Origin of the sequence: Komagataeibacter xylinus (assembly GCF_009834365.1) — a bacterium.
GTDB lineage: Bacteria > Pseudomonadota > Alphaproteobacteria > Acetobacterales > Acetobacteraceae > Komagataeibacter > Komagataeibacter xylinus_D.
Window position 1 is genome coordinate 1,254,570 of record NZ_CP041348.1, and the last position, 42,931, is coordinate 1,297,500.

The following is a 42,931-nucleotide window of genomic DNA, read 5'->3' on the forward strand; positions in this document are numbered from 1 at the left end:
CCTCCGCCGTGGTGCATGCCTCCCGGCTTGAGCAGGTGGGGCGCATTCTGGCAGCACGCGCGCATGACCATTTCCGGGCGGCAGCAGCGGCCATGGCGCAGTGCGACCGTAAGGCCATGCGGCCCGCGCGGCTGATGGGGGCGACCTATGCCGCCATTCTCAGCGCGCAGGAGCGGCAGGGCTGGGGCACGCCAGAAAAGCGCGTGTCGCTCTCACGCCCGCGCAAGGTGCTGATCGCGCTGCGCGCGCTGGCGGGCTGAGGCCATGGCGGGGCATGTCCATATCATTGGCGGGGGCCTTGCGGGGCTCTCCGCCGCAGTCGAGCTGGCGGGTGGCAGCGAGCAGGTTACGGTTTACGAGGCGGGGCCTGCCTGTGGCGGGCGGGCGCGCTCGTATCATGACCGGCAGCTTGACTGCCGTATTGATAATGGCAACCACCTGCTGCTGTCGGGCAACCCGGCGGTGTACCGCTATCTGGGCCTGATCGGGGCGCAGGATACGCTGGTGGGGCCGGAGCGCCCGGTCTTTCCGTTCATTGACCTGGCCGACCGGCTGCGCTGGACGCTTGACCTCTCGCGCGGGCGGGTGCCGCTGTGGGTGCTCTCGAAGCGCAGGCGCGTGCCGGGCATGCGGCTGGCCGAGCTGCGCGGCCTGCTGGCGCTGATGGAGGCCACGCCCGACATGGTGGTGGCGGACTGCCTGCCTGCGGGCAGCCTCTCGCGCCGCCTGCTCGAGCCGTTTGCCATATCGGTGCTCAACACCATGCCCGATACCGGCAGCGCCGCCCTGCTCGGTGCCGTAGTGAAGGAAAGCCTGGCCCGTGGCGGGCGCAATTGCCTGCCGCGCTTCCCCGCCATTGGCCTTTCGGAAAGTTTTGTTGATCCCGCCCTCGATCATCTGGCCGTGCTCAAAGCGCAGGTGCGCACGGGCAGCCGGGTCAGCGGGGTGGAATTCACCCGCGGCGGTCCGGTCACGGCAGTAATGCTGGGCGCGGAACGCATTGAAATCGGCCCGGAGGATACGGTCATCATGGCCGTGCCCGCCCCCGTGGCCTCGGGCCTTCTGGCAGATCTGCCCGGCTTCAGCGCGCCTGATGCGTTTGAGGCGATCCTGAACGTGCATTTCCTGCTGCCTTCCGCCCCGGTGCTGACCGGCGGGCTGGCGCAGGCGCGCTTTATCGGCGTGGTAGGGGGCATCAGTGAATGGGTGTTCGCCAAGGACCGCATCCTGTCGGTCACGGTCAGCGCCGCCAACCGCTATGCCGGGCGTGACCTTGATGAACTGGCCCCCCTGATCTGGAACGAGGTGCGCGCCGCCATTGATCCGGCGGCTACGGCGCCGCTGCCGGTGGAGGTGCCGCCGCTGCGCATCGTGCGCGAAAAGCGCGCCACCTTTGCTGCCACCCCTGCGCAGGACCGCCTGCGCCCCGGCACGCAGACCATGGTGCCCAACCTGTTGCTGGCAGGCGACTGGACGGCCACGGGCCTGCCCGCCACCATTGAGGGCGCGATCCGCTCGGGGGCTGCGGCCGCGCGCGCGGTGCATGCCCGCAAGGGCACGCCGGGCCGACCGGGATGAGGCGTGATACACAGGCGACCGGCCTGCGCCGCCACGCGGGCAACGGCATATAATGATCATGGCGGCCGAGGCAGGCACCGCGTTGCGTCTCAGTCCTCTCAGCAGGGCGGCGTTGTCCCTCCAGCCCGCATGGAGCGCGGGAAGGAGGGGCGGCCACCACGTGGTACGACTGGCTTCTGACGGGAGTTGGACTGGTGTGCTCAGGGTCTGTGGCCGTGTTGCCTGCGGGCGGAACCTGCGCGTAGCGTGCAGGCGGGGCACTCCGGCTATGGCTTGTGATAATGGCAGGGAGATCCATCAATATGTCCGGTAGTACAGCAGTCTCTCCGTTTTCCCGCTTGGGCATTGTGGTGGGCATGGAGGCGGAAGCCGCCCTCATTCGCCCCTTCCTGCCCCACGCCCGTTTTGGCCTGAGTGGCGCGACCCTGTCAGGCGCGCGGCAGGCGGTGCTTGATCTGCTTGAAGGCGGGGTGGATGCGCTGCTCTCCTTCGGGCTGGCGGCGGGGCTTGATCCGGCGTTGCAGCCGGGTGCTGTGGTGGTGCCGCATAATGTGCTGGTCAATGGCGAGCGCCTGCCCGCTGCCCCTGCGCTCCTGTCATGGCTGGGGGCCGAGCGGGCGGATGTGGTGGGCGGCGACCTGCTGCATAGCGATGTGATCGTAACCGCTGCGACCCGCAAGATGGCGCTGTACCGCGAGACGGGATGCGTGGCGCTGGACATGGAAAGCGGCGTGGTGGCGGAAATGGCCGCGGCCCGCAAGGTGCCCTTCGCCGTGCTGCGCGTGGTGTGCGACCCCGCAGAGCGCACCCTGCCGCCTGCCGCCGTGGTGGCGCTGCGCCCCGATGGCAGCCTTGCAGTAGGCGCACTGGCCCGTAGCATAGCATGCAATCCGTTCCAGATTCCGGCCCTGATCCGCGTAGGGCGTGATGCTGGCCTGGCGCGGGCGGCGGCCAAGGCCGTTCTGGCGCGGCGTTTTGGCTGACGCGCCTTATCAGGAAAAATTTCTGGCAAAGCTTTTTTCAAAAAGCTTTGAAGAATGCAGTCTTTTTGAAAACAGGCTGCATCCGGAAACTTTTATGGCCTTTTGTCCTGCATCTCCCTGAATTCTCCCTCGGTCGGAAAAAACTTTTATCCTTCCCGGCCATTGGGCCTCCTGCCTGACGCGGAGGCGCCATGTGGCGCGATGGCTGTTTTCCTGCCCGCTTTTGGTTAGGCTGGGCGCGGCCAATTGATTCGCATCAATGTCAGGCCCGGCAGATGGGCGTGACATGCTGCCGGTTCTTGGCAAGCAGCAGGGAGAGAGGCATGACACGGGCGGTGCTCGCACTCAACGCAGGTTCATCCAGCCTGAAATTTGCCCTCTTCGCCATTGAAAAAGGCGAGACGGCGGCCTCCCCTAGCCATCGCATCGCCTCGGGCGAGCTTGAGGGAATCGGAAGCCACCCCCATTTTGTCGCCCATGACGCAGGTGGCCGCGTGCTGGTGGATGAAACATGGGCCCCCACCGCCGATGGCGAGAACCTCGACAAGGCCCATCTCGGCCCCATGGCTACCCTCATGGAGTGGGTGGACAGGCAGCTTGGCAGCGTGGACCTCATGGCCGTGGGGCACCGGGTGGTGCATGGCGGGCCTGACTTCATTGCCCCCGTGCGCATTACGCCCGATGTGCTGGCGCGGCTTGCGGCCCTCACGCCGTTTGCCCCCCTCCACCAGCCCGGCAGTCTCGCACCCATCCGCGCGCTGCTTGCGCAGTATCCCGACCTGCCGCAGGTGGCGTGTTTTGATACCGGCTTCCACCATACCCTGCCGCCCGTGGCGCAGGCGCAGGCCCTGCCGCGTGACTATGCGGCGCGTGGCGTGCGGCGCTACGGGTTTCATGGCCTGTCATATGAATATATCGCCTCCGCCCTGCGCGAGCGCGCGCCGCATCTGGCTAATGGGCGCACGCTTGTCGCCCATATTGGCAGCGGTGGCAGCCTGTGCGCGCTCAACGCCGGGCGCAGCATCGACACCACCATGGGTTTTTCGGTGCTGGACGGACTGGTCATGGGCACGCGGTGCGGGCATCTCGACCCCGGCGTGATCCTGTACATGCTCAAGGAAGAGGGGCTGGGTGCAGCCGAGATCGAGAACATCCTCTATCACCGTTCCGGCCTGCTGGGCGTGTCCGGCGTTTCGGCCGATATGCGCGACCTGCACGCCAAGGCGGGCGTCAGTGCGGAGGTGACACAGGCGCTGGACCTGTTTGTCTACCGCTTCACCCAGCAGGCGGGTGGCATGATGGCGGCCCTGCAGGGGCTGGACGGGCTGGTGTTCACCGCAGGCATTGGCGAGCATGACGCCATCATCCGCGCCGCCGTGTGCGCGCGGATGGGCTGGGCGGGCATCCGCCTCGATGCGGCGGCCAACGCCGCACACCACGAAATCATCAGCACGGCCGATAGCGCCGTGGAGGTGCGGGTGATCCCCACCGACGAGGAAACGACAATCCGCCGCCATGTGCTGATATGTCTGGGCTGAGCGCCGGGCAGGAATGGACCATTCTGGAAGGAACGGAAATGAGTGAAACCCCATCCGCAACACCGCTTTCCGCAGCGGATGTCGCGCTGTTCAACAAATGGTGGCACGCAGCCAACTACCTGTCGATTGCCCAGATCTACCTGTTGGCCAATCCGCTGCTGCGTGAGCCGCTCAAGCTCGAACACACCAAGCCGCGCCTGCTGGGGCACTGGGGCACCACGCCGGGGCTGAACTTCCTGTACCTGCACCTTAACCGCATCATTCGTGAGCATGACCGCAGCATCCTGTTCGTGGCGGGCCCCGGCCACGGGGCGCCGGGCATTGTGGCCAGCACCTACCTTGAAGGCACGTATAGCGAATACTTCCCCGAAGTGACGCAGGATGCGGACGGGCTGGCGAAGCTGGTCAAGCAGTTCTCCTTCCCCGGCGGCATTCCCAGCCATGCGGCACCCACCACGCCGGGTTCGATCAACGAAGGCGGTGAACTGGGCTATTCGCTCTCGCACGCCTATGGCGCGGCGTTCGACAACCCCGATCTGGTCGTGGCCTGCGTCGTGGGCGATGGCGAGGCCGAGACCGGGCCGATGGCTACGTCATGGCACAGCAACAAGTTCCTTGACCCAAAGACCGATGGCGCGGTGCTGCCGATCCTGCATCTCAATGGCTACAAGATCGCCAACCCCACGGTGCTGGCCCGCATCTCGCCCGATGAACTGGTGAGCCTGTTCAGGGGCTACGGCTATGACCCGATCGTGGTGGAAGGTCATGACCCGGATCTGATGCACCAGAAAATGGCCGTGGCGATGGACACGGCCTTTGCCAGGATCGCGGAGATCCAGAAAGCCGCGCGTGAGAAGAACGACACCACGCGCCCGGCGTGGCCCATGATCATTATGCGCACCCCCAAGGGCTGGACCTGCCCCAAGACGGTGGATGGCCTGCGCACGGAAGGCTACTGGCGCGCCCATCAGGTGCCCATTACCGACATGACCAATCCCGTGCACCTCAAGCTGCTTGATGAATGGCTGCATAGCTACAGGCCTGAGGAACTGTTTGACGAAAACGGCACCCTGATGCCCGAAATCGCGGCCCTTGCCCCCAAAGGCGATCGCCGCATGAGTGCAAACCCGCACGCCAATGGCGGTCTGCTGCGCCGCGACCTGCGCCTGCCGGATGTGACGGACTATGCGGTTACGGTGGAATCGCCCGGTCATGCGCTGGGCGAGGGCACGCGCGTGCTGGGCACGTGGCTGCGCGATGTGATGAAGGAAAACCTGCCTGCGCGCAATTTCCGCGTGCTTGCTCCCGATGAAAACAATTCCAACCGCCTCAACGCGGTGCTGGATGTGACCAACCGCGCCTGGAACGCCGAGACCTTCGATTACGATGACCATCTGGGCGTTGATGGCCATGTGATGGAAATTCTGAGCGAACATACCTGCCAGGGCTGGCTGGAAGGCTACCTGCTGACCGGGCGGCACGGCTTCCTGTCATGTTATGAGGCGTTCATCCACATTGTGGATTCGATGGTCAACCAGCATGCCAAGTGGATCAAGCAGGCGGATGAGGTGTCGTGGCGCGCGCCGATCGCATCGCTGAACTACCTGCTCACCTCGCATGTGTGGCGGCAGGACCATAATGGCTTCAGCCATCAGGACCCTGGCTTCATCGACCATGTGCTGAACAAGAAGGCCAAGACGGTGCGGGTGTTCCTGCCGCCTGATGCCAATACCCTGCTGTGCACGGCCAAAACCTGCCTTGAAAGCCGCGACCGGGTGAACGTGATCGTGGCGGGCAAGCAGCCCGAGCCGCAATGGCTGGACATGGATTCGGCCATCGCGCACTGCGCCAAGGGCATCGGCATCTGGGAATGGGCCAGCAACGACAAGGGCGGCGAGCCCGATGTGGTCATGGCGTGTGCGGGCGACGTGCCAACCATCGAGACGCTGGCTGCCGTGCAGTTGCTCAACAGGCACCTGCCGGACCTGAAGATCCGCGTGATCAACGTAGTTGACCTGCTGACGCTTGAATCGCGCAGCCAGCACCCTGACGGGCTGGAGGATTATGTATTCGACAGCCTGTTCACCACCGACAAGCCGGTCATCTTTGCCTTCCACGGCTATCCGGCACTGATTCACAAGCTGATTTACAAGCGCACCAACTGCCGCAACTTCCATGTGCATGGCTACCGCGAGGAAGGGTCCACCACCACGCCGTTTGACATGACGGTGCGCAATAACCTTGACCGCTTCCACCTTGTGCAGAACGTGATCCGTCGCGTGCCTGGGCTGGCGGAAAAGGCGGCCTATGCCAACGAGGCGATCAGCGACAAGCTGGTCGAGCACACGCGCTACGTGGCGCAGTACGGGCAGGATCTGCCCGAAATCAGGAACTGGCGCTGGTCATAACCATAACAGACCCGTCAGGAACTATGGGAAAGGGAGCCGCAAGGCTCCTTTTTTCATGGGGCACAAAAAGCAGTCCTGAAAAAATCCTTTAGTAACAAAAGTTTTTGGTGAAGCTTTTTTCAAAAAGCTTCGAAAGACGCCGCCTTTCTGAAAAAAAGGGCGCCACCCAGAAACTTTTATCAATTCATGCGATCATCTGGTTCAGGAAATCTCGCGCCCGGTCTGTCTGCGGGTTGGTGAAGAATTGTTCAGGTGGCGTGATTTCCATGATGCGCCCCTGATCCATGAACACGATGCGATCGGCAATATGGCGGGCAAAGCGCATTTCATGCGTTACGCACAGCGTGGTGATGCCCTGGGCTGCGAGGTCGTTCATGATCGTGGCCACGCCGGACACGGCTTCGGGGTCGAGGGCGGCGGTCGGTTCGTCAAACAGCATGATTTCGGGCTGCATGCACAGCGCACGCGCAATGGCCACACGCTGCTGCTGGCCGCCAGAAAGCTGGATGGGGTATTTGCGTGCCTGCCCGGCAATATTCACCTGCTGCAAAAAGCGCATGGCCAGCGCCTCGGCCTGCGCGCGCGGCATCCTGCGCACCTTGCGCGGTGCCAGCGTGCAGTTGTCGAGCACGCTCAGATGCGGGAACAGGTTGTAGTTCTGAAACACCAGCCCCACGAGTGCCCGCAGCCGGATCAGGTCGGTTCTGGCGCTAATGGCCTGGCCATTGATGTGCAGCGAGCCGCTGTCATGCGGTTCGATGCGGTTGAGGCAGCGGATCAGCGTTGACTTGCCCGAGCCGGATGGTCCGAGCACCACGACCTTCTCGCCGCGCCGCACGTCAAGGCTGATGCGGTCAAGGGCGATGAAATCCTGATACAGTTTGCTCAGGTTGCGGATCGACAGCACGGCGTTGGGGTCAGGATTCATGCGTGCCCGCCCTGTGCTGGTCAGCCCATGCAAAACGGCGCTCGACGCGTTTTTGCACCAGCAGGAAAAAGAAGACCATGGCCAGGTAGTAAACCAGCGCCGCAGCATAATACTCGGTAAACTCAAACGTGCGCGCAACCTGAATCTGGGTGACTGCCAGCAGTTCCTGCATGGAGATGACAGAAGCCAGCGAGGTGGTCTTGAGCAGGCTGATGAACGAATTGATGGTGGGCGGCAGTGCAATGCGCAGCGCCTGCGGAAAGATGACATGGCGGTAGACCTGCCCGCGCGACAGGCCCAGCGCATCGCCCGCCACCGCCTGAGCGGGGTCGATTGCCGTGAGCGCCGCGCGGTTGATTTCCACCTGATAGGCGGATTCATTGATCGAAAGCGCCAGCCATGTAGCGAGGAAGGGCGTGAACCATGCCTCACGGAAAAACGGCAGGAACTGGGGCAGGGCGTTCCAGATGAACAGCAGTTGCAGCAGGGTCGGTGCACCACGGAAGAGTGCGACATAGGCCGTAAGCCCTGTTCTGAGCAGGGAGTCCCGACCGTTCAGCACCAGCGCCATGGGGATCGAGATGATGATGGCGGTCAGATGCGACAGCACGGCCACGGCCAGCGTGATGCATGCCCCCCGCATGAAGGCCGCTGAGGTCAGGGCACCAAAAAAAGTGCCCCAGCGAAAGGCCGGAGCAGGTGCGCTGCCGCCCAGCGCCTGCGTGGCGTCGGGCGTTATGGCCCATTTCTGTGTGATTGCGGCCATCTGCCCGTTATCGCGCAGGGTGGCAATGGCGTGTTCGAGCAGCGCCCTGTCATGCGCGTCCTTGCGGATATAAAGCGCGAAATGCCGGTATTCGGGGTAGGGGGGCGTAAAAATCACGCCCACTTTGCCGTGTAGTTGTTCGCGCCGGTAGGTCAGTTCCACATCCTGACTGGCCAGTGCGAAGGCGCGCCCGATCAGCACCTGCTGCACCACCTCTTCCTCGGTGGGGTATTGCTGAATGATCATCGGCGTGTGGCCTGCCGCCACCAATGCCTCGTTTTCCTGCGCAAGGCGCGCGCTGTAGCTGGTGCCGGCCTGCACGGCCACCTTCCGGCCCGACAGGTCGGCCATGCTGCCCAGGGGATGCGTGCCTGCGCGCGCCACGATGACCAGCGCCGTATCCTGATAGGTCACGGCATCAAAGTTGCGTTCACGTTGCGGCAGTTTGATGATGCCACTCGCCACCAGCCCGCAGCGCCCTGCCGCAAGGCTGGGGAACAGGCCGGTAAAATCCATGGTCGTGACGGCCAGCGTCACGTGCCAGTAGGCTGCCAGGGCGTGGGCGATATCCATGTCGATACCGTCCACCGCCGTCATGTCGGTGCCGTTTACGAATGTCATGGGGGGCAGGGTGGGGTTGGTGCAGACCGTCAGCGTGCCATCATGAATGAAGCCGGGCAGGAGCGGCGCATCCGCCCGTGCCATGCCCGTGCCCGCCAGCATGCAGGCAAGGACGGCCACCACAATGCGGGCGGCGCACAGGCGCCTGAACCGTGCCATCAGAGAGGTCATGCGGTGCTCCTCGCGCGTGTGGCGGGTGGCTGGGGATAGGCCGGATTCAGCAGGCCGCCTCTAAAATGGCGCGGAACGTGTCGTGCATGAGGCCGGTCTCGGCGTTGGGGCGGGCCAGGAAATAGAAGCTGGTTTCAAGTTGCAGGCCGTCCAGCACAATGCGGCGCAGCAGCCCGTCATGCACCAGCGGCAGGGCGAAGGGTTCGGGCAGGAAACCGATGTAATTGCCTGACAGGATCAGCAGGGCGCGTGAATCAACATTTTCCGCTGCCGCGGCGAAGGTCAGGTGCGGGCGCAGCCTGTCCCACATGGGCGAGGTGGCGGCACCCGAGACCGTAATCATGCGCTGCTCGGCCAGAATGGCGGGCGTGATCTCGCTTTCGGGCATGTTGAACAGGGGGTGGCGCCTGCCACAGAACAGGTGCAGTTTTTCGTGAAACAGGGCCGTGGTCTGGACATCGGGCACGTGGCGCGGGTTCAGGGTAATGCCAGCGCAGGCCTGCCCGTTGAGCACGGCAAATTCCACCTCACGCGTGGAGGTGGAGCGGATATCCATGAACACCGCCGGGTAGCGGGTGGTAAAGGTTTCAATGGCGCGCACCAGCGCTGTCTCACCATGAATCTGGATATTGTCGGGCACGTACAGGCAAAAGCGCCCCGACAATGTGCCGCTGGCCTCGTTTATGCGTTGCTGGAAGTGCGCGATATCCGCAAACAGGGTCTCGGCAGCCTCGAGCACAAGGCGCCCTTCAGTGGTCAGGGCAAAACCGCTGCGCCCGCGCGTGCACAGCCGCAGGCCAAGCCGGTTTTCAAGGGCTGCGATGTCGATGCTGATGGAGGACTTGCTCTTGCCAAGCGCCACTTCAGCTGCGGCAAAACCGCCATGTTCGGCCACGGTGCGGAACACGCGCAACTGCCGCAGATCCACCTCGGCCACCTGTCCGTGAAAACCGTCTGCCTTGCGGCGCGGTGCCGCGGCCTTGCGGGGTAAGGGTGCAGGTCGTCGTGTCATGCAAAACCGATCCACCAGATAAAGGGCATGAATGCACTGCTTGCCCATGCCGGGCGTTACGGCGCTGAAGGAACAGGCGGAAAAGGGCCGCGCTGTCGGTCCAGACCGGTTCGTTATCGCCATTATCCATAAACCGTAATGATGAGGGAGGAAAGCGTTTCTGGCTGTCACGAAAGCGATAGTCCTGAAATGGTATTTTCATGAAATATTTTCAGAAACAGAAAATTTTTTTAGTGAATATTTTTAAAATACTTCATAATAACGACAGTTTTTTATAAAAAGGCGGTTTATGGGGACTTTATTGTTTTTACCGATGCGCTGCTTCAAAATATGTTTTTAAGCTTATGGCTGAAGCTTACTTTGAAAAATTCCTGTTTACGCGCGGCTGGTGGTGGGTAATCGTCGTACCATGTCGTATGGGTAAGGACTGCGGCACCCCTGAGCCCATAAGGGGCAACATGCCTGCTACAGGAAGGAATATTCACGAATCATGTCTTCCCTTTCGCCTGCGCCCGCAACGGCCCCGACCGAAAAGACCGTGCGTGAGGATCTTGCCGCCGCTTACCGGCTCATGGCGCTTTTTGGCATGACCGACCTTGTCTATACTCATCTTTCGGTCAGGCTGCCGGGGTGCGCGCATGCCTATCTGGTCAACCCCTATGGCTTTCTGTTCGAGGAGATTACCGCAAGCTCCCTGGTGGTGGTCGATGCCGATGGCCTGCCCCGGCAGGAAACGTCATGCCCGATCAACCCGGCGGGGTTTGTCATCCATTCCGCCATCCACCGCAGCAGGCCCGACGCCGCCTGCGTCATGCACACGCACACGCTCGCGGGCATGGTGGTGGCGGCACAGGAGCAGAACATCCTGCCGCTGAACCAGATCAACATGGAGTTCTATGGCCGCGTTGGCTTCCACCCCTATGAGGGGATTGCCGACGATGACAATCTGAGCGAACGCGAGCGCCTCGTGCGCGATCTTGGCACGCGCAATGCGCTGATCCTGCAAAACCATGGACTGCTCACGGTGGGGAGCACCATCGCGCAGGCCTTCTACAGCATGTACTATCTGGAGCAGTCGTGCCGTATCCAGATTGCGGCGCAGTCCACGGGGGTTCCGCTGCATGTCCCTTCCGAAGTGCAGATCCTGCGTGCGCGCAAGCAGTTTGAGGATGACCCCGACGAAGGCCGCCTGATCTGGCAGGCGCTGCGGCGCAAGCTGGACCGTGAACAGCCCGATTACCGGGACTGAACCGTCCGTCCATCGCCTGCGCCATATTTCTCCATACCCCAGGCTCCGGGTCGCTAATAGGCGGGGGAGACCGTAACAGGCTGGCGGAGGGTGGAGACCTGGAGGGATCGAAGAACCGTTTTCTTGAACTCCTGTTTCCTGATTTCAGGGCTATGACGTTTTGATTGATGGTTGTCAGGGTAACTTTTTCTCTGCGTTTTGATCCATGTGGAGATATTACCCGCGCTGAACTGCTACGCGGTCGCACTGATCCGCTCCAGGAAGATAAAGCGGCGCATGTTGTAGACGATGTTGGCCAGCCCAATTTTCATGGTGGCCCGTGTGATGCCGACGGTGCGTATGAACAATCCCATCTGTGATTTCTGATCGGCAAAGACATGCTCAACGCGAGACCGGATAACGGACTTGCCCGCATTGGATCGCTGGATATGACAGGGCATAGGCTTGAGATGCGACTTTTTCCTATGAACCCTGGAGACAAAGCCCTGCTTTTCCATGAAGGCTTCATTGGCTTTTGAGCGATAGGCGGTGTCGGCCCAGACATCAGACGCGGTATTGCTGCGGTCGAGCAGGCCTTCTCTCAATCTTGCACCATCGCTGGCAGCGGCATCTGTGGCCTTCCATTTCCGGATCAGTCGGAACTTCCGGTCGATGGAAATATGCGATTTATAGCCAAAGAATGGGATGGCGAGATCTGTTGAGGGGATCGTTCCGTCATCCCGCCGTTTCGCCTTGGTGAATTTCAGCGTCCAGCGTGCATGACGATCCTTGTGGGACAGCTTTGCAGGTTTGTCCTGCCAGTCTTGTGGGATTCGTCCCGCCCGAATATCCGCCTTCTCCGCGTTGGTATTGCGCTGCTTTGGAGCCGCCACCAGCGTTGCGTCCAGGATCTGGCCTGACATTGGGAGATAACCAGCGTTCCGTAGGATTGCGTCAAAGCGATTGAACAGGACATCGATCGCACCCGCCTGTGTCAGACGCTCGCGAAAGAGCCAGACCGTTTTGGCATCCGGTACCCGGTCCGACAGCCCCAGACCAAGGAAACGCATAAAAGACAGGCGGTCGTTGATCAGGTATTCCGTCCGCTCGTCGGAGAGGTTGTTCAGCGTCTGGATCACCAGAATTTTGAACATCAGAACCACATCAAAAGGCGGACGCCCGCCTTTGCTTCCATCCGAATAGGCCAGAGCCTGGTCCAGATCAGGGCGGAACACCTCAAAATCTACAGTCCGGGAAAAGGCTTCAAGCTGATCGCCAAGCCCGCTCAAACGAGCAAGCCGCTCTTCAACATCAAAGAAACCCGGCTGCTTCATTATTCATCCATCCAATCACCACAGGAGGCATGGAATCACAGATACGCACTCAAAACCATGGAGTTTTTAGAACCCTCCAACTGGTCTTCGCCATATTTTTCAATAAGCTGTGGAGCGAGCACGTCCAGAATATTCTGGATGGCATCAGAATGATATAAATCCAATAATTTATAGGCTTGGTCTTCTATCGTGCCTTCAAGCTTGTTGCTTTCGGAATATACCGGGAATTCACGCAATGCGGAAATATAGGCTTCCTGCATTGTTTTTGTAATTTTGGATGATTGCAGGAATGTCCTAAAGTCTTTGACATATCCTGGTGCGATGTCATCAAACCCCTCAACAGGTGAAAAAATATGATGGACGGTCAGGTTTTTAGTGCGGAATGTAATTTCACTCATAAAATATCTCCTTAAATTGTTAATCAGGGATTATTTTCTAAAATACTTTTGAATATACAATATTGAATACGATTTTCCCTTTGTATTTATATGATAAGGGTTATGTATTCAAAAAGTCAAGTTTTTGAAACAGTATTTATTTAATTATTTTAAATAAAATAGATTTATTTCCAGTAATCGTGTCTTTTTAATTTTTGGCACTCTCTCACAAGGAAGAAACTCTGTTTCTGACTTGTCACGCACAAAGCAGGGGAACAGGAGATTTGTAAAATCTCCGGCGTGCGTATGGTGCCTAGATTTTTAAAATATTCTCATGGCTTTCAACCTCTGAATTATTCTGTTTCACCCATGTCATGGCGTTATTTGTTTCCTGAAGAATTTTTGCATTTTCCGCGTCCATCTTTCTGTTCTGCCAGTCGATGAATTTGTTTTTCAGATAGTCCGTATTTTTGGAAACCATCTGTGTCAAAACATCCTTTCCATGCAGGTTCAGAAAATACTCAAACGTAACAGGAATCCTGTTCTGTTGGGCATGTAACTTCTGATAATTCCTGTAGGATGCCCTGTATAAAAGGAAGCTCTGAAACAGGATATTTTCCTGCTGATCATCACTCATCATGTTCCATGTCGCATCACTGATGGGAGCAGGAAGTCCAAAATTCATGGCAATGGGATAAGGCTTGTTTCTGATAGTCACAGACCCACCAAAAAACAGGCTTAGGAACAGTTCCACCAGCAAAAGCAGAATGTTGCTGTCAATGCTGTTGTTGCATTGGTCAAGCCAGTATTGCTGGTCTTTAAGGTTCTGATAGGCTCTGCGATAAAAATGCCAGTCTTCCTGTTTTGCCTGTTTCAATCGTGCTTTTATGTCCCTGATATAATCCGGAGTAATCAGAATAATATGGGATAGACTGGCAACGTGGGTGACGCCTCTGTTCAGCTTTCCAGTGCTGATAGCCTTTGCAAAATTTTCCCCTGTGATGACAGGATTTGAACCTGTTGCTGTGCGATGGTTTCGAGCAACTGCTGTATCTGGTCGATGGGTGAGGGTTTGTCTCCCACTTCTGCCAGCAAGCCCAGGATTTCCTTTGCTGTGCTGTTGGCTCCAGAGGCTTCCTGATAGGTCTGTTGATAAAGAGTGATTCTGTTTTTCTGTTCGTTTTCCTTCATGATTTTTCTCCTTTTTTGCATTTGAATAGAGGGGTAAATTAATATGATTAAAGTAGGTTCTGGCTTGTTCCATGGTCATTTTCAGAGGACGTTTATGTCCACTGGCTTTTGAGCCAAGATTGACCAGCCTGTTAAAGGCATGAACGTTACCTGACTGGTCAATCACAACAGGACCTTTCTCGCCCATACAGATACGACAGTTAAATTGTGCCAGTTTTACCATGAGTAATTCGGGCTTGTATTTTTTACAGCCAGTCAGAACAAGACGGGCAAGACCAGCCTTATCAATATGGGTGCGTTCCTGTTGAGCACGTTCCTGGGGTTTTAATCGGGCTTTAGGTTTCTGGATGTCCCAAAGTCCTGCATCTCTTAAACGTTGGGCTTCTGCTGTCTTGCCTTCTGCCTCCAGAGCTTTGATGACAGCACGATTATGGGCACCCGGTGTGATGGTTTCCCCTGTGCGAAGTTCAGCCAGTCTGTTGATTTTCTCGCGTCTGGCATGGTCATTGTCCATGCGAAGACAGGAGCCAGATGGAAGGAGCAGGGAATAAACCCTGTGTCTGTGTTCCCTGCCATGTTTGACATGGATGGATTCAGAGAAGGGCTGTTTTGTTAGAGAAAATTCTTTCTCGTAATCCTGCCAGTAGGCTTCCCATTCCTGAGCCGTCCAGTCCTTCGCAGGGTCTGCGTGAACATGGTAGAGAGGCTTGGAGTGGCTGGCATAGCGTCCAATGTTCGTAAGCTCTTTAATCTGGTCTGTAATGCCCTGCTGAACCAGACCACGTGACGCTCCTGCAAAGGTGGCATCGTTCTGCTTTTTGTCATCGCGGAGATGACGCCAGAGGTTATACCCTCCCTTGCCTCGGGTGGCTCCTCCTATCATTCATGTCTCTCAAGCTTTCTGCGTAGGGTGTCAAGATTGAGCACAGCCTGACGCACATCAGGAAGAAGCTTCTCGGCCTCCTTATGCGCCATGACATGACCCTCCTGACGGGTTTTGATGGCATACTGAACCAATGCCCCACACAGTTCAGCCGTGCTTTCCCTGAGCCTGTAGAGTTCCTTGATGTATTCCGGCTTGGGTGGTTTGCGTGGACTATAGGCTTTGACTGGTTTGATCTTCTGATATGTATCAGAGGGAGAAAGGGCACCAGCCAGACACTCACGCACAAGACTGTTGGCTGTGATGTCACGCTGTCTGGCATGGTTTGTGATGCACGCATATTGCTCATCATCCAGACGAACCAGTAACGATTTTTTCAGTTTTCTTTTTTCACTCATGCAATGGGTCTCCTGCTTAAATGGGGGTCAACGGGGGAAAAGCATTTTCCCCCTTGCCAGCTACCAGAAGACGCGAAGCGGATACTGGTATGGCTGGCTATATTCAAAAGATAACAAAGGGGATGGCAAACAAGATAAGAAAACAGACAATAAGAAGAAAAGGTATTTTCCAAGTATAATGCAGGTGCTTTTTATAAAATGTGTTTCTTTTCTGGAAACTTAAACAGCGTTGTGTGTTGATGAAACATTATAAAAATAGAGAAACAGTCAACATCAAACACTGTTGACTATGAAGGAGAAAACATAAGGAAAGGTCAAGCGGGAACGCTGTTGACTGCTTCCTGATTTTTCTGTTGGCGTGACTTCCTGCGAACAACCTTGCTGACAGCCTCTTTCAACGCATAGGCATGGTTTTTGAGTTCTGCGAGGTCTTCAGGATTGTCCTGGATAACATCCAGCAGGGTTTCAAGGTCTTTGAAGATATTCGGCAGGGTTGTAATCTGTCTCCTGACACGTTCCCTGTTTACGGCTTCACTGGTGACACGCCACCATTCCAGAACTTCGGCTTTTTCCTGCTTGGTGCATTTATCCAGAATGTCACGGGAAACCATGGAATAGTAGCAGGGGAAAGTGCCAAGGGTTTCCTTGATGGCTCGTTTCTTTTCAGGGCTGTATGTCCAACGACTGATTTCCCATTTGGGTCTGGCTTTGTTCTCTAATAATCGAAATTGCATGATTAAAATCTCCTTATAAAATGACTGAAAAACTCCTTATGAATTTTGTCTGTTTGAATGGTGAAGGGTAAGGGAATTAGCGTTTCTTTTTTGTGATTTCCACGACAACAGAGGCTTTCTGATGTGAAGCCTTGGGGAGCGTCAAAGTTCTGCGTTCCGGCTTCTGGGCCTTGGTCTGTTCTTTTTTACGCTTTTTGTTTTCTATGGAATGAGCAGAAAATATGCCTCCATCTGGAAAAATATTGAACAGCCATTGCTTGTGAGTGCCATCCAGATTGGCCTTGTAAAAAGTAAGCTTGTCGTTGCTCACATAGCAATACATCTGTTTTCCATCATCCAGTGTGACGCAAAATGTCTTGTCGGACTTGCCCCCCTCTGGTGTCGCTTCAAAGAACGCATTGCCTTCATTCAGCACTTTACGTTCCTGGAAATTGAGCAGACCAAACGATGTAAATGATGCTTTTTTGGCTTTTTCCATAATATCGCTCCTTTAAATTATGTTGTTTTATTATTAAATATTAACATAATATTGCGTATAAAATCAAGTATAATGTTGGCATATATTTATAAATATCGTATTTTATTATTTATGTTGAATGGTTATTATGTTTTTTTGTGAAATGGTCAACAGGGTTTTGTGTTGACTATGAGAAGAAAAAATAGTGCGTTACTCAACGTAAAAACCTGTTGAGCAATGGAGATAAAAAGGGAAATCATGCCAAAATCCAGAGAAACCAAGGTTCTGGAAAAAACCGGCATATTCATCACGCGGGATAGCTCGGAAAACACGACATAAGACATATGGAGCAACGAAAAACCTTTAAGGGGTAGGATTATATACCTGAAAGGTTAAATGCTTATGATGTGGCAATTCTGAGCGTTTCCATGCGATGTGTGATTATATGTAGGGACACAACCAGTCTCACAAAAAGCCAAACCGATACTTTGGTCAAAAAATCGAAAAAATCCCCCCGGACCCCCGGTCACTATGTGACCTAAGATTAAACCTTACTTCACTAGCGTAATGGGCATCGCTTCGCTCATTGCCCTGTTTTATTCTTTTCAAGCGTGGAACTGTTTTTTTTTTAGGTTTATCCTTTAGTCGCTTCGCATACGCTACGCTTGAGGTTTTGTTGGTTCCTAAGCAAAACGCTTTAATTTACTGTTTTCCAATATATGCGTTTTGCTGGTTGTAAGGTTTCCATGTATAAAAATTATTGGAAACCCGCAAAGCGATTAATCTCAGGGCTACGCAGATTATATGTAGGGACACACTTGCGACATTATTAAAATGTTGGTGGCAGAGGTAATGTGAAGGAGAGTTATTGTGACGGAAACGCAAAAAACAAAATTTCATGAGTGTGGTTTTTTGTCAGATGAAGTTGAAGAAGAAAAGTGGAAAATAAAAAAACATTACGAAAAAGAGTTTGTTGCATTATATGAGTTAAATACATTTCTGATGGACGTGTGTAGAGATTTGCATCCGAGTAATTCTAGGAAAGAATTGATATCAAACATCATAGCAATTAGATTTTGTCAAAGTTTTCAGTCTTCTGTAATACTCCTAAACTATGCTATAAACGCAGATTCATATTCTATAATAAGGAATATGCAGGAGTGTTATTTGGCTCTTGCCTGTCTTCTCAAAGATGAGGATTTTTTCATAAAAATTGGAGATTATGATGAGACGAAATTCAAAAAAGAAATGATTTTATTCATGGAACGAAATGCTTTTTTCGATACCATCACAAAAGGTTTGGAGAAGAAATTCAATAAATTAAAATCTGATCTTGATAAAACTCTCAATGATTTCGATATTAAATCTAAAACATGTGCATCTGTTTTCTACGACAAAACAAAAGATGAACCTCAGAGTCAATCCATTTATTATGATTACAAGATGATATCAAACACTAAATGTCATATTTCTGTTAATTCATTTTTGAATAATTTTGAGATTAAAGATGGTAATTCATATATAAAATTTAGAGGCATAAATATTGATGAAATGCAGTCTTCAGTAAAAAGAATTATTGATGTCTGCACATTTTTCATATTGAGGTTGGATGATGCTTTTTTGAATAAAAAATATGGAGAGAAGGTAGTTCCTATCGCTGAGGCATTATACAAATATTATATTAAGAAAGATGTTCTGGTGAGCAAAGATGATTTTATTAAAAAGACAGGATAATTTTTATCTATCTACAGCTTCCCTTTTTCTCTCCAACGTTCCCAAGTTCTGCGACATACACCATGGGCTAACCAAGGTTTTGTGGCAGATAAATTATTTTTCTCCAACCATTCCACACGCTCCATAACACCTGCCTCTCTGCGTTTGTGCATGGTGTTTTCCCTGTCTCTCCTGCGTTTCTCGTCCTTGTCGATTAACACCTTGAGATTGAAATTTCGCATATCATCAGAGGTAATGCCAAGCCTGTCGATAATGGTCTGTGTTCTGTAGCGATAGGCTCCCTTGCGATGAAGTCCGGCTTCCTCGTTCCTTTTACGTTCTTCTTCGGTCATATTGGCAACCTGCTTGGCTTTCTTGAGCAGAGTGGACGAATGAGCCAGCAGGTTTCTTTTGTCATTCACATAGGAAGCAGGAAGGATGAGACCAGCCCATGTTTTGATTTCCGGCCATAGCTGTTGGGAGGGGATGATATTGCCAAGCATGGAAGCCCCGATATGGGCATACATGTCAGGGCCAGCCACATGCCCTGATTCCTCACAGTAAGGAATGACACCCCCATATTTTTTGTCTGCTATGGTCCTGATGTCCTCCACAACACGCCATGACCAGTCAAACCTGTTGAATGCCTTGCGGTTGCCAGCCTTGAGCCTTTCCCTGGTTTTCTCACGTGCCAGATGAATGACCTGTCCCTTGGCTTCATAGCGTTGCTTCTGGGCTTCTCTCCATTCGCGTATCTGCTCAAGAGAATAGGGTAGAACCTCGTCTGCAAAATCATCAAAAACATAGGTCATGGCATGACCATCCCTGTCAGTCTGGTGCAACAGTTCCACCGGCTGGTTGTTCTTGCTGTTCAGGGTTCCCACAACACGCAGGATTCTGGATACGTCCACACAGGCAGGGTCTGCACCAAGTGGGGCAAACAGGGACACAAGCTGTTTGTTGAGGGCTACAGCACGTCCTACAGCTTCTCTTGGGATGGGGGAGGCCCAATACCACTTGAGATAAATGCCACGCCCTGATGAGATAATGGCAGAAGGAACAGGAATAAAATTGTCATCACAATAGGAGAGGATGCTTTGCGCCTTCTGCTGTTTGGTCATCCAATCGGGAAAGAACTCTGTCTTGTAGCAGTCGATATCCACATAGGCGTGTGTCATGGTTTCTATGAATAGGGCACGTCTGCATGGTCTGGAAAAGAAGCCCTGAGCCATGTAGGTATCCCTGTCATTGGCGATATGGGACAGGACAAACTCAAGCTGATCCAGCTTGTAGGCTTTCTGGGTCATATGCCCATTATTGATACGATTGAGAGTGAAAAAGGCTTGCCCATTATAGGGTAATATTCTGTCTTCACTTGGGTCTGTATAAATGTTTTTCTTTAAAATTGCGCCCATAAAATTTTTCTCCTTTAATAATGATGGAGAAAAACTTCCAATAACTACATTTTTTACTTGACTAATTCATTGAGTTGCTACATAATCAATTTATAAAAAATAGTGTGTATTTTTGGGGTTTACTCCACCGTGGTTATGAAAGTCAGATGTTGTTGCATCTGGCTTTTTTCTTATTAAAGCATAAATGATAGAAATATTTCAATATAAAAATAATATTCCTATTTTATTTCGTTTTTATTTATGTATTAAATCATACAGACCATAGTGAGCTTATGCAAAAGCAGTGGTTCGATGGAGTAGTTCCCCATCGTTGGTTTCAAAGTCAGATTCTCATAAGTCTGGCTTTTTTGTTGTCCAGATTTCAGGACATCCTTTGTTAAACTGGCTGTTGAGCCATTCCTTACAATGTCCAGTCTTCCTTGCCTGTATTCCTGTCATACTGGTTGGACAGGTCTGTTCAACAGGGAAGGAAACATATGGAAGACACTACGAAAACATGGGGCATCAGGGGGATTTCTGCTGATGTCAGGCAAGCTGTCATTACACAGAGCCAGAAGCAGGGCATGAAAGCCGGAGAGTGGCTGACATTGGCTATTCTGGAAAAAATCAGACAGGACAGAAATGCAGGCAAAGCCCTAGTGGCTTCCAATGGGAAACCTGCTGTCAGTGCAGAGGATACCTCTGCTGTTCTGGCTTTGCTGGAACGTCTTCAGGGTATGGGAATTGAACCTACTGACAGAATGAAGAAGCAGGCCACCATGCTGGTCAGGAAGTGCATATTATCTATAAAAAAAATAACATTGGCATAATATACATATCAGCTATGTTTCATTGTATATGAGAAATTTTACAATTTTGTATAGCGTGTAAATCTTCCAAAATTAAGGAGTGATTATCAATGTCTATTTCCGATGATTGTGTGAGCCTTAAGAAAAATCTTGAGCATGTTTATGATATGGAAAAGTTTGTAAATGAGATGATGCGTAAAGGAATTGTTAATGGATGGGATGGCGTTTTAGAGAAATTTCAAGAAGCTAAAGAAGAAATTACGAAACGTATGAAAAAGCTTGGCTGTTAATGTGAGTAATGTGGGGGTATCCCCACATTATTTTTCATCTTATTTCATTTTTCCGACAAACAAATTTCCCACATCCCAAAACTCAGGATATTTCACGCTTTCTGCAACTTTTTTGAGGTTCACAATATCCACATCATCAAAGTAGACCGTGCTCCCTACTGACTTGTCGTGGCTTTCATGTCCCAGAAAGTCATCAATCCAAGATTCACGTAACCCACCCTCGCCATGCTCATGAATGTTCCTGAGTTTGGTAGACACATTATGCCGGAAGGAATGGAACACCACGCTCCTGCCAATACCAAGGCGTGATTTGAACTTGCTGAAATCCCTCTGGAAGTGAGCAGAACGCTTGTTGTCCTGCCCCTTAAAATCGATGTCATGGAACAGGTAGTGACGCTTCTGGTTCATGGCTCTTTGGGCAAGGTCTAGCAATCCGGCTTCCTGTAAGGCCGTGCAGATGGGAACGACACGTTTCCCGGCTTCAGTCTTCGCACTCCATTCTGTCCAGGGTTTTCCTTTCAGGGCAGGGTGGTCCTGCACCAGAATGCAGGGAATACCTTGAATCTCCTGAATGTCCTGCGGTCTTAGACGACAGATTTCTTCCAGTCGCATCCCTGTGTAAGAGGCAATTCCCACAATCATGGAGGCTGTCTTATGGCTGATGGTGCCAAACTGCCAGGGCTGGCCTGCAATGGTCTTTAAGTCGCTGTCACTCCAGCGCACACGATTGGTTTTGGACTTTGTGTCAAACTGCCAGCCACCTGTGAACACGTTGCGGTCCACAAGGTCACGCAAAAGGAAATGCTTCCAAAGCCCGGAAAGCTTGGTGAAATGGTTTTTGACTGACTTCCCGGAGATACGGGCCAGCTTGCGTTTCTTCGCATCTGCCACAAATTCCTGAACTGTCCGGGTGTCGTTACGCTGTTTGCCGTAACTCTCCGGTAGCTGTTCCATCAGGGCTTTGAAATGCCCGATATCTGCCCCGGTATAATCTCGCATGGGTTTATCCCCACAGACTTCCAGAAAGCGTTTGAAGGTGCGTTCGTAGGATTTGACCACAGTGGATTTGACTGTGGTGTCTTTGCTTTCCAGGAAAATTTTAATCGCTTCTGAAAAAAGGGGAGAAGGTTTTTCCTTCGGAGCCAGAAAGGCTTTCATGTCCTTAATCTGGCTCTGGATATCCGTCAGGGCTGGAAGGCTGGCTTTGGTCTTTTTCAGGTCTGTGACAGTGCGTTCCAGCAGATGCACACTTCTGCCAGTCAGATTTCTGGCTTTCTCCAGCTTTTCCACCTGTTCCAGACTTTCCATGGAATGTCTGAGTCTCTGATGGTTATATTCCGTCTGTAAGGATGCAATCCTGTGCTGGTAGTCCTGAATAAGCAGGTCAAAGAGTTCCTGCGCGTCTTCAGGCAGTTCATTCCTGATAAAATTTTCGTTTTCGCTGAGTTCTGTCTTGAGGTGCATTACGGAACGGAACAGCCTTTCGGTCTCTGCGAAAACTGCACACGCATATGGTTTGGCAACCTCGCGTTTGTTAGTGCCAAGGGAGAGCCATAGCTCCTTTTTGCCCACAATATCACGTATATGTGAAGGAACGGCCCTGCGGAAATGATACCCGGATTGGAGACGAATCAACATACAGACGGCTCATTTTGTAGAAGCCGATTGTAGAAGGTTCGGCTTTTATGGTTGTGGAAAGACCATAAAAGTCAATTAAATCAATATGTTATGAGTGGTGCGAACTGCGGGACTCGAACCCGCACGCCCAGTTACAGGCGCAAGATTTTAAGTCTCGTGCGTCTACCATTCCGCCAAGCTCGCATACGGAACCCTGTTTAGCATATACAGGACACAGCACAATCATTAGCCCTGATTTTATTGAATTGAGTTGTTGCCACCCTATTCATAAATTGTAGCTGCCTGAATCAGCTTATAAAGATCGGCCCATGTAATCTGATGAGGGCATGCTGGTCAAAAAAAGTATTGCGCCCTTCAAAACCGGGATCTTGAAGAAGAATATTTAACGCATTGCAGAAATCACGGGATGTCTCGATGGTGACATCCCGCCCAGTGCCGTGTGCGTCAGGCAGTCCGGCCGTAACCGGATTACTGCTGGAAGGCGCGCGCCAGCATGTTCTGCTTTTCAAGCGACACGGGCAGGGTGGTGTTGGTCAGCGCAACGCCCTGCCAGCCCGCGCCAAGGGCCGTGTAAAGGTTGATTGCATCCTGCAGGCGCTCCAGTCGGGCCATGGCCTCGGCATTCTGGGCGTTAAGCGTGGTGCGCTCGGTCGTCAGCACTTCCAGAAAGCCAACCAGGCCCGCCGCATACAGCTTGCGGGCGCGTTCGCTGGCCAGTGAGCTGTCTTCCGCAGCCTTGGCCAGCAATTCGGTGTGTTCCTCATCATCATGCCATGCGGCCATCGCATCCTCGACTTCCTTGAAGCCGTTGAGCACGGACTGCCGGTAAGCCAGGCGGCTTGCCTCGGCCGCAGCCTGCGCCATGCGGATCTGCGAAGTGTATTTGCCGCCATGCATCAGGGGCAGCGAGGCCATCATCAGGAACTGCCAGCTCATGCCGCCCATCTGGAACACCTGGTACAGTGCCGATGCATTGGGGTTGAAGTTCAGCGGAATGGTGAAGTTGGGGTAAAGCTGGGCCACCGCCACGCCAATGCGCGCCGTGGCTTCGGCATAGGTGCGCTCGGCCTTGCGGATGTCGGGGCGGTTGGCAATGACCATGGATGGCAGGGTGGCAGGGAACTCCGGCACCGGCGGCAGCGGCTTGGCCACCTTCAGTTCCAGCTCCGATGTGCCCGGCATCTGCCCCATCAGCACGTCGATGGCATGGGTGATCTGGGAGATATGGGTCTTCAGCGGTTCGCGCGCGGCGGTCTGGGAATCCAGCTCCGCCTTGGCCTGCGCGATCTGCATGGTGTTGCCCACGCCTTCAAGGTACAGCCGGTTGGTCAGGTCATAGGCATCCTGCGCCACATGGATGTTGTTGTTGGCGATTTCCAGCCGCAACTGCTGGTCGCGCAGCATCATGTAGTCGCCCGCAAGTTCCGACAGCATCATGACCATGACGCCACGACGGTCCTCGATCGATTCCTCAACCGCGCGGTTCTCGGCTTCCACCCCACGGCGGATGCGGCCGAATACGTCGATCTGCCAGCTTGCACTGAACCCGTAGCCCAGATACGCGGCCTGTGGCTGGTTGGCGGAACCCGCCGCCGAGCCGGGGCGCAGCGGCCAGTTATCGATATTGATCGAATAGCGGACATTACCAGCCGAGGCCTGCGTATCGACCTGCGGATACCACTGCGATGCCTGCACATCGCGGATGGCGCGCTCGGCCATAATCCGCTGGCCGGCCACCTGCAGGTTGTAATTGCCCGCAATGGCCTTGTCGATCAGCTTGTCGAGTTCAGGATCCTTGAAAAGGTGCCACCACTCCTTGAGTTCCTTGTTGGTGTCCTCGATCTCCTCGGGGGTGGCGGCATGCTCGTCCTCGGTGAACTTGGCGGGAAGTTTCATCCGGTCCGGCTGGTAGCGCGGCCCTACCGTGCAACCGGCCAGAAAGATGGCCGATGTCAGGAACAGGCCGGTCCTGCGGGTAACTGAAGTGATGTTCATGATCGTGCCCGCGCCTCACAGATGGTCTTGCAGCCATGTCGTCAGGCGGCCGCGTTGCGTGCGGGCCTGCGGGCCGACGCTGATCGTGGCCGTCATGCCGGCGGCGAGTGTCACGCTGTCGGGCACATGGTCAAGGTGGATACGGACCGGGATACGCTGTGCCAGCCGCACCCATGTAAAGATCGGGCTGACATCCTGCAGGCCAAGCCCGTCGGGGCGGCCGTTCTGGTCATTGATACCGCGTGCGATGCTGACCACATGGCCGGGAATGATGTCCTTGTAGCCCATGAGCTTGACGCGCGCCTCGTCGCCCACATGCACGCCCCACATCTTGGTTTCCTCGAAGTAGCCGTTGACCCAGTAGGAGTCGGCATCGATCACGGCCAGGCGGGCATGGCCCTCGGTCACGTAATCACCGATCCGCAGGTTGAGGTTGGTGATGTTGCCGTTGACGGGCGAATACAGGATGGAGCGCTGCAGGTTCAGCTTGGCCAGGTCAAGGGCCGCGCGCGCCGCATCGACCGAGGCGATCTGGGTGGCTACGTTCGAGTTGAACACTTCCTGCTCTTCCGCCGAGACGATGCCGCCAAGGCCCATGCGGCGGCGGGCGTCGTTCTGCTTGAGCTTGAGGTCTTCAAGCGCGCCATCGAGCCGGGCCTGCGCCTCGCGGATGGCGAGGCGGAAGCGCACGGGGTCAAGCACGAACAAAGGGTCGCCGCGATGGACGTACTGGTTGTCCACCACCGGCAGTTGCACCACCGTGCCCGATACTTCCGGCGCCACGTCAACGACATAGACACGGACACGTCCGTCACGGGTCCAGGGGGCAATCATGTAGGTGTCCCATAAAGTGATGCCCATGACGACGGCCATCGTCACGACCGCCAGGGTCAGGACCACACGGATCAGGGTGCGCAGGAGAGGCATGGGGATTCTCGAACCTTCTTGGGACAGTCAGATGTACAGGATCATCAGGCACAGGACGCAAGTGTATAGCGCGACCTCGAACAGGGCGAGATGCCAGAACCATTTCATTATGCCGCACCACCACAGCAGCGAGCGCAGCAGCATGGTGACAGGCAGGGCGGCGACGGCATAGACGACAATCGGTGCCATGAAGACACCGAATAGGTTGAATTCGCTCAGCATCAGGCGGTTCTCATTCCGAACGGTCCCGTTGAAGGAGAAACAGGCAGCGACACCCGGTGACAGACTCCGCGCCGCTGTGCCGCTATCTGTAGCCGACACGGCGGCGCGAAGAAACCGTCAATGGTGCCACAATGCAGGGACACGCCCCCGGCAGGGGGTGGGAAAAGGAGGGAAAAGGGCAGGGGCATCACCGCATTGCCACCGGCTGGGGGGGCTGGGCGGGTTTTTTGTGCAGGTTGGCTTCGATCCGCTCGAAAACCGAATAGCATGCCAGCAGTTCCGGCGTGGAAATGCCATGCAGCAGGCGGCTCGACACGGCTTCCACCGCGTGGCGCACCTGGCGTGCCGTGCGTTCGCCCTTTTCCGTCAGGCTGACGACCTTCGAGCGTTTATCTTCATGGTCGGGGGAACGGAACACGAGGTCGCGGCGTTCCAGTACATCAAGCAGGCGGGCGACGGATGGGGCTTCGATTTCAAGTACGCGCACGAGGTCTGTCTGGCGCACGGGGGGCGGCAGCAGGCCAAGATACAGGACAGGTCGCCATGTTGCTTCGGTCAGGCCATATTCGCGCAGGTCATGATCGACCTGCCGACGCCACGCGGCGCCAAGCCGGGCGAGACGGCGACCGAACGACAGTTCCTTCTTGTTGCGCTCCAGATCGGGCATCGGGTTCCGCCAGCGGGGACATACAGGTATTAAGCATGCAAACCATTTGCGTGCTTAGTATGTCCGGAAGCTGCACGTTTCCAGAAAACGCCAATGTGAGCCAATGCAATTTCAGCATGGATACTATCTGGCAATGACGTGGATCATTGCCAGACAGTCCGGGTGCGGCGGTCTGCTGGTGTTATCTGCCGCGACCGGTGAGGCTGCGCAGCAGCCCCCATACCGCCCGGAAGGTGTGGCGGGTCAGCGGGCCGGCTACCGTGGTGGCCACGGCGGACAGGGCCACGGTCTGCCGCAGTTCGTTCAGGGCGTGTTCGCGTGCGAATCGCACCCGGATTTCCTCTGGCGTCATGTAGGAGCGGCGGCCCATCACCAGGCCCATGAGCATCACCAGCACATCGGCCGCGAAGACCATGCCTGCCGCGCCAAGGGCGCTGAAGCCCAGGGTCTGGTAACAGAAGGCCCATAGCAGCCCATGGCCTGAAATGACGGCAAAGAAGGCAAATATCGCTGCCACAACCAGGAACGCGGCCTGACGACCAAGACGGATCGCCATCAGTTTACGTAGGGTCAGCTCCCCTTCAATGATGGTTTTACCGATTTCGCCTATTCTCATGATGCTCGCATGTCCTCTGGTTACGGCAGGCTAAAATGCCTTATTTCGTTGCGCGGCCAAGAAAGTAGCCGATCACCGAGAAAATGGCGATAGCCACAAGCGAACGAGCGCGTGAGCCGCCTTTTTTGGGGGCATGCTCTTCCAGGCTTTCACGGGCCTGGCCTGCCAGCTTCTCGGCCTTGCCCGCCACGTCATGCAGCGCCTGTTTGCCATGCGTGTGCAGCAGGGTTTCAATATGGCTTTTCAGGGCCTGCAGGTCTTCGTGGGTCACGTTCTTGATGGTGTCCGTGGTCTTGCTCATTGTCGTTTCCTTTTTAGGACGGGTGAAGCGGATAATCCTCTGGCAAGGAGGTAACCATTGCTTATAACGCTTTATCCCCCCAGTCAGGTTTCTGTTATCGCATGTCTCCTTTCTCCATACGGCTGGTTGCCAGCGCGCTGGCCGCCTCTCCCGGCGCGTCGGGCCTGTCCTTTTCGGCAGCAGCCGGGGCATGCCTGGCCATTGTCAATGAGCAGGCTGCCTGCCTGAGCACGGTTGCCGACCTGCTTGCGGGCCACGTGCCAGCACGGGCCGGGCAGGTCATGGTCGATGGTGTGGATGTCACGGCCCTCCCGCCCGAGGCACGTCCGTGCACGCTGGTCGGCTGGCGCGACCCTTTGTTCATGCACATGAACGTGCAGGCCAACCTTGCCTTCGGGCTGCGGGCGCGGGGCATGGAGTCGCAGGCGGTGCTGGCGCGGGTGCGTGGCGTGCTGGCCCTGCTGGGGCTTGACGGGCTGGAGCAGGCCCGCCCGGCAACGCTGCCCCCCGAGCAGGCGCTGCGCGTCATGCTGGGTCGCGCTCTGGTGTTCGAGCCGCCCGTGCTGGTGCTTGAAGATGTCTTTGCACCGCTCCCCGCCGCCAGTCGCCGCGCCATGCGCCGCCTGGTCGCCCGCCTTGTCCGCGCGCGCGGGCTGTGCGTGGTGCTGCTGACCCGCGCGCGTGAGGATGCCCTGCTGCTGGGCGATACGATTGCCTGCATGCATGGCATGGACGTGCTGCAGGTGGGTACCGCGCACGACCTGTTCGAGCGCCCTGCCTGTGACCGCGTAGCCACCGAATTTGGCGATGCCAATGCCCTGACCGTGCGCGTAGCCAGCGTGGAGGATGACGTGGCCCTTGCCCATCTGCCGGGTGGCCTGCTGGTTGAAGCCATGGCCATGCCCGGTGTCGCGGCGGACCAGCTGGCTACATTGTGCATTCGCCCCGACCGGGTGGCCGTGATGTTTCCCTCCCGCCCCGGCATGACGGGGGCCGATCCTGACGAGCCGCCCCTGCTTGCCGCCACGCTGACCGATATGCGCCAGATGGGCGACCACGTGCTGCTGCGCCTGCGGCTGGAAAACGGTGCGGAACTGCTCGTGCGCCGCCCACCCACCGCCGCCCTGCAGCGCGTGGCACCGGGGCAGGTGGCGGTACTGGCGTGGCAGCCCGCGCAGGCAATGGCCTTTCCGTTCCGGGGTGAAATGGAGTAGCGTCCGCCATCTTCCGCCTCCGCCCGAAAGGCTGCTTTCCACCCGTGTTCCAGATTGTGTCCCGTCGTTCCCTCAGCGCCATCCTGCCCGGCCTGCTCGCGGCCCTGATCGCCCTGCCCGTGCCGTGGGCGGGCGTGCAGGCGGCCGCCCGCATCCGCCATAGCCCCGCGCTGGTGGTGGCCAGTACGGAGCCGCAGCTGGGTGCGGCGCAGAATGTCGCGTTTTTCCAGCCCTTTACGCAGGCCACCGGGCAGCCTGTGACGCGCCGCGCCTGGACGGGCAGCCTGCCGGACCTCGAGTCCCGTGGCCTTCACGCCGGGAATGACACAGCCTGGTCGCTTGTTTTTGCCGAGGATAGCACCATCCGCGCCGCCTGCATGCAGGGCCTTGTTGTGCATCTGGCAGGCAGCGCCACCAACCCCGATGGCTGCGGCGCGCCGGGGCTGGCAACACAGGTCGTGGTGGCATGGGACCAGACATGGCGTGAGAGCGCGCCGCGCTGGAATGATTTCTGGGATGTGGTGCGTTTTCCCGGCAAGCGCGGCCTGCGGCGCGACCCGCGCACCACGCTCGAGATCGCGCTGCTGGCCGATGGCGTACCGCCCGATCAGGTTTATGGCCAGCTAGCCACGCCGCAGGGCGTTGACCGCGCCTTTCGCAAGCTCAGCCAGCTGCGTCCTTATATAACGTGGTGGTCCACTCCCAATGAGGCGGCAAGTCTCCTGTCACGCAAACAGGTGCTCATGGGCAGCGCCCCGCGTGAAGCCGTGAACAGCATTGCCATGCATGGCGAGCCGGGGCGAATTGGCATCAATACCGACATGGCGCTGTCCTATGACCTGTCATGGGCGGTGGTGGCGGGTCAGTCCGCCGAGCGGCTGGGCCGGTCGCGCGAGCTGCTGCATTTCATTGTTCAGCCAGACCGGCAGGGCGCTTTCGTGGCGGCAGTGCCCTCCGGGCCGTCCGGCCCGGCGCACCCGGCGGCCCTTCTGCCCATGGACGTACAGTTCTGGCAGGTGAATTACGCGCCCCTGTCGCGACGGTTCGAGACATGGCTGCACAAGGCGGGCTGATGCTGCTCTCCCTTACTACCCGCCCGCTGGGCGCGCTGGTGGCCGATGGGTGCACCACCGCGCTGGGGCTTGGGCTGGCCTGCGTGCTGGCGCTGGGGGCGCAGGCCATGCTGCACCGCGCCTGGCCCGCGCGGTGCGTGGTGCTGCGTGGCCTCATGCTGGCCCTCATGCTGCCGGGGCTGGTACTGGCGCTGCTGTGGCCGGGCCTTGCGGGGCACGGTGGCGGCATGGGGAGCGTGGCGCAGGGGGCATTCGTGGCGCCTGCGGCCCTGTGGCCGCTGCTGCGCGTGCTTGATGCCGTGCCGCCCGGCCTGTCGCGCACAGCGCGCGGGCTTGGCGCCGGGGGGCGGGCGCGGCTGCGGCTGCTGTGGCTGCCCCTGCTGGCAGGCCCCGTGGCAGGGGTGGGCGTGTTCTGCGCGGTGATGACCGTGCTGTGCGCCATGGCGGCGGTGGCATGGCAATGAAAATGTACTCATGCGATATGGCAGGACCACATCATGACCGATGAGACCCCTCCTTTCTGGGAGACGACGCCGCTTGCGCAGATGACCCGCGAGCAGTGGGAATCGCTGTGCGATGGCTGCGGGCGGTGCTGCCTGCACAAGCTGCGCGAGGACGAGACGGACGAGGTGCTGTTTACCGATGTCGCCTGCCGCCTGCTCGATACCACCACCTGCCTGTGCACCGATTACGCCCACCGCCATCGTCGCGTGCAGGACTGCATCAGCCTGACGGCGGAAATGCTGGCCGATATCGACTGGCTGCCGCCCACCTGCGGTTACGTGCTGGTGCGCGATGGCGAGCCGTTGCCCTGGTGGCACCCGCTGGTGTCCGGCACGCACGAGACGGTGCATGAGGCGGGCATATCCGTCAGTGGCCGGGTCATCAGCGAGCGCAGGGCTGGCCTGCTGGAAGACCACATCATCGACTGGCCCGGCGAGGCTCCGAAGGATGCATTCTGCCGCACCCGCCCGCGCGGGCGCTGATGGCACGGGGCGCGGAGCCTCAGGACGGGCTTGAGGTCGTGCCCATCGCATCGGGGTCGGTTCCGGTGCGGTGGCGGGTCTCGGCGCGGGCGCGGCGGATTTCGATGCGTATCGACCCTGTGGCGGGGCATGTGGTCATGACCCTGCCACGCTCGGCCCGCAGGGCGGATGGGCTGGCCCTGCTCCGTGCCCATTCCGGCTGGGTCGCGGCTGGCCTTGCGCGCCTGCCGCCCGCTGCCGAACTGCGCCATGGCGGGTATGTGCTGCTTGATGGCCAGAGCCGCGAAATCGTCCACTGCCCCGAAGCCCGGCGGGGCGCGTGGCTGGAAGAAGGCCGCCTGCATGTGAGTGGCGCAGCCGAGTTCATCTCCCGGCGCGTCATGGCCTATCTGCGCGCGCAGGCGCAGGTGCTGCTGCCCGCGCGGCTGCGCATTCAGGCCGAAGCCAGCGGCCTGCGCCCCACCCAGCTCAGGCTGCGTGATACGAAAAGCCGCTGGGGTAGCTGTTCATCCGATGGCAGCATCATGCTGTGCTGGCGGCTGGTCATGGCCCCGCAGGAGGTGCAGCATTACATCATTGCTCACGAACTCGCCCATCTGCGCCATATGAACCATGGCCCGGATTTCTGGCTGCTGGTGGACAAACTTACCCCCCATCGCCGCCAGGCCGAAAAATGGCTGCGGGCCAATGGGGCGAGCCTGCACCGGCTGGTAGGGTAAAAGGGAAAGGGTAAAAGTTTCCGGGTGCCCCTTTTTTCAAAAAGCTTCACCAGAAACTTTTGTTTTTTAAGCTGTGAACTGTTCGGCGATGATCCGTTCCGACAGGCTCTGCCCGGGGTCGAACAGCACGGTAGTATGCAGTTCACGCGCCTCGCTGATCTCGACGGAAATGACATCGCGCACCTCGGTAAAATCCGCCACGGCGGCGACGGGGCGCTTGTCGGTTTCCAGAATATCGAAGCGAACCCGGGCGGTGGAGGGCAGCAGCGCCCCGCGCCACCGGCGCGGGCGGAACGCGCTGATGGGCGTAAGCGGCAGCAGATTGGCCGAGAGCGGCACGATCGGCCCGTGCGCCGAGAGGTTATAGGCGGTCGAACCCGCGGGCGTGGCAATCAGCACGCCATCGCAGATCAGTTCGGGCAGGCGCACGCGCCCGTCCACCCCGATGCGGATCTTGGCCGCCTGCCGTGTCTGGCGGAACAGGAACACATCATTGAGTGCGAGGGCATGCACGCACTGGCCATCCATGGTGGTGGCCTTCATGCGCAGCGGATGCAGGATGGCCACCTGGGCCGCGGCAAGGCGGGCAGGCAGGTCATCAGGCACGGCGGGGTTCATCAGGAAGCCCACCGTGCCGCAGTTGATGCCGTAAACCGGTAGCGTGCGCCCAAGGGTGGTGTGCAGCGTTTCCAGCATGAAGCCATCGCCGCCGAGGCAGATCAGCGCCTCCGCTTCCTCTGGCGGGCACTGGCCGTACTGGCTTACCAGCCGCTCGCGCCATATCTCCGCACTCTCGTTGGGGGCAGCGGCGAAGCACAGTTTTGTGGGGATGTACCCATCGGCCCAGCCGGGGTACGACATGTCGGTCATGGAGTGTGGATGGACAGGCGGTGATGCGCCATGACCGGCATGCGTGCGCGCGTGCTGTCAATCACGCCGCGTTCGATGCGCGCGGTGCTCCAGCCCGGCCCGTCCGAGGCCTGGGCCACGATGGTGCCCCACGGGTCGATGATCATGGAATGACCATAGGTGCGGCGCGGCTGGCCGGAGGCATCGGTATGGGTGCCGGTAGTGCCGCAGGCCACCATCCAGCACTGGGTCTCGATGGCGCGGGCGCGCAGCAGTGTCTCCCAATGGGCAAGCCCGGTCTCGACGGTAAAGGCGGCAGGCACCAGCAGCACGTTGGCGCCGCGCGCGCGCAGCGCATGGAACAGCGCGGGGAAGCGGATATCGTAGCAGATGGCAAGCCCCGCGGTGAGATCGGCCGAAAGCGGGGCCGTGACGATGTCGGAGCCGGGCTCGTAGGTATCGCTCTCGCGGTAGCCCTCGCCGCCGGGCGTGGTCACGTCAAACAGGTGGATCTTGCGGTAACGCGCGATCTCGTGGCCCTGCGGGTTGAACACGAGGGCGGTGTTGAACAGCTTCTCTCCATGCCGCTCGCCAATCGAGCCGCCATGCACGGTAATGCCATGCGCGCGCGCAATGCCTGACAGGAAGCGGTAAAGCGGCCCGGCTTCGCCCGTGCCATCGGGGGTGGGCAGCACTTCGGCTGCGTCGAATTTCATCTCACGCGTGCCGCCAAGGCAGCTCCACATCTCGGGCAGCACCACGAGGTCGGGCTTGTCGGCGGTGATGGCGGCAGTGATGAGGGCGCGGGCAGTGTCGATATTCTCGGGCGCGGAGGCGCCAGGCGCCATCTGGATGACGGTGGTGCGCATCTGGGCTGGTACTCCGTAGGCAGTGCCGCGTGACCATAGGACAGGCGACACGCCCCCCGCAACCGGCACGCAGGGCTGCCGCACTGTTAAAAGGGGGCGTGGCGCGATAGGATGGCCCTCTGGCTCAATATTGAAAAATCAATGGCACATTCCTCATCTTCCCGAACGGTCATCTTCGCGGCCCTTGGCGGCAACCTGCTGGTGGCGGCCACCAAATTTGGCGCGGCCTTCCTGACCGGCAGCGCCTCCATGCTCAGCGAGGCCATCCATTCCCTGATCGATACCGGCAACCAGGGCCTGCTGCTCGTGGGCATGAAGCGCGCCACCCGCCCGGCCACGGCCACGCACCCGTTCGGCCACGGGCTGGAGCTGTATTTCTGGACCTTCGTGGTGGCGCTGCTCATCTTCGGGCTGGGTGCCGGGGTCTCGCTGTATGAGGGGATCATCCACATCATCCACCCGCAGCCGGTGGCACATGTGCTGGTCAATTACATCGTGCTGGTGGCGAGCGTCGTGTTCGAAGGCTCGGTGTGGCTGATGGCGCTGCGGGCCTTCCGCAAGGAGGGCAAGGGCAGGCGCGGCTGGGTGGAGGCCGTGCAGATGAGCAAGGACCCCACCGTGTTCACTGTCCTGTTCGAGGATACGGCGGCACTGAGCGGGCTGTTCGTGGCCCTTCTGGGCAATGTCCTGGCTGAGTGGCTGGACATGCCGGTGCTTGATGGGGTGGCCTCCATCATCATCGCCTGCATCCTTGCGGTTACGGCCACTTTCCTTGCGCGGGAATCCCAGTCGCTGCTGACGGGCGAGGGGGTTGCGCCTGAGGTGCTGCGCGCGCTGCGCAACATGGCGCTGGCAGCCGATGGCGTGGAGCGGCTGAATGAGATCCGCTCCATGCATTTCGGCCCGCGCGACGTGCTGGTGGTGATCAGCCTCGATTTTCGCAATGACATGACGGCGGGGCAGGTCGAGATCGTGGTCAGCACGCTCGAGCGCCAGATCAAGCAGGCCTACCCCGAGGTCACGCGCGTGTTCATCGAGGCGCAGGACAGCCGTGGCCAGCCTGCCGCAACGCCTGCCCGCGGCACGGCCGTTACGCCGTGACGAATTCCGCCGCCCGGTAGCCCTGCGCGAACAGCAGGCTGCGCAGCGTGGTGGCGTTGATCTGGTTGCTGATCTCGCGCCGCACGGCAGGCTTGGCGTGGAAGGCAATGCCCAGCCCCGCTACCCGCAGCATGGCCAGATCATTCGCGCCATCGCCGGTGGCCAGCGCATCTTCCACGGTGACCCCTTGGGCTGCGACAAGACGCCTGAGGTGCGCAAGCTTGGCATCCGGGCCTAAAATGGGCTGGCCGACTTCCCCGGTCAGGCTGTCGCCTGCATCAAGCAGGGTATTGGCGTGGTTTTCATCAAAGCCGCACAGCTTTGCCACCCGGCTGGTGAAGAACGTGAACCCGCCTGATACAAGTGCCGTGCGCGCCCCGTTGGCTCCCATGGTGCGCACCAGTTCGACCGCCCCCGTGTTGAGCTTCACGTCCTTCCACGCTTTTTCCAGCAAGGTAACGGGCAGACCACGCAGCAGGGCCACACGCTCGCGCAGGGCGGCCTCGAATTCGATCTCGCCATTCATGGAGCGGCGCGTGATCTCGGCAATCTTCTCGCCAATGCCGGCATGGGCCGCGATATCGTCCAGCGTTTCGCAACTGACGATGGTGCTGTCCATGTCGGCCACCAGCACGCGCTTGCGGCGACCGCCAGCGGGCGTTACCAGCACGTCGATATGGGCCTTGGCGAACATATCGCGCAGGGCCGTGATGTTGGGGGCGGTGCAGGCCATCTCGACCGCTTCCCCTTCCGACAGGGTCACGGGGGCGGCAGCGTGTGCAAGGTCGCGCGCGGCTTCGATATCGACCGCCGTAAGCGATGTGGCATCACGGTTGGCCACCAGTACAAGGGTATGGGCGTGGGAAGGGGAATCAGCCATGGGGTCCGGGTCAGTGAAAGGAATGAAACAATGACACGCCCCCCTTCAGGGCAGGCGCGCGTGGCGCTAATCGTGGCGGGTCCGACCTGTTCGGGCAAGTCCGCACTCGCGCTGGCCCTTGCCCGCGAGGTGGGCGGCACCATCATCAACACCGATTCGATGCAGGTCTACCACGACCTGCGCATTCTCACCGCGCGCCCCAGCCCGGCGGAGGAAGCCTGCGTGCCCCATGCGCTGTATGGCGTGTTGCCTGCTGCCCGTAATGGGTCGGTGGCGTGGTGGCGCGAGCAGGCGCTGGCGGCGGCGGGTAGCGCGTGGGATGCCGGGCGCGTGCCAATATTTTGTGGCGGCACGGGCATGTATTTCCGCGCCCTGACCGATGGGCTGGCCGATATTCCCCAGCCGCCGCCCGCCATCCGCGAACAGGCGCGTGGCCTGCTGGCCGAACTTGGTGCCCCTGCCCTGCATGCCCGCCTGCAACAGCTTGACCCTGAAACCGCCGCCACCCTGCGCCCCACCGATGGCCAGCGCATTGCCCGCGCGTGGGAGGTGCAGGCCGCTACCGGGCACGGCATGGCATGGTGGCGGCGCGAGGCCGTGCTGCCGGGGCTTGATGCCCGCTTCATTGCCGTAAGGCTGCACCCTGCGCGTGACGGGCTGCGCGCGGCCATTGCCCGGCGCTTTCATGCCATGCTGGACCAGGGCGCGATGGCGGAGGTGCAGGCCCTGCTGGCGCAGGACCTGTCGCCCGACCTGCCGGCCATGCGCGCCCATGGCGTGCCCGAACTTGCCGCCGTGCTGCGCGGCGAGATGACACGGGCGGATGCGGCGGCGCGTGCCATCCAGTTGACCGGGCAATATACGAAGCGGCAGGCCACATGGTTTGCCCATCACCCGCTCGCGGCGCCAGAAGACACGTTTTTATATGAAAAACGATTCGAAAAAAACGAACTCGCGCAACAAATGGAAAGGGTAGACGATAAAATCATTTCTTTTGTTATTAAACGCATTGACGCGGGCCAAGGCTTTCCGTAAACCCGGCCCGGGATTTCGCCTGATCAGGGCTGGCCGGATTGTTCTGGCCGCCAGTGGCGAAGGAGCAGGACCATGAACACAGCATCGCACCAGACCGACCTGAAGCCTCACGCAGCGGGCACGGATACATCCGTACTCAGCGGCGCGGAGGTACTTCTGCGCGTACTGGCCGAGCAGGGGGTCGAGGTCATTTTCGGCTATCCCGGTGGCGCGGTCCTGCCGATTTATGATGCCATTTTCCGCCAGGATGCGATTCGCCACGTGCTGGTCCGCCATGAGCAGGCTGCCGTGCATGCGGCCGAGGCCTATGCCCGCTCGACCGGCAAGGTGGGCGTGGTGCTGGTTACCAGCGGGCCGGGTGCCACCAACACCGTGACCGGCCTGCTCGATGCCATGCTGGATTCGATTCCGGTGGTCTGCTTCTCTGGCCAGGTGGGCGTGCCGCTGATCGGCACCGATGCCTTTCAGGAGGCGGACACGACCGGCATCACCCGCCCGGCCACCAAATACAACTACCTCATCCGCCGGGCGGAAGAGGTGGCGCCGTGCGTGCACGAAGCCTTCCATATCGCGCGCAGCGGCCGCCCAGGCCCGGTGCTTGTCGACCTGCCCAAGAACCTGATGGTCGGCCCCGCGCCCTATAGCGACGCCCCGCGCGTGCCGCACCCGTCCTACCGCCCGCAGACCGAGCCGGGCCGGGACGTGATCGCGCGCGCCGTGGCCGCCATGAAGGGCGCGCGCCGCCCGCTGTTCTATACCGGTGGCGGCATCATCAATGCCGGGCCGGAGGCATCAGCCGCCCTGCGCAAGCTGGTGGAAAAGACGGGCTTTCCGTGCACCTCCACGCTGATGGGGCTGGGGGCGATGCCTGCGGGTGACCGGCGCTTCCTTGGCATGCTGGGCATGCACGGCACGTACGAGGCCAACATGGCCACCCATGGCTGCGACGTGCTGATTGCGCTGGGTTCGCGCTTTGATGACCGCGTGACCGGCAGGCTCGATGCGTTCTCGCCCGGTTCGTTCAAGATCCATGCCGATATCGACCCCAGCCAGATCAACAAGATCGTGCAGGTTGACGTGGGCATTGTGGGGGATGCGCGGCGCGTGGTCGAGATGATGCTGGAGGAGTGGGAGTGCACGCCCGCCAATACCCGCCAGCCCATCGACATGGCGCAGTGGTGGCACCAGATCAACGAATGGCGCAAGACCGACAGCCTCGGCTTCGTGCAGGACAGGGCGCCCGAGGCGATCATCCGCCCGCAATATGCCATCCGCCGCCTGCATGAACTCGCCACCGCCACCGGGCGCGACACCTATGTCTCGACCGAGGTGGGGCAGCACCAGATGTGGGCGGCCCAGCATTTCGGCTTTGACAAGCCCAATCGCTGGCTGACCTCGGGCGGGCTTGGCACCATGGGCTATGGCCTGCCCGCCGCCGTGGGCGCGCAGATTGCCCATCCCGATGCGCTGGTGATCGACATTGCGGGTGAAGCCTCGACGCTGATGAACATCCAGGAACTTTCCACCATCGCGCAGTACCGCCTGCCGGTTAAGGTGTTCATTTTGAACAACCAGTATATGGGCATGGTGCGCCAGTGGCAGGAACTGCTGCATGACTCGCGCTATTCCGAGAGCTACAGCGCAGCGCTGCCCGATTTCGTTAAGCTGGCGGAAAGCTTTCATGGCAAGGGCCTGCGCGCGACCTGCATGGGCGAGCTTGATGGTGTGATTGCCGAGATGCTGGCCCATCCCGGCCCGGTGGTGGCGGATATATGCGTGGCGCAGGATGAAAACTGCTACCCCATGATCCCCTCGGGGGCAGCGCATAACCAGATGCTCCTCGGCCCCGATCAGGATGACGAGATCAGCGCCGAAGGCCGCATGCTGGTCTGATCGCGCCCCTGCCTGTAGCGCGCCGCACTACAGGTTTCTGTCCTTTCCTGCCGCCCCTGCCCTGCAGGGCGGCGCCCCAAGCAGTCAGGAAACACATCATGACCACGCAGCAGGAGAGCCCGGTCTCCGCGGTCATTTCCATTCAGGTCGAGAACGAGAGCGGCGCGCTGGCCCGCGTGATCGGCCTGTTCTCAGGTCGTGGATACAATATCGAGAGCCTGACCGTGGCTGCGGTGGATGAAACCCGCCGCCAGTCGCGCATCAATATCGTGACGACCGCGACCCCGCATGTGCTGTGCCAGATCCGCGCGCAGGTGGAGCGGCTGGTGCCGGTGTACCGCGTGGCGGTCATGACCGGGCGCGAACCGCACGTGGCGCGCGAGATGGCGCTCGTCAAGGTGATTGCCAGCGGCGAGCGCCGGGCCGACGCGCTGCGTATCGCGCAGGCCTTCCGCGCGCACCCGGTTGATGCCTCGGCCACCTCGTTCGTCTTTGAGCTGACCGGCGCGTCCGACAAGCTTGATGCCTTCATCGACCTCATGCGTCCCCTTGGCCTTGCCGAGGTGTCGCGCACGGGTATTGCCGCCATCGCCCGTGGGGCAGCAATCCTGTAAGGGTCGCGTTTTCTACTTCATCCGTTTTTCATTCCTCAAGGAGCAACACCATGCGCGTCTATTATGATCGCGATGCCGACGTGAACCTGATCAAGAGCAAGAAGGTTGCCATCATCGGCTACGGCAGCCAGGGCCATGCCCATGCCAACAACCTCAAGGACTCCGGCGTGACCGACATCGTTGTCGGCCTGCGCCCGGAATCGAAGGCCGTTGCCAAGGCCGAGGCCGCCGGCTTCAAGGTCATGACCCCCGCCGATGCCGCCAAGTGGGCCGATGTGGTGATGGTGCTGACCCCTGATGAGGGCCAGGGCGCGCTGTACAAGGAATCGCTGGAAAAGAACCTCAAGCAGGGCGCGGCCCTTGCCTTCGCGCATGGTCTGGCCATTCACTTCCGCATCATTGAGGCGCGTCCCGACCTTGATGTGTTCCTGATCGCGCCCAAGGGTCCTGGCCACACCGTGCGTTCGGAATACCAGAAGGGTGGCGGCGTGCCGTCGCTGGTGGCCGTGGCGCAGAATGCCTCGGGCAATGCGCTTGAAATCGCGCTGTCCTATGCTTCCGCCAACGGCGGTGGCCGTGCAGGCATCATCGAGACCACCTTCAAGGAAGAGGTCGAAACCGACCTGTTCGGCGAGCAGGCCGTGCTGTGCGGTGGTCTGGTCGAGCTGATCCGCGCGGGCTTCGAGACGCTGGTTGAAGCCGGTTACGCCCCCGAGATGGCCTATTTCGAGTGCCTGCACGAAATGAAGCTGATCGTCGACCTGATCTATGAAGGCGGCATCGCGAACATGAACTACTCCATCTCCAACACTGCGGAGTATGGTGAATACGTGTCCGGCCCGCGCGTGATCACGCCGGAAACCAAGGTCGAGATGAAGAAGATCCTGACCGACATTCAGGATGGCACCTTCGTGCGCAACTTCATCCTTGAAAACCAGTCCGGCAACATCGGCTTCAAGGCTACCCGTGCGCATAACAACGAGCACCAGATCGAGAAGGTGGGCGAGAAGCTGCGCGGCATGATGTCGTGGATCGGCAAGAACAAGCTGGTCGACAAGGCCCGCAACTGATCCATGCAAAATAACGCAGGCGCCCTGCCGCCAGCGTATTTTCAGCGCCAGCCGGATTGTTCCGGCTGGCGTTTTTTTTATGTCCGCTTTCATGGGACTGCCCCGCATTTGCCGTGACACGACCGGGCACGGGTGCCACCATGCGCGCCGGTATGAATAGCAGGAGCGCCGTATCGTGACGGACTACGTAATTCCCCCCTACACCCTTCCTGTCGTGCCAGTGGAGGGGAGTGCGGGTGTCTTTCCTGTCAGGCGGATATGGTGCGTGGGGCAGAACTATGCCGCCCATGCGCGTGAGATGGGCAGCAACCCCGAGCGCTCCGAGCCCTTCTTTTTTGCCAAGCCGGCTGATGCGGTAGTACCCGGTGGCGGGCTGCTGCCGTTTCCCGTCAGCACGGCCGACCTGCATCATGAGGTGGAGCTTGTTGCCGCCATCGGGCGCGAGGGGGCGGACATTGAGGTGGAGAAGGCGCTCTCGCACATCTATGGCTATGCGGTGGGGCTGGACATGACCCGGCGCGACCTGCAGGCCGCCGCCAAGAAAGCGGGCCGCCCGTGGTCGCTGGCCAAGGGGTTTGACCAGTCCTGTCCCATTTCCGCCGTGGTGCCAGCCGCGCGCATTGGTCACCCCGAAAGTGGGGCCATTGCCCTGAGCATCAATGGCGAGCAGCGCCAGAAAGGCGACCTGGTGGAAATGATCTGGTCCGTGCCCGAGATTGTTTCCTGCCTCAGCCGTTTTGTAACCCTTGCGCCGGGCGACCTGATCATGACCGGCACGCCCTCGGGCGTGGGGCCGGTCAAGCGGGGCGATGTGTTGCATGCCACCTGTGCCGGGGTGGGTGAGCTCAACGTGACCTATACCGGCTGAAGCCTGCCGCTTGTGGATGATAAAAGCTTTTGGGTGCCGTCTTTTTTCAAAAAGGCGGCGTTCTTGTCGAAGCTTTTTGAAAAAAAGCTTCACCAAAAACTTTTCATTGTTGGTGCAATGCGCTGCAGGCCGCCGTTTTACAGACATTTAGGGAAGGAAAAGAGATGCAATACCGCCAGCTTGGCCGTTCAGGCCTCAGGATTTCCGCCTTCACGTTGGGCACCATGACCTTTGGCGGCAAGGGCGACTTTGCCAAGACCGGTGATACGGACCTTGCAGGCGCCCGCCGCCAGCTTGACCTGTGCATCGAGGCCGGGATCAACATGTTCGATACCGCCGATATCTATTCAGCCGGTGTGTCGGAGGAAATTCTTGGCGCGGCGCTGAAGGGCCGCAGCGATGACATCATGGTCACCACCAAGGCCCGCTTTACCATGGGCAAAGGCGCGAATGACGCCGGGCTGTCGCGCTATCACCTCATCCGCTCATGCGAAGCCAGCCTCAAACGGCTGGGGCGTGACCATATCGACCTGTATTACCTGCATGAATGGGATGGCCAGACCCCGCTTGATGAAACGCTCGAAGCGCTCGACACCCTGACCCGCGCGGGCAAGATCCGTTATACCGGGGTGTCCAATTTCTCGGCATGGCACCTGATGAAGGCGCTGTCGGTTGCCGAACGTGACCGGCTGATCGCACCCGTCGCGCAGCAGATCTATTACTCGCTGCAGGCGCGCGAGGCGGAATATGAACTGCTGCCGCTTTCGCTCGACCAGGGCATTGGCGTGCAGGTGTGGAGTCCCATGGCCGGGGGCCTGCTTTCGGGCAAGTACCGTCGGGGCAAGCCGCAGCCCGCAGGGACGCGCCAGATCGAGAAATGGGGCGAGCCGCCGGTTCATGATATCGAAAAGCTCTATGATGTGGTGGAAGTCCTCGTCAGCATTGCCGAGGCCCGCAACATCTCCGCCGCCCAGGTGGCGCTGGCATGGGTGGCGCAGCGGCCCGCCATTACCTCCATCGTGATCGGCGCACGCACCGAGGCGCAGCTTGTCGATAACCTCAAGGCCGCCGACCTTGTGCTGAGTGCTGAAGAAATCAGCCGCCTTGATGCAGCAAGCGCCCCCCCGCTGCTCTATCCCTACTGGCATCAGGCCAGCAATGCGTCTGACCGCCTCTCGGCCGCTGACCTGCTGCTGCTTGGTCCGGCAGTGGCGGCCAAGGCCAAAAAGGCAGAGTAAAAAAACAGAAGTTTCTGGGTGCCGCCTTTTTTCAAAAAGGCGGCGTTCCTGTCGAAGCTTTTTGGAAAAATCTTTACCAAAACGCCTTGACTGTTGATGAATTTTTGCGGTGGCAGGTCGGATTGGCCGACATTCAGCATCAGCCGCCCAATGAAGTGGCAGCGCTTCTTCATAACTCTTTGGGCGAATGGCCGTTACGCCGATAAGGCACGGCAAGCGTGATCTGGATCAAGGTTGCAGGCCCTGCGCCAATGGTCAGCTAACCCCATGATCAGACACGGCATGGAAGAAGGAAACTGGCAGCCAGTATCTTGTAATAACATCGAACGGATCCCATCTGGAATCCAGCGCCTTGCCGTTGCCTGTTGAGGGACGGCGCAAAGGCAGAACCATCCTGTCGCCTGATTGAAAGGGACGAAGAAACATATGAACATCGAGAAATTCACGGAACGTTCGCGCGGTTTCCTGCAGGCTGCCCAGACCATTGCCATGCGCGACTACAACCAGCAGTTGACACCCGAGCACCTGCTCAAGGCCCTGCTTGATGATGATCAGGGCGCCGCTTCCGCCCTGATCCGTGCCGCAGGCGGTGACGTGCCCGCCATTACCAGCGCCAACGAAGCCGCTCTTGCCAAGCTGCCAAAGGTGCAGGGCAGTGGCGCAGGCCAGCCCAGCGCCACCGGTGAACTGGTGCGCGTGCTTGATGCAGCCGAGCAGGCCGCACAGAAGGCGGGTGATGGCTTTGTTGCGCAGGACCGGCTGCTCGCCGCCATTGCCGCATCTGAAACACCTGCCGGTCAGGCCCTGCGTGCTGGTGGTGCCACGCCACAGGCGCTGGAAAAAGCCATTGCCACCATCCGCAAGGGACGCACCGTGGATAGCGAAAACGCCGAAGCCAATTTTGACGCGCTGAAGAAATATGCCCGCGACGTGACCGAGGTGGCCCTTCAGGGCAAGCTCGATCCGGTCATTGGCCGTGATGAGGAAATCCGCCGCGCCATTCAGGTGCTGGCACGCCGCAGCAAGAACAACCCGGTTCTGATCGGTGAGCCAGGCGTTGGCAAGACCGCCATCGTTGAAGGGCTGGCCCAGCGTATCGTCAATGGCGACGTGCCCGAGGCGCTCAAGAACAAGAAGCTCCTCTCGCTCGACATGGGTGCGCTGGTTGCAGGTGCGAAGTTCCGTGGTGAGTTCGAGGAACGCCTGAAAGCGGTACTGAAGGAGATCGAGTCCGCCGAAGGCCAGATCATCCTGTTCATCGATGAGATGCACACCCTCGTGGGCGCAGGCCGCAGCGACGGCGCGATGGATGCCTCCAACCTCATCAAGCCCGAACTCGCCCG

The 42,931-nt window shown here is 58.4% G+C and carries 43 protein-coding genes and 1 tRNA gene (2 of these 44 only partly in view); 22 read left to right on the plus strand and 22 right to left on the minus strand.

All coding sequences use genetic code 11. The features are described 5' to 3' along the window. The 3 genes from hpnD to FMA36_RS05960 all read left to right on the plus strand — a co-directional run. Window positions 1-260: the final stretch of a presqualene diphosphate synthase HpnD gene (gene hpnD, locus FMA36_RS05950; RefSeq protein ID WP_159261508.1), read on the plus strand. 622 nt of this gene lie to the left of the window's left edge; the window shows 260 of its 882 coding nt (coding positions 623-882); the start codon falls outside the window, past its left edge; it ends in the stop codon at window positions 258-260. 4 nt (window positions 261-264) lie between these two features. After that, on the plus strand, window positions 265-1,578 hold the full coding sequence (hpnE, locus tag FMA36_RS05955; RefSeq protein ID WP_159261510.1) for a hydroxysqualene dehydroxylase HpnE: 1,314 nt from the start codon (window positions 265-267) through the stop codon (window positions 1,576-1,578). 302 nt (window positions 1,579-1,880) lie between these two features. After that, window positions 1,881-2,561 carry a phosphorylase family protein gene (locus FMA36_RS05960; protein WP_159261512.1) on the plus strand — a complete coding sequence of 227 codons (681 nt, stop codon included), beginning with the start codon at window positions 1,881-1,883 and terminating at the stop codon, window positions 2,559-2,561. Between the two features lie 9 nt (window positions 2,562-2,570). Here FMA36_RS05960 and FMA36_RS05965 read toward each other — a convergent pair whose 3' ends face one another. Next, window positions 2,571-2,849 (minus strand): hypothetical protein, encoded by a 279-nt coding sequence (locus FMA36_RS05965; protein ID WP_159261514.1) that lies wholly within the window; start codon window positions 2,847-2,849, stop codon window positions 2,571-2,573. 35 nt (window positions 2,850-2,884) lie between these two features. Between FMA36_RS05965 and FMA36_RS05970 the strand changes: the two genes are divergently transcribed. Both FMA36_RS05970 and FMA36_RS05975 read left to right on the plus strand, forming a co-directional pair. Beyond that, the gene (locus FMA36_RS05970; protein WP_159261515.1) at window positions 2,885-4,099 is read left to right on the plus strand and encodes an acetate/propionate family kinase; all 1,215 of its coding nucleotides are present in this window, start codon (window positions 2,885-2,887) and stop codon (window positions 4,097-4,099) included. A gap of 38 nt (window positions 4,100-4,137) precedes the next feature. Then, window positions 4,138-6,507, plus strand: coding sequence for a phosphoketolase family protein (locus tag FMA36_RS05975; RefSeq protein WP_159261517.1), 2,370 nt, complete (start codon window positions 4,138-4,140; stop codon window positions 6,505-6,507). A gap of 184 nt (window positions 6,508-6,691) precedes the next feature. Here FMA36_RS05975 and FMA36_RS05980 read toward each other — a convergent pair whose 3' ends face one another. The 3 genes from FMA36_RS05980 to FMA36_RS05990 are packed head-to-tail and all read right to left on the minus strand — an operon-like array spanning window position 6,692 to window position 10,005. Beyond that, complete coding sequence (locus tag FMA36_RS05980; RefSeq protein ID WP_159261519.1) at window positions 6,692-7,435, minus strand: amino acid ABC transporter ATP-binding protein; 744 nt, start codon at window positions 7,433-7,435, stop codon at window positions 6,692-6,694. Continuing rightward, window positions 7,425-8,993 carry an ABC transporter substrate-binding protein/permease gene (locus FMA36_RS05985; RefSeq protein ID WP_159261521.1) on the minus strand — a complete coding sequence of 523 codons (1,569 nt, stop codon included), beginning with the start codon at window positions 8,991-8,993 and terminating at the stop codon, window positions 7,425-7,427. Before FMA36_RS05985 ends, FMA36_RS05980 begins: the two co-directional genes overlap by 11 nt. Before the next feature lie 46 nt (window positions 8,994-9,039). Further along, complete coding sequence (locus tag FMA36_RS05990; RefSeq protein ID WP_159261523.1) at window positions 9,040-10,005, minus strand: LysR family transcriptional regulator; 966 nt, start codon at window positions 10,003-10,005, stop codon at window positions 9,040-9,042. 490 nt (window positions 10,006-10,495) lie between these two features. Between FMA36_RS05990 and FMA36_RS05995 the strand changes: the two genes are divergently transcribed. After that, complete coding sequence (locus tag FMA36_RS05995) at window positions 10,496-11,254, plus strand: class II aldolase/adducin family protein (protein WP_159261525.1); 759 nt, start codon at window positions 10,496-10,498, stop codon at window positions 11,252-11,254. Between the two features lie 233 nt (window positions 11,255-11,487). Here FMA36_RS05995 and FMA36_RS06000 read toward each other — a convergent pair whose 3' ends face one another. The 6 genes from FMA36_RS06000 to FMA36_RS06025 all read right to left on the minus strand — a co-directional run bounded on the left by FMA36_RS06000 (window position 11,488) and on the right by FMA36_RS06025 (window position 16,628). Beyond that, a complete protein-coding gene (locus tag FMA36_RS06000) occupies window positions 11,488-12,570 on the minus strand; it encodes an IS5 family transposase (protein WP_206065278.1) in 1,083 nt (360 codons plus the stop codon). Window positions 12,571-12,602: 32 nt separating this feature from the next. Continuing rightward, window positions 12,603-12,965 (minus strand): hypothetical protein, encoded by a 363-nt coding sequence (locus tag FMA36_RS06005; protein WP_159261529.1) that lies wholly within the window; start codon window positions 12,963-12,965, stop codon window positions 12,603-12,605. 292 nt (window positions 12,966-13,257) lie between these two features. Then, window positions 13,258-15,018, minus strand: a complete 1,761-nt coding sequence (locus tag FMA36_RS06010; RefSeq protein ID WP_159261531.1) for a hypothetical protein — start codon at window positions 15,016-15,018, stop codon at window positions 13,258-13,260. After that, window positions 15,015-15,416: a hypothetical protein gene (locus FMA36_RS06015; protein ID WP_159261533.1), complete on the minus strand. Its 402-nt coding sequence runs from the start codon at window positions 15,414-15,416 to the stop codon at window positions 15,015-15,017. Before FMA36_RS06015 ends, FMA36_RS06010 begins: the two co-directional genes overlap by 4 nt. Window positions 15,417-15,730: 314 nt before the next feature. Next, window positions 15,731-16,150 (minus strand): hypothetical protein, encoded by a 420-nt coding sequence (locus tag FMA36_RS06020; protein WP_159261535.1) that lies wholly within the window; start codon window positions 16,148-16,150, stop codon window positions 15,731-15,733. 76 nt (window positions 16,151-16,226) lie between these two features. Beyond that, complete coding sequence (locus tag FMA36_RS06025) at window positions 16,227-16,628, minus strand: hypothetical protein (RefSeq protein ID WP_159261537.1); 402 nt, start codon at window positions 16,626-16,628, stop codon at window positions 16,227-16,229. A gap of 849 nt (window positions 16,629-17,477) precedes the next feature. Between FMA36_RS06025 and FMA36_RS06030 the strand changes: the two genes are divergently transcribed. Beyond that, window positions 17,478-18,341 carry a DUF5677 domain-containing protein gene (locus FMA36_RS06030; RefSeq protein ID WP_159261538.1) on the plus strand — a complete coding sequence of 288 codons (864 nt, stop codon included), beginning with the start codon at window positions 17,478-17,480 and terminating at the stop codon, window positions 18,339-18,341. An 11-nt stretch (window positions 18,342-18,352) separates the two neighbouring features. Here FMA36_RS06030 and FMA36_RS06035 read toward each other — a convergent pair whose 3' ends face one another. Continuing rightward, on the minus strand, window positions 18,353-19,735 hold the full coding sequence (locus FMA36_RS06035) for a DNA-primase RepB domain-containing protein (RefSeq protein WP_159261540.1): 1,383 nt from the start codon (window positions 19,733-19,735) through the stop codon (window positions 18,353-18,355). A 476-nt stretch (window positions 19,736-20,211) separates the two neighbouring features. Between FMA36_RS06035 and FMA36_RS06040 the strand changes: the two genes are divergently transcribed. Together FMA36_RS06040 and FMA36_RS06045 are read left to right on the plus strand one after the other, a co-directional pair. Further along, window positions 20,212-20,544, plus strand: a complete 333-nt coding sequence (locus FMA36_RS06040) for a hypothetical protein (RefSeq protein ID WP_159261542.1) — start codon at window positions 20,212-20,214, stop codon at window positions 20,542-20,544. Between the two features lie 89 nt (window positions 20,545-20,633). Beyond that, window positions 20,634-20,813 (plus strand): hypothetical protein, encoded by a 180-nt coding sequence (locus tag FMA36_RS06045; RefSeq protein WP_159261543.1) that lies wholly within the window; start codon window positions 20,634-20,636, stop codon window positions 20,811-20,813. Window positions 20,814-20,852: 39 nt separating this feature from the next. On the opposite strand, the gene FMA36_RS06050 is transcribed toward FMA36_RS06045, so the two are convergent. The 8 genes from FMA36_RS06050 to FMA36_RS06085 form a co-directional block, all read right to left on the minus strand. Then, entirely contained in the window at window positions 20,853-22,451 is a 1,599-nt protein-coding gene (locus FMA36_RS06050) for a DUF6538 domain-containing protein (protein WP_159261545.1), read from the minus strand. 95 nt (window positions 22,452-22,546) lie between these two features. Then, window positions 22,547-22,634: transfer RNA gene (locus FMA36_RS06055), tRNA-Leu, on the minus strand. 285 nt (window positions 22,635-22,919) lie between these two features. Then, window positions 22,920-24,446: an efflux transporter outer membrane subunit gene (locus FMA36_RS06060; protein WP_159261547.1), complete on the minus strand. Its 1,527-nt coding sequence runs from the start codon at window positions 24,444-24,446 to the stop codon at window positions 22,920-22,922. 15 nt (window positions 24,447-24,461) lie between these two features. Beyond that, a complete protein-coding gene (locus FMA36_RS06065; protein ID WP_078525441.1) occupies window positions 24,462-25,373 on the minus strand; it encodes an HlyD family secretion protein in 912 nt (303 codons plus the stop codon). A gap of 27 nt (window positions 25,374-25,400) precedes the next feature. Beyond that, window positions 25,401-25,595, minus strand: coding sequence for a DUF1656 domain-containing protein (locus FMA36_RS06070; protein WP_010510087.1), 195 nt, complete (start codon window positions 25,593-25,595; stop codon window positions 25,401-25,403). 187 nt (window positions 25,596-25,782) lie between these two features. Then, complete coding sequence (locus FMA36_RS06075; protein ID WP_159261549.1) at window positions 25,783-26,262, minus strand: MarR family winged helix-turn-helix transcriptional regulator; 480 nt, start codon at window positions 26,260-26,262, stop codon at window positions 25,783-25,785. Between the two features lie 181 nt (window positions 26,263-26,443). After that, on the minus strand, window positions 26,444-26,878 hold the full coding sequence (locus FMA36_RS06080) for a hypothetical protein (protein WP_159261550.1): 435 nt from the start codon (window positions 26,876-26,878) through the stop codon (window positions 26,444-26,446). A 40-nt stretch (window positions 26,879-26,918) separates the two neighbouring features. Beyond that, window positions 26,919-27,179, minus strand: coding sequence for a hypothetical protein (locus FMA36_RS06085; protein WP_159261552.1), 261 nt, complete (start codon window positions 27,177-27,179; stop codon window positions 26,919-26,921). A gap of 101 nt (window positions 27,180-27,280) precedes the next feature. On the opposite strand from FMA36_RS06085, the gene FMA36_RS06090 reads away from it, so the two are divergent. From FMA36_RS06090 to FMA36_RS06110, 5 genes are read left to right on the plus strand one after another with little or no spacing between them, the layout of a single operon-like run. Continuing rightward, on the plus strand, window positions 27,281-28,393 hold the full coding sequence (locus tag FMA36_RS06090) for an ABC transporter ATP-binding protein (RefSeq protein ID WP_159261554.1): 1,113 nt from the start codon (window positions 27,281-27,283) through the stop codon (window positions 28,391-28,393). A 44-nt stretch (window positions 28,394-28,437) separates the two neighbouring features. After that, the gene (locus tag FMA36_RS06095) at window positions 28,438-29,466 is read left to right on the plus strand and encodes an extracellular solute-binding protein (protein WP_240906494.1); all 1,029 of its coding nucleotides are present in this window, start codon (window positions 28,438-28,440) and stop codon (window positions 29,464-29,466) included. Further along, entirely contained in the window at window positions 29,445-29,930 is a 486-nt protein-coding gene (locus tag FMA36_RS06100) for a hypothetical protein (RefSeq protein ID WP_159261557.1), read from the plus strand. Before FMA36_RS06095 ends, FMA36_RS06100 begins: the two co-directional genes overlap by 22 nt. A 33-nt stretch (window positions 29,931-29,963) precedes the next feature. Beyond that, window positions 29,964-30,452, plus strand: coding sequence for a YcgN family cysteine cluster protein (locus FMA36_RS06105; protein ID WP_159261558.1), 489 nt, complete (start codon window positions 29,964-29,966; stop codon window positions 30,450-30,452). Next, window positions 30,452-31,171, plus strand: coding sequence for a M48 family metallopeptidase (locus FMA36_RS06110; RefSeq protein ID WP_159261560.1), 720 nt, complete (start codon window positions 30,452-30,454; stop codon window positions 31,169-31,171). Before FMA36_RS06105 ends, FMA36_RS06110 begins: the two co-directional genes overlap by 1 nt. Window positions 31,172-31,237: 66 nt before the next feature. Here the strand turns inward: FMA36_RS06110 and FMA36_RS06115 are convergent, their stop codons facing one another. Beyond that, complete coding sequence (locus FMA36_RS06115) at window positions 31,238-32,041, minus strand: NAD kinase (protein WP_159261562.1); 804 nt, start codon at window positions 32,039-32,041, stop codon at window positions 31,238-31,240. Beyond that, window positions 32,038-32,889, minus strand: a complete 852-nt coding sequence (locus tag FMA36_RS06120; RefSeq protein ID WP_159261564.1) for a carbon-nitrogen hydrolase family protein — start codon at window positions 32,887-32,889, stop codon at window positions 32,038-32,040. The genes FMA36_RS06115 and FMA36_RS06120 overlap by 4 nt, the downstream gene beginning before the upstream one ends. A 141-nt stretch (window positions 32,890-33,030) precedes the next feature. Between FMA36_RS06120 and FMA36_RS06125 the strand changes: the two genes are divergently transcribed. Next, window positions 33,031-33,990, plus strand: coding sequence for a cation diffusion facilitator family transporter (locus FMA36_RS06125; RefSeq protein WP_159261566.1), 960 nt, complete (start codon window positions 33,031-33,033; stop codon window positions 33,988-33,990). Here FMA36_RS06125 and serB read toward each other — a convergent pair. Next, on the minus strand, window positions 33,980-34,870 hold the full coding sequence (serB, locus tag FMA36_RS06130; RefSeq protein WP_159261568.1) for a phosphoserine phosphatase SerB: 891 nt from the start codon (window positions 34,868-34,870) through the stop codon (window positions 33,980-33,982). The two genes, FMA36_RS06125 and serB, sit on opposite strands and share 11 nt — an antisense overlap. Window positions 34,871-34,900: 30 nt before the next feature. On the opposite strand from serB, the gene miaA reads away from it, so the two are divergent. The 7 genes from miaA to clpB all read left to right on the plus strand — a co-directional run. Continuing rightward, window positions 34,901-35,905 (plus strand): tRNA (adenosine(37)-N6)-dimethylallyltransferase MiaA, encoded by a 1,005-nt coding sequence (gene miaA / locus FMA36_RS06135; RefSeq protein ID WP_159261570.1) that lies wholly within the window; start codon window positions 34,901-34,903, stop codon window positions 35,903-35,905. Window positions 35,906-35,977: 72 nt separating this feature from the next. Next, window positions 35,978-37,798: a biosynthetic-type acetolactate synthase large subunit gene (ilvB, locus tag FMA36_RS06140; RefSeq protein WP_159261572.1), complete on the plus strand. Its 1,821-nt coding sequence runs from the start codon at window positions 35,978-35,980 to the stop codon at window positions 37,796-37,798. 98 nt (window positions 37,799-37,896) lie between these two features. Next, a complete protein-coding gene (gene ilvN / locus FMA36_RS06145; protein WP_159261574.1) occupies window positions 37,897-38,412 on the plus strand; it encodes an acetolactate synthase small subunit in 516 nt (171 codons plus the stop codon). A 50-nt stretch (window positions 38,413-38,462) separates the two neighbouring features. Then, on the plus strand, window positions 38,463-39,482 hold the full coding sequence (ilvC, locus tag FMA36_RS06150) for a ketol-acid reductoisomerase (RefSeq protein WP_159261576.1): 1,020 nt from the start codon (window positions 38,463-38,465) through the stop codon (window positions 39,480-39,482). A gap of 175 nt (window positions 39,483-39,657) precedes the next feature. After that, on the plus strand, window positions 39,658-40,350 hold the full coding sequence (locus FMA36_RS06155; RefSeq protein WP_159261578.1) for a fumarylacetoacetate hydrolase family protein: 693 nt from the start codon (window positions 39,658-39,660) through the stop codon (window positions 40,348-40,350). 164 nt (window positions 40,351-40,514) lie between these two features. Next, window positions 40,515-41,588, plus strand: a complete 1,074-nt coding sequence (locus tag FMA36_RS06160) for an aldo/keto reductase (RefSeq protein ID WP_159261580.1) — start codon at window positions 40,515-40,517, stop codon at window positions 41,586-41,588. 426 nt (window positions 41,589-42,014) lie between these two features. Next, window positions 42,015-42,931, plus strand: partial view of an ATP-dependent chaperone ClpB gene (gene clpB, locus FMA36_RS06165; protein ID WP_159261582.1) — the beginning only. 1,687 nt of this gene lie beyond the right edge of the window; 917 of the gene's 2,604 nt are visible here — the first part of the coding sequence; it begins with the start codon at window positions 42,015-42,017; its stop codon lies off the right edge, out of view.

Excerpts from the sequence above, each read along its gene's own strand:
- FMA36_RS06085 (WP_159261552.1), bottom strand. The coding sequence starts at position 27,179 with ATGAGCAAGACCACGGACACCATCAAGAACGTGACCCACGAAGACCTG.
- ilvC (WP_159261576.1), top strand. The coding sequence starts at position 38,463 with ATGCGCGTCTATTATGATCGCGATGCCGACGTGAACCTGATCAAGAGC.
- ilvB (WP_159261572.1), top strand. The coding sequence starts at position 35,978 with ATGAACACAGCATCGCACCAGACCGACCTGAAGCCTCACGCAGCGGGC.
- FMA36_RS06080 (WP_159261550.1), bottom strand. The coding sequence starts at position 26,878 with ATGAGAATAGGCGAAATCGGTAAAACCATCATTGAAGGGGAGCTGACC.
- FMA36_RS06115 (WP_159261562.1), bottom strand. The coding sequence starts at position 32,041 with ATGACCGACATGTCGTACCCCGGCTGGGCCGATGGGTACATCCCCACA.
- FMA36_RS06100 (WP_159261557.1), top strand. The coding sequence starts at position 29,445 with ATGGCTGCACAAGGCGGGCTGATGCTGCTCTCCCTTACTACCCGCCCG.
- serB (WP_159261568.1), bottom strand. The coding sequence starts at position 34,870 with ATGGCTGATTCCCCTTCCCACGCCCATACCCTTGTACTGGTGGCCAAC.
- FMA36_RS06020 (WP_159261535.1), bottom strand. The coding sequence starts at position 16,150 with ATGCAATTTCGATTATTAGAGAACAAAGCCAGACCCAAATGGGAAATC.
- FMA36_RS06040 (WP_159261542.1), top strand. The coding sequence starts at position 20,212 with ATGGAAGACACTACGAAAACATGGGGCATCAGGGGGATTTCTGCTGAT.
- FMA36_RS06010 (WP_159261531.1), bottom strand. The coding sequence starts at position 15,018 with ATGATAGGAGGAGCCACCCGAGGCAAGGGAGGGTATAACCTCTGGCGT.
- FMA36_RS05995 (WP_159261525.1), top strand. The coding sequence starts at position 10,496 with ATGTCTTCCCTTTCGCCTGCGCCCGCAACGGCCCCGACCGAAAAGACC.
- FMA36_RS06025 (WP_159261537.1), bottom strand. The coding sequence starts at position 16,628 with ATGGAAAAAGCCAAAAAAGCATCATTTACATCGTTTGGTCTGCTCAAT.
- hpnE (WP_159261510.1), top strand. The coding sequence starts at position 265 with ATGGCGGGGCATGTCCATATCATTGGCGGGGGCCTTGCGGGGCTCTCC.
- FMA36_RS06160 (WP_159261580.1), top strand. The coding sequence starts at position 40,515 with ATGCAATACCGCCAGCTTGGCCGTTCAGGCCTCAGGATTTCCGCCTTC.
- FMA36_RS06035 (WP_159261540.1), bottom strand. The coding sequence starts at position 19,735 with ATGGGCGCAATTTTAAAGAAAAACATTTATACAGACCCAAGTGAAGAC.
- FMA36_RS06120 (WP_159261564.1), bottom strand. The coding sequence starts at position 32,889 with ATGCGCACCACCGTCATCCAGATGGCGCCTGGCGCCTCCGCGCCCGAG.
- ilvN (WP_159261574.1), top strand. The coding sequence starts at position 37,897 with ATGACCACGCAGCAGGAGAGCCCGGTCTCCGCGGTCATTTCCATTCAG.
- FMA36_RS06050 (WP_159261545.1), bottom strand. The coding sequence starts at position 22,451 with ATGTTGATTCGTCTCCAATCCGGGTATCATTTCCGCAGGGCCGTTCCT.
- FMA36_RS05965 (WP_159261514.1), bottom strand. The coding sequence starts at position 2,849 with ATGTCACGCCCATCTGCCGGGCCTGACATTGATGCGAATCAATTGGCC.
- FMA36_RS06060 (WP_159261547.1), bottom strand. The coding sequence starts at position 24,446 with ATGAACATCACTTCAGTTACCCGCAGGACCGGCCTGTTCCTGACATCG.
- FMA36_RS06125 (WP_159261566.1), top strand. The coding sequence starts at position 33,031 with ATGGCACATTCCTCATCTTCCCGAACGGTCATCTTCGCGGCCCTTGGC.
- FMA36_RS05990 (WP_159261523.1), bottom strand. The coding sequence starts at position 10,005 with ATGACACGACGACCTGCACCCTTACCCCGCAAGGCCGCGGCACCGCGC.
- FMA36_RS06070 (WP_010510087.1), bottom strand. The coding sequence starts at position 25,595 with ATGCTGAGCGAATTCAACCTATTCGGTGTCTTCATGGCACCGATTGTC.
- FMA36_RS06075 (WP_159261549.1), bottom strand. The coding sequence starts at position 26,262 with ATGCCCGATCTGGAGCGCAACAAGAAGGAACTGTCGTTCGGTCGCCGT.
- FMA36_RS06065 (WP_078525441.1), bottom strand. The coding sequence starts at position 25,373 with ATGCCTCTCCTGCGCACCCTGATCCGTGTGGTCCTGACCCTGGCGGTC.
- FMA36_RS06045 (WP_159261543.1), top strand. The coding sequence starts at position 20,634 with ATGTCTATTTCCGATGATTGTGTGAGCCTTAAGAAAAATCTTGAGCAT.
- FMA36_RS05970 (WP_159261515.1), top strand. The coding sequence starts at position 2,885 with ATGACACGGGCGGTGCTCGCACTCAACGCAGGTTCATCCAGCCTGAAA.
- FMA36_RS06090 (WP_159261554.1), top strand. The coding sequence starts at position 27,281 with ATGTCTCCTTTCTCCATACGGCTGGTTGCCAGCGCGCTGGCCGCCTCT.
- FMA36_RS06005 (WP_159261529.1), bottom strand. The coding sequence starts at position 12,965 with ATGAGTGAAATTACATTCCGCACTAAAAACCTGACCGTCCATCATATT.
- miaA (WP_159261570.1), top strand. The coding sequence starts at position 34,901 with ATGACACGCCCCCCTTCAGGGCAGGCGCGCGTGGCGCTAATCGTGGCG.
- FMA36_RS05960 (WP_159261512.1), top strand. The coding sequence starts at position 1,881 with ATGTCCGGTAGTACAGCAGTCTCTCCGTTTTCCCGCTTGGGCATTGTG.
- FMA36_RS06015 (WP_159261533.1), bottom strand. The coding sequence starts at position 15,416 with ATGAGTGAAAAAAGAAAACTGAAAAAATCGTTACTGGTTCGTCTGGAT.
- FMA36_RS05975 (WP_159261517.1), top strand. The coding sequence starts at position 4,138 with ATGAGTGAAACCCCATCCGCAACACCGCTTTCCGCAGCGGATGTCGCG.
- FMA36_RS06105 (WP_159261558.1), top strand. The coding sequence starts at position 29,964 with ATGACCGATGAGACCCCTCCTTTCTGGGAGACGACGCCGCTTGCGCAG.
- FMA36_RS05980 (WP_159261519.1), bottom strand. The coding sequence starts at position 7,435 with ATGAATCCTGACCCCAACGCCGTGCTGTCGATCCGCAACCTGAGCAAA.
- FMA36_RS05985 (WP_159261521.1), bottom strand. The coding sequence starts at position 8,993 with ATGACCTCTCTGATGGCACGGTTCAGGCGCCTGTGCGCCGCCCGCATT.
- FMA36_RS06110 (WP_159261560.1), top strand. The coding sequence starts at position 30,452 with ATGGCACGGGGCGCGGAGCCTCAGGACGGGCTTGAGGTCGTGCCCATC.